The sequence below is a fragment of the Gracilibacillus halotolerans genome, from assembly GCF_014206945.1.
Taxonomy (GTDB): Bacteria; Bacillota; Bacilli; order Bacillales; family Amphibacillaceae; genus Gracilibacillus; species Gracilibacillus halotolerans.
The window spans coordinates 121,529-179,199 of the sequence record NZ_JACHON010000001.1 but is presented as its reverse complement, the minus strand read 5'-3'; the positions used below and the strand labels follow the sequence as shown (position 1 = coordinate 179,199).

At 36.6% G+C, this 57,671-nt stretch carries 58 protein-coding genes and 1 other annotated feature; of the genes, 4 read left to right on the top strand and 54 right to left on the bottom strand.

Going from position 1 to position 57,671, the window contains the following annotated elements:
- Positions 1–3 precede the first annotated feature (3 nt).
- The 9 genes from trmD to smc all read right to left on the bottom strand — a co-directional run bounded on the left by trmD (position 4) and on the right by smc (position 8,793).
- Positions 4–756: a tRNA (guanosine(37)-N1)-methyltransferase TrmD gene (trmD, locus tag GGQ92_RS00920; RefSeq protein ID WP_184243616.1), complete on the bottom strand. Its 753-nt coding sequence runs from the start codon at positions 754–756 to the stop codon at positions 4–6.
- Positions 756–1,268 carry a ribosome maturation factor RimM gene (rimM, locus tag GGQ92_RS00915; protein ID WP_184243614.1) on the bottom strand — a complete coding sequence of 171 codons (513 nt, stop codon included), beginning with the start codon at positions 1,266–1,268 and terminating at the stop codon, positions 756–758. The genes trmD and rimM overlap by 1 nt, the downstream gene beginning before the upstream one ends.
- 12 nt (positions 1,269–1,280) lie before the next feature.
- Positions 1,281–1,667 (bottom strand): YlqD family protein, encoded by a 387-nt coding sequence (locus GGQ92_RS00910; protein WP_184243612.1) that lies wholly within the window; start codon positions 1,665–1,667, stop codon positions 1,281–1,283.
- Positions 1,668–1,859: 192 nt separating this feature from the next.
- Positions 1,860–2,087 (bottom strand): KH domain-containing protein, encoded by a 228-nt coding sequence (locus tag GGQ92_RS00905; protein ID WP_184243610.1) that lies wholly within the window; start codon positions 2,085–2,087, stop codon positions 1,860–1,862.
- Positions 2,088–2,100: 13 nt separating this feature from the next.
- Entirely contained in the window at positions 2,101–2,373 is a 273-nt protein-coding gene (rpsP, locus tag GGQ92_RS00900) for a 30S ribosomal protein S16 (protein WP_184243608.1), read from the bottom strand.
- A gap of 80 nt (positions 2,374–2,453) precedes the next feature.
- A complete protein-coding gene (gene ffh, locus GGQ92_RS00895) occupies positions 2,454–3,815 on the bottom strand; it encodes a signal recognition particle protein (RefSeq protein WP_184243606.1) in 1,362 nt (453 codons plus the stop codon).
- A 12-nt stretch (positions 3,816–3,827) separates the two neighbouring features.
- Entirely contained in the window at positions 3,828–4,151 is a 324-nt protein-coding gene (locus tag GGQ92_RS00890) for a putative DNA-binding protein (RefSeq protein WP_184243604.1), read from the bottom strand.
- 55 nt (positions 4,152–4,206) lie between these two features.
- On the bottom strand, positions 4,207–5,211 hold the full coding sequence (gene ftsY, locus GGQ92_RS00885; RefSeq protein WP_184243602.1) for a signal recognition particle-docking protein FtsY: 1,005 nt from the start codon (positions 5,209–5,211) through the stop codon (positions 4,207–4,209).
- A gap of 15 nt (positions 5,212–5,226) precedes the next feature.
- Complete coding sequence (smc, locus tag GGQ92_RS00880; protein WP_184243600.1) at positions 5,227–8,793, bottom strand: chromosome segregation protein SMC; 3,567 nt, start codon at positions 8,791–8,793, stop codon at positions 5,227–5,229.
- 210 nt (positions 8,794–9,003) lie between these two features.
- Between smc and GGQ92_RS00875 the strand changes: the two genes are divergently transcribed.
- Positions 9,004–9,228 carry a DUF1128 family protein gene (locus tag GGQ92_RS00875; RefSeq protein ID WP_184243598.1) on the top strand — a complete coding sequence of 75 codons (225 nt, stop codon included), beginning with the start codon at positions 9,004–9,006 and terminating at the stop codon, positions 9,226–9,228.
- Between the two features lie 150 nt (positions 9,229–9,378).
- Here the strand turns inward: GGQ92_RS00875 and rnc are convergent, their stop codons facing one another.
- The 9 genes from rnc to GGQ92_RS00830 all read right to left on the bottom strand — a co-directional run bounded on the left by rnc (position 9,379) and on the right by GGQ92_RS00830 (position 18,266).
- Positions 9,379–10,083, bottom strand: coding sequence for a ribonuclease III (gene rnc, locus GGQ92_RS00870; RefSeq protein WP_184243596.1), 705 nt, complete (start codon positions 10,081–10,083; stop codon positions 9,379–9,381).
- A gap of 74 nt (positions 10,084–10,157) precedes the next feature.
- Positions 10,158–10,391 carry an acyl carrier protein gene (gene acpP / locus GGQ92_RS00865; RefSeq protein ID WP_184243594.1) on the bottom strand — a complete coding sequence of 78 codons (234 nt, stop codon included), beginning with the start codon at positions 10,389–10,391 and terminating at the stop codon, positions 10,158–10,160.
- Between the two features lie 28 nt (positions 10,392–10,419).
- Positions 10,420–11,160, bottom strand: a complete 741-nt coding sequence (gene fabG, locus GGQ92_RS00860) for a 3-oxoacyl-[acyl-carrier-protein] reductase (RefSeq protein WP_184243592.1) — start codon at positions 11,158–11,160, stop codon at positions 10,420–10,422.
- Positions 11,161–12,108: an ACP S-malonyltransferase gene (gene fabD, locus GGQ92_RS00855; protein ID WP_184243590.1), complete on the bottom strand. Its 948-nt coding sequence runs from the start codon at positions 12,106–12,108 to the stop codon at positions 11,161–11,163.
- 2 nt (positions 12,109–12,110) lie between these two features.
- A complete protein-coding gene (plsX, locus tag GGQ92_RS00850; RefSeq protein WP_184243589.1) occupies positions 12,111–13,112 on the bottom strand; it encodes a phosphate acyltransferase PlsX in 1,002 nt (333 codons plus the stop codon).
- Positions 13,113–13,129: 17 nt separating this feature from the next.
- On the bottom strand, positions 13,130–13,690 hold the full coding sequence (gene fapR / locus GGQ92_RS00845) for a transcription factor FapR (protein ID WP_184243587.1): 561 nt from the start codon (positions 13,688–13,690) through the stop codon (positions 13,130–13,132).
- Positions 13,691–13,862: 172 nt separating this feature from the next.
- Positions 13,863–15,896: an ATP-dependent DNA helicase RecG gene (recG, locus tag GGQ92_RS00840; protein WP_184243585.1), complete on the bottom strand. Its 2,034-nt coding sequence runs from the start codon at positions 15,894–15,896 to the stop codon at positions 13,863–13,865.
- A gap of 315 nt (positions 15,897–16,211) precedes the next feature.
- Entirely contained in the window at positions 16,212–17,882 is a 1,671-nt protein-coding gene (locus GGQ92_RS00835) for a DAK2 domain-containing protein (protein ID WP_184243583.1), read from the bottom strand.
- A gap of 21 nt (positions 17,883–17,903) precedes the next feature.
- Positions 17,904–18,266: an Asp23/Gls24 family envelope stress response protein gene (locus GGQ92_RS00830; protein WP_184243581.1), complete on the bottom strand. Its 363-nt coding sequence runs from the start codon at positions 18,264–18,266 to the stop codon at positions 17,904–17,906.
- Between the two features lie 475 nt (positions 18,267–18,741).
- Here GGQ92_RS00830 and rpmB point away from each other — a divergent pair, with 475 nt between their 5' ends.
- Positions 18,742–18,930: a 50S ribosomal protein L28 gene (gene rpmB, locus GGQ92_RS00825; protein WP_184243579.1), complete on the top strand. Its 189-nt coding sequence runs from the start codon at positions 18,742–18,744 to the stop codon at positions 18,928–18,930.
- A gap of 268 nt (positions 18,931–19,198) precedes the next feature.
- Here rpmB and spoVM read toward each other — a convergent pair whose 3' ends face one another.
- From spoVM to remA, 13 genes are all read right to left on the bottom strand, one after another.
- On the bottom strand, positions 19,199–19,273 hold the full coding sequence (spoVM, locus tag GGQ92_RS00820; RefSeq protein ID WP_184244743.1) for a stage V sporulation protein SpoVM: 75 nt from the start codon (positions 19,271–19,273) through the stop codon (positions 19,199–19,201).
- 241 nt (positions 19,274–19,514) lie between these two features.
- Positions 19,515–20,159, bottom strand: a complete 645-nt coding sequence (locus GGQ92_RS00815; protein WP_184243577.1) for a thiamine diphosphokinase — start codon at positions 20,157–20,159, stop codon at positions 19,515–19,517.
- The gene (gene rpe, locus GGQ92_RS00810) at positions 20,156–20,833 is read right to left on the bottom strand and encodes a ribulose-phosphate 3-epimerase (protein ID WP_184243575.1); all 678 of its coding nucleotides are present in this window, start codon (positions 20,831–20,833) and stop codon (positions 20,156–20,158) included. Before rpe ends, GGQ92_RS00815 begins: the two co-directional genes overlap by 4 nt.
- Positions 20,834–20,836: 3 nt before the next feature.
- Complete coding sequence (gene rsgA, locus GGQ92_RS00805) at positions 20,837–21,718, bottom strand: ribosome small subunit-dependent GTPase A (protein WP_184243573.1); 882 nt, start codon at positions 21,716–21,718, stop codon at positions 20,837–20,839.
- Complete coding sequence (gene pknB / locus GGQ92_RS00800) at positions 21,719–23,719, bottom strand: Stk1 family PASTA domain-containing Ser/Thr kinase (RefSeq protein WP_343068732.1); 2,001 nt, start codon at positions 23,717–23,719, stop codon at positions 21,719–21,721.
- Positions 23,703–24,464 (bottom strand): Stp1/IreP family PP2C-type Ser/Thr phosphatase, encoded by a 762-nt coding sequence (locus GGQ92_RS00795; protein ID WP_184243571.1) that lies wholly within the window; start codon positions 24,462–24,464, stop codon positions 23,703–23,705. Before GGQ92_RS00795 ends, pknB begins: the two co-directional genes overlap by 17 nt.
- 17 nt (positions 24,465–24,481) lie before the next feature.
- Positions 24,482–25,837: a 16S rRNA (cytosine(967)-C(5))-methyltransferase RsmB gene (gene rsmB, locus GGQ92_RS00790; RefSeq protein ID WP_184243568.1), complete on the bottom strand. Its 1,356-nt coding sequence runs from the start codon at positions 25,835–25,837 to the stop codon at positions 24,482–24,484.
- On the bottom strand, positions 25,834–26,775 hold the full coding sequence (gene fmt, locus GGQ92_RS00785; RefSeq protein ID WP_184243566.1) for a methionyl-tRNA formyltransferase: 942 nt from the start codon (positions 26,773–26,775) through the stop codon (positions 25,834–25,836). The genes rsmB and fmt overlap by 4 nt, the downstream gene beginning before the upstream one ends.
- 12 nt (positions 26,776–26,787) lie before the next feature.
- The gene (gene priA / locus GGQ92_RS00780) at positions 26,788–29,196 is read right to left on the bottom strand and encodes a primosomal protein N' (protein ID WP_184243564.1); all 2,409 of its coding nucleotides are present in this window, start codon (positions 29,194–29,196) and stop codon (positions 26,788–26,790) included.
- Positions 29,183–30,409 (bottom strand): bifunctional phosphopantothenoylcysteine decarboxylase/phosphopantothenate--cysteine ligase CoaBC, encoded by a 1,227-nt coding sequence (coaBC, locus tag GGQ92_RS00775; protein WP_184243562.1) that lies wholly within the window; start codon positions 30,407–30,409, stop codon positions 29,183–29,185. The genes priA and coaBC overlap by 14 nt, the downstream gene beginning before the upstream one ends.
- A gap of 70 nt (positions 30,410–30,479) precedes the next feature.
- Positions 30,480–30,692, bottom strand: coding sequence for a DNA-directed RNA polymerase subunit omega (gene rpoZ, locus GGQ92_RS00770; RefSeq protein ID WP_184243560.1), 213 nt, complete (start codon positions 30,690–30,692; stop codon positions 30,480–30,482).
- Positions 30,689–31,309, bottom strand: coding sequence for a guanylate kinase (gene gmk, locus GGQ92_RS00765; RefSeq protein ID WP_184243558.1), 621 nt, complete (start codon positions 31,307–31,309; stop codon positions 30,689–30,691). Before gmk ends, rpoZ begins: the two co-directional genes overlap by 4 nt.
- A 14-nt stretch (positions 31,310–31,323) precedes the next feature.
- Entirely contained in the window at positions 31,324–31,584 is a 261-nt protein-coding gene (gene remA, locus GGQ92_RS00760; RefSeq protein WP_184243556.1) for an extracellular matrix/biofilm regulator RemA, read from the bottom strand.
- A gap of 365 nt (positions 31,585–31,949) precedes the next feature.
- Here remA and GGQ92_RS00755 point away from each other — a divergent pair, with 365 nt between their 5' ends.
- Positions 31,950–33,677, top strand: a complete 1,728-nt coding sequence (locus GGQ92_RS00755; protein ID WP_184243554.1) for an Rqc2 family fibronectin-binding protein — start codon at positions 31,950–31,952, stop codon at positions 33,675–33,677.
- Positions 33,678–33,786: 109 nt separating this feature from the next.
- Here the strand turns inward: GGQ92_RS00755 and pyrE are convergent, their stop codons facing one another.
- From pyrE to GGQ92_RS00655, 20 genes are all read right to left on the bottom strand, one after another.
- Positions 33,787–34,410, bottom strand: coding sequence for an orotate phosphoribosyltransferase (pyrE, locus tag GGQ92_RS00750; RefSeq protein ID WP_184243552.1), 624 nt, complete (start codon positions 34,408–34,410; stop codon positions 33,787–33,789).
- Positions 34,403–35,107, bottom strand: a complete 705-nt coding sequence (gene pyrF / locus GGQ92_RS00745) for an orotidine-5'-phosphate decarboxylase (protein ID WP_184243550.1) — start codon at positions 35,105–35,107, stop codon at positions 34,403–34,405. Before pyrF ends, pyrE begins: the two co-directional genes overlap by 8 nt.
- The gene (locus GGQ92_RS00740; protein WP_184243548.1) at positions 35,100–36,014 is read right to left on the bottom strand and encodes a dihydroorotate dehydrogenase; all 915 of its coding nucleotides are present in this window, start codon (positions 36,012–36,014) and stop codon (positions 35,100–35,102) included. Before GGQ92_RS00740 ends, pyrF begins: the two co-directional genes overlap by 8 nt.
- Positions 36,011–36,769: a dihydroorotate dehydrogenase electron transfer subunit gene (locus tag GGQ92_RS00735; protein ID WP_221437210.1), complete on the bottom strand. Its 759-nt coding sequence runs from the start codon at positions 36,767–36,769 to the stop codon at positions 36,011–36,013. The genes GGQ92_RS00740 and GGQ92_RS00735 overlap by 4 nt, the downstream gene beginning before the upstream one ends.
- Positions 36,769–39,966, bottom strand: coding sequence for a carbamoyl-phosphate synthase large subunit (gene carB, locus GGQ92_RS00730; RefSeq protein WP_184243544.1), 3,198 nt, complete (start codon positions 39,964–39,966; stop codon positions 36,769–36,771). Before carB ends, GGQ92_RS00735 begins: the two co-directional genes overlap by 1 nt.
- Positions 39,967–41,058 (bottom strand): carbamoyl phosphate synthase small subunit, encoded by a 1,092-nt coding sequence (locus GGQ92_RS00725; protein ID WP_184243534.1) that lies wholly within the window; start codon positions 41,056–41,058, stop codon positions 39,967–39,969.
- Entirely contained in the window at positions 41,055–42,335 is a 1,281-nt protein-coding gene (locus GGQ92_RS00720) for a dihydroorotase (protein ID WP_184243532.1), read from the bottom strand. Before GGQ92_RS00720 ends, GGQ92_RS00725 begins: the two co-directional genes overlap by 4 nt.
- Positions 42,295–43,221, bottom strand: a complete 927-nt coding sequence (locus GGQ92_RS00715; RefSeq protein ID WP_184243530.1) for an aspartate carbamoyltransferase catalytic subunit — start codon at positions 43,219–43,221, stop codon at positions 42,295–42,297. Before GGQ92_RS00715 ends, GGQ92_RS00720 begins: the two co-directional genes overlap by 41 nt.
- 24 nt (positions 43,222–43,245) lie before the next feature.
- A complete protein-coding gene (locus tag GGQ92_RS00710) occupies positions 43,246–44,622 on the bottom strand; it encodes a solute carrier family 23 protein (RefSeq protein WP_184243529.1) in 1,377 nt (458 codons plus the stop codon).
- A 181-nt stretch (positions 44,623–44,803) separates the two neighbouring features.
- Positions 44,804–45,355: a bifunctional pyr operon transcriptional regulator/uracil phosphoribosyltransferase PyrR gene (pyrR, locus tag GGQ92_RS00705; RefSeq protein ID WP_184243527.1), complete on the bottom strand. Its 552-nt coding sequence runs from the start codon at positions 45,353–45,355 to the stop codon at positions 44,804–44,806.
- 202 nt (positions 45,356–45,557) lie between these two features.
- A complete protein-coding gene (locus GGQ92_RS00700; RefSeq protein WP_184243525.1) occupies positions 45,558–46,472 on the bottom strand; it encodes an RluA family pseudouridine synthase in 915 nt (304 codons plus the stop codon).
- Positions 46,469–46,942, bottom strand: a complete 474-nt coding sequence (gene lspA, locus GGQ92_RS00695) for a signal peptidase II (protein WP_184243523.1) — start codon at positions 46,940–46,942, stop codon at positions 46,469–46,471. The genes GGQ92_RS00700 and lspA overlap by 4 nt, the downstream gene beginning before the upstream one ends.
- A gap of 201 nt (positions 46,943–47,143) precedes the next feature.
- On the bottom strand, positions 47,144–49,894 hold the full coding sequence (gene ileS, locus GGQ92_RS00690; protein ID WP_184243521.1) for an isoleucine--tRNA ligase: 2,751 nt from the start codon (positions 49,892–49,894) through the stop codon (positions 47,144–47,146).
- Between the two features lie 68 nt (positions 49,895–49,962).
- Positions 49,963–50,187, bottom strand: a binding site (T-box leader).
- A 51-nt stretch (positions 50,188–50,238) separates the two neighbouring features.
- Positions 50,239–50,757 carry a DivIVA domain-containing protein gene (locus GGQ92_RS00685; protein ID WP_184243519.1) on the bottom strand — a complete coding sequence of 173 codons (519 nt, stop codon included), beginning with the start codon at positions 50,755–50,757 and terminating at the stop codon, positions 50,239–50,241.
- A 127-nt stretch (positions 50,758–50,884) separates the two neighbouring features.
- Positions 50,885–51,658, bottom strand: a complete 774-nt coding sequence (locus GGQ92_RS00680) for a YlmH family RNA-binding protein (protein WP_184243518.1) — start codon at positions 51,656–51,658, stop codon at positions 50,885–50,887.
- Positions 51,659–51,689: 31 nt separating this feature from the next.
- Positions 51,690–51,956 carry a YggT family protein gene (locus tag GGQ92_RS00675; protein ID WP_184243516.1) on the bottom strand — a complete coding sequence of 89 codons (267 nt, stop codon included), beginning with the start codon at positions 51,954–51,956 and terminating at the stop codon, positions 51,690–51,692.
- 6 nt (positions 51,957–51,962) lie between these two features.
- Positions 51,963–52,385 carry a cell division protein SepF gene (locus tag GGQ92_RS00670; RefSeq protein ID WP_184243514.1) on the bottom strand — a complete coding sequence of 141 codons (423 nt, stop codon included), beginning with the start codon at positions 52,383–52,385 and terminating at the stop codon, positions 51,963–51,965.
- Positions 52,386–52,397: 12 nt separating this feature from the next.
- Complete coding sequence (locus GGQ92_RS00665) at positions 52,398–53,078, bottom strand: YggS family pyridoxal phosphate-dependent enzyme (RefSeq protein WP_184243513.1); 681 nt, start codon at positions 53,076–53,078, stop codon at positions 52,398–52,400.
- 16 nt (positions 53,079–53,094) lie between these two features.
- Complete coding sequence (gene pgeF / locus GGQ92_RS00660; RefSeq protein WP_184243511.1) at positions 53,095–53,904, bottom strand: peptidoglycan editing factor PgeF; 810 nt, start codon at positions 53,902–53,904, stop codon at positions 53,095–53,097.
- 90 nt (positions 53,905–53,994) lie between these two features.
- A complete protein-coding gene (locus tag GGQ92_RS00655) occupies positions 53,995–54,249 on the bottom strand; it encodes a YlmC/YmxH family sporulation protein (protein ID WP_184243509.1) in 255 nt (84 codons plus the stop codon).
- A gap of 143 nt (positions 54,250–54,392) precedes the next feature.
- Between GGQ92_RS00655 and GGQ92_RS00650 the strand changes: the two genes are divergently transcribed.
- Positions 54,393–54,542: a YfhD family protein gene (locus GGQ92_RS00650; protein WP_184243507.1), complete on the top strand. Its 150-nt coding sequence runs from the start codon at positions 54,393–54,395 to the stop codon at positions 54,540–54,542.
- Positions 54,543–54,639: 97 nt separating this feature from the next.
- On the opposite strand, the gene sigG is transcribed toward GGQ92_RS00650, so the two are convergent.
- The 3 genes from sigG to spoIIGA all read right to left on the bottom strand — a co-directional run bounded on the left by sigG (position 54,640) and on the right by spoIIGA (position 57,200).
- Positions 54,640–55,419: an RNA polymerase sporulation sigma factor SigG gene (gene sigG, locus GGQ92_RS00645; RefSeq protein ID WP_184243505.1), complete on the bottom strand. Its 780-nt coding sequence runs from the start codon at positions 55,417–55,419 to the stop codon at positions 54,640–54,642.
- A gap of 141 nt (positions 55,420–55,560) precedes the next feature.
- Positions 55,561–56,280 (bottom strand): RNA polymerase sporulation sigma factor SigE, encoded by a 720-nt coding sequence (gene sigE / locus GGQ92_RS00640; protein WP_184243503.1) that lies wholly within the window; start codon positions 56,278–56,280, stop codon positions 55,561–55,563.
- Between the two features lie 29 nt (positions 56,281–56,309).
- Positions 56,310–57,200, bottom strand: a complete 891-nt coding sequence (gene spoIIGA / locus GGQ92_RS00635; protein ID WP_184243501.1) for a sigma-E processing peptidase SpoIIGA — start codon at positions 57,198–57,200, stop codon at positions 56,310–56,312.
- Between the last annotated feature and the right edge of the window lie 471 nt (positions 57,201–57,671).

Genomic DNA, 57,671 nt, shown 5'->3' with positions numbered 1-57,671 from the left:
TTTCTAGCTTTCCTCATCTTTTTGTATCTTTTTCTCCCATTCTTCAATCCATTGTTCTTCTTGAGGAGAAAAAGACCGATTAGTAAGTAAATCAGGTCGCCTTGAGTAGGTTCGATGTAAAGATTCTTTATGTCGCCATTCGTCGATAGCGGCATGATTCCCAGATAATAATACATCAGGGACCTGCATCCCTCGGAAGTTAGCAGGCCTTGTATAATGAGGGTGTTCCAATAATCCTGTGGAGAAAGAATCTTGTACAGCCGAATCTTCATTACCTAATACACCAGGAATTAATCGTACAATACTGTCCATCATCACCATCGCACCTAATTCTCCACCAGTTAGGACAAAGTCTCCGATAGAAATCTCATCCGTCACTAACGCTTCACGTATTCGTTCATCGTAACCCTCGTAATGACCACAAATAAATACAAGATGGTCTTCTTTACTTAACTCTTCCGCTTTAGCTTGATTGTATCGCTCACCTTGTGGACATAGTAGAATAACTCTCGGTTGTTTTTCTGTTTTTTCAATGATTGACTCCACTGCATCAAATACCGGTTGAGGCTTCAATACTAATCCTGCTCCACCACCATATGGATAATCGTCTACCTTGTGATGTTTATCTTCGGTAAAATCTCGAAAATTAATCAAGTTATAGTCGAAGGCACCTCGTTCTTTTGCTCTTTTTAAAATCGATGATTCTAAAACACCTGGAAACATCTCAGGAAATAACGTTAAAATATCGATATGCATTAATCTAACAATCCTTCCATCGGTTCGATGATTGTTCGTCCACCTTCTATATCTACTTGTTTCACAATATCATCAATATAAGGAATTAAGTATTCTTTTCCCGACTTCGCTTTTACTACCCAAACGTCATTTGCTCCAGGCGATAAAATCTCTTTTACCTTCCCAATATACTCGTCTGTTACTGTATAAACTTCTAATCCAATAATCTGAAAATAATAGAACTCGCCTTCTTCTAACTTTCCCAGGTTTTCTTTGCTTACTAATAGCATTGAGCCCTTTAAATGCTCTACATCGTTAATATTATCCCAGCCTTTAAAACGTACAAGGTCGAAGTTTTTATGTTTACGATGACTATCAATTTCAGCTTTTATAAGTTCGCCGGTCTGCTTACGAATCCACAGTTCAGTTCCTACTTCAAATCGTTCCTCAAAATCCGTAATCCGTATGATGCGAACTTCACCTCGCACCCCATGAGTATTTACAATCTTACCTACGTTCAAAAAATCATTCACTACTATCACCTGCTATGTAAGTTTCTTAATGATTCCATCCTCGATCATAATGGTTCGCTCTTTGGTTAAGTCATCCCAATTCATGCCTTCTTTTAATTCTATCAGAGCCTCTACTTCTCCGTCTTCTATTTCACTACCAATAGGTAAAACATCTAATTGTTGTTGTTTGTATTGGTACCACTTTATATGATCTTTTCGACTATTAATCTCTTTTTCAAATTTCGCTGTAATATCAATCTTTTTACTTGGATTTTGTTGCAACATTTTCTTTTTCTCAAAGCGTAGCTGTTCACATTCTTGCTCTAATTTAAAAATTTTAAACTCATATTCTTCATTTAACTCGGCTTTCAATTGTGTGGTGATTATTTTTTTTACTTTTATTTTCTTAATTACTTTCAATATAATTCACTACCTCTCTCCATGTAGAGATTGTTCATGTATCAACCACTAGCAAAAGAATAGCATGAATCGTGTCGATTGAAAAGGTGAAAGGCAATCAAATACGTTATGTAATGAGGAAAATGAAAAAACCAGTAGAATCGTATCCACTGGTCTGTTTTATGTAGAATCTATACTCGTGTATAAATTCGTCTACATAATATCTAAATAAACCTTTTTACCTGTTTTCATTCCTGCAGCATAGACAACCGTTCGGATGGATTTTGCAATTCTTCCATTCTTACCAATCACTTTTCCGACATCATCCTCATGTACATGTAGATGATAGACGATTTTATGATCTTCTTCCCGAACAGTTACCTCCACTGCATTAGCATCATCTACTAAAGGCTCTACTATGGTTTTAATTAGTTCTTTCATCAATTACACCACTTTAGTTTTGATTTTTAGATTCGTGCAATTGTTTCATGATGCCTTCATTTGAGAAAAGATTACGCACAGTATCGCTTGGCTTCGCGCCATTTTTCATCCAATTAAGTGCTTTTTCAGAATCAATTTTCACTTCAACTGGTTTTGCTACTGGATTATATGTTCCAATTTGCTCGATAATACGTCCATCACGAGGAGAACGAGAATCTGCAACAACAATACGGTAGAAAGGATTTCTTTTAGAACCCATACGTTTTAAGCGAATTTTAACTGCCATTATTCAACACCTCCATTTTCAACGTTTCACACAAGATAGAATTGTATCAGATTATTTTCACTCTGTAAAGTGTTTTTACCTTACATGAACGGAAAATTTAAACCTTTCATCTTTTTGTTCTTTTTTCCACGTTTACCTTGTTGCATATTTGTCATTTGCTTCATCATTTTTTTCATTTCTTCAAATTGTTTTAACAAACGATTCACTTCGGAGATAGGGCGTCCTGAACCTTTGGCAATTCTTTTCTTTCGACTTGCATTCATAATAGATGGTTCCATACGTTCTTGAGGTGTCATCGATTGGATAATAGCTTCTACATGGCCAATTTGTTTATCACTAAACTCAAGGTTTTTCATCCCTTTCATCTTGTTGGCTCCTGGAATCATATCTAATAGCTCATCAAGTGGTCCCATCTTTTTCACTTGACCCATTTGTTCCAAGAAATCTTCAAATGTAAAGGAAGCAGATCGCATCTTTTCTTCTAGTTCTTTTGCTCGTTTTTCATCCACGTTCTCCTGTGCCTTCTCAATTAGGGATAGAACATCACCCATCCCTAAAATTCGAGATGCCATTCGCTCCGGATGAAACGATTCTAACTGGTCTAGCTTTTCTCCCATTCCGACAAACTTAATTGGCTTATCCGTCACGGCACGAATGGATAAAGCAGCACCACCACGAGTATCCCCGTCAAGCTTCGTCAGGATAACTCCACTAATATTTAATTGCTCATTAAAGCTTTCTGCTACATTAACAGCATCTTGTCCCGTCATCGCATCGACAACAAGAAAAATTTCATCTGGTTTTACGTTTTGTTCAATTTGTTTAAGTTCATCCATCAAGTCATTATCAACATGCAGTCGACCAGCAGTATCGACTAATACATAATCAAGATGGTCATCTTTTGCTTGCTTCATTGCATGATTCGCAATATCTACTGGATTTGCCTCTGTACCTTCTGAATATACTGGCATGTTAAGTTGTTTACCTAGGGTTTGTAATTGGTCAATTGCTGCAGGTCGGTAAACGTCAGCAGCCACCAACAATGGCTTCTTATTATATTTTTTGCGCAACAGATTAGCTAGCTTACCTGTAGTGGTCGTTTTACCTGCACCTTGTAAACCGACCATCATAATCACGGTTGGTGGTTTGTCTGCAGAGTTTATTTTACTTTCCTCGCCACCCATTAAGCTAGTTAATTCTTCTTTAACAATTTTAATAACTTGTTGGCCTGGCGTTAAACTCTCCATTACTTCTTCGCCAACAGCTCGCTCTTTTACTTTCGCTATAAACTGTTTAACTACTTTAAAGTTTACATCGGCCTCTAATAAGGCAAGACGAACCTCTCGTGTCATCTCTTTTACATCTTGCTCTGTTACCTTACCTTTACCTTTTATCTTTTGTATCGTACTTTGTAGGCGATCGGCCAAACCTTCGAATGCCATGAAAAGCGCCTCCTATTCTAGGTCTATAATCTTATTCACAAGTGTTACGATCTCTTGATCCTCTTTGTCTATTCTCTTCTTTAATTCGAGGATAAGAGCTTGACGTTTTGTAAACTTATCAAATAACTGTAATTTTTCTTCGTATTCTTCTAACATTTGCTCTGTTCTTTTCACATTATCGTATATTGCTTGGCGAGAAACATTGACTTCCTCCGCAATTTCTCCTAGCGAAAAATCTTCTCGGTAGTACATTTCCATATAATTACGCTGTTTCTCTGTTAATAGCTCTTGATAAAAATCATATAACGAATTAATTCTGGTCGTTTTATCTAACATATCTCTACTCCTTGTTAAGCACTACCTCTTAACAATCAGTCTATGGCCCCATATATTAACTGTCAAGGTTTTCTTCTTCCATCATATCAGCAAACAATCCATAGACAAATGCCTGCGGGTCAAATTGTTGAAGATCTGTCATTTGCTCTCCTAAACCAACATATTTAACAGGTATACCGAGTTCATTTCTTATAGCAAGAACAATTCCACCCTTTGCAGTACCATCTAATTTAGTTAAGACAATACCTGTCACATTTGTAGCTTCACCGAATGTCTTTGCTTGGCTCAACGCATTTTGACCAGTTGTAGCATCGAGAGCTAGTAAAACTTCGTGTGGGCCGTTAGGAACTTCTCGTTCAATAACTCGTTTGATTTTGGAAAGTTCGTTCATTAAGTTTACTTTATTTTGTAATCGACCTGCTGTATCGCAAATAAGTACATCCGCATTTCGAGATTTTGCAGCTTGAATTGCATCAAAAATTACGGCAGCTGGATCACTACCTTCGCTATGTTTTATTACATCAACGTCTACACGTTTTCCCCACTCGTTTAACTGCTCGATGGCACCTGCACGAAACGTATCTCCTGCAGCTAAGAGAACCTCTTTCCCTTGCTCCTTAAGTTGATGTGCAAGTTTACCGATCGTTGTCGTCTTCCCTACTCCATTAACGCCTACAAAGAGGATAACGGTTAATCCGTCCTCTTGAAGATTCAACGTTGCTATCTCTTCGTCATCTTCCCCTTGATAAATTTCTACTAATTTTTCTGAAATTACACTTTTCACTTCATTTGTATCTTTAATGTTTTGTCGTTTTACTTCCATTTGTAATTCATCAATTAAATCCATAACCGTTTCTACCCCGACATCTGCAGATATAAGGATTTCTTCCAAATCTTCAAAGAAATCTTCATCAACTTTACGATATCGTGCAACAAGATCATTTATCTTTTCTGAGAATGACTTTCTTGTTTTAGTAAGTCCTTCTTTATATTTATCCGAAACCTGCTCTGTCTTTTCGGTAGATTGAAATTTCTCTTTTAATTTTTTAAAAAAGCTCATTGTCGAGTCCTCCTATTATACTTCCAGTAGTTCTGGAGCTTCCTCCAATTTAACAGATACAAGGCGAGATACTCCAGATTCCTGCATCGTTACACCGTACAACACATCCGCTTCCTCCATCGTTCCTTTACGATGCGTAATTACAATAAATTGTGTTTGGCTGCTAAATTGTTTTAAATATTGTGCAAATCTACTAACATTTGCCTCATCTAATGCCGCCTCTACCTCATCAAGGACACAAAAAGGCACAGGACGTACTTGTAAAATAGCAAATAAAAGTGCAATAGCTGTTAAAGCTCTTTCTCCACCTGATAACAATCCAAGTTGTTGTAATTTCTTTCCTGGTGGCTGTGCAATAATATCTACACCTGTATCCAAAATTTCATTCGGACTTGTAAGGCGTAGCTCCGCATGACCACCGCCGAATAGCTTGTGAAATACAGTTGTAAAAGCCTGTTGAATTTTTTCAAATGTATCATTAAATCTAGTAGCCATTTCATGATCCATTTCCGCAATGACTTCATAAAGAGTACGTTTCGCCTCTTCTAAGTCTTGTCGTTGTTTTGATAGAAAATCATAGCGCTCTTTGATGCGATTATATTCCTCAATTGCGCCTAAATTAATCGTACCTAATTCCTCAATCGTCTTTTTGAGTAATTTAACCTGTGCTTTTGCCTCTGTTATATCCTCTGGCTGTTCATACGATTGTTTTGCTTTTTCGAATGTCATTTCATATTCTGTTTCCAATAAGTTTAGTCGATTTTCTAGCTCAACATCTAGACGATTCGCCTTAATTTCCAGAGCTTGTATTTCATTGTTTGTCTGTTTCTCTTGACGTGATAATTGTTCCAATCTTGCATTAGCATGATTGATTTCTGTTGTTATATCAAGTCGATTCTTTCGCAGCTTTTCCATTTCATTCTTAATTTCCTCATTGTCAACTCTGCTTTGCTGAATCATCTCATTAAGTTCTTCTTCTGTTTGCTGTTTTTGCTTTAATTCGATTAGCTGTGTTAACTGTTGTTGCTTTTGCTCGATATCCTGCTCTGTTTCCTGTAAATCTGAGTTGGTACGTTGCATTTTCTCCTTTTGGAAATCAATCGAACTTCTTAGCTCAACTAATTGTAAGTGAAGATTTTGCTTTGTTGCTTCTAGCGTCTCTTCTTCTTGTTCAAAATTTTCTAATTGCTTTGTCAAACGCTCAATTTTTTCATTTAAGTTCTTCGTTTTCTGTTCCATTTCAGAAAGGAATTGTTCGGTATCTTCTAACCTTCTTGTTAATTCTTCCCTTTCTTTCTGCTCCATCAATTGATCTTGATCATATACAGATAGACGGTCAGTAACATGCTCAAACGATAACTGTGCTTCTTTCCAGTCCGCTAATGCATGTTGGTACTTTTCACGAATCTCAACTAACTTCTGTTCCGATTTTTCGTGCTCTTGTTTCTTGTCTCGCTGTCTCGCTTGTTGTTCTGTTAGTTGATTTTCATAGTCATCAATCCGTCGTTCATATTCATCTAGTTTCTTTGCTAAGGATTGTAGTTCACGCTCTCTTGTAAACAAGGATTGATTATTCTTCTTTTGCGCACCACCAGTCATAGAACCTCCTGGATTTACAACATCTCCACCAAGTGTTACGATACGATATTTTCTCCCTGTTAATTGAGCTAACTCATTTGCACCACGTAATGATTTAGAAAGAATGATATTGCCTAAAAGGGATTGAATAACTGCCTTATATTTCCCCTCATATTGAACTAGATTTGCGGCGATCCCGATAAACTCTTCGTTGCCTTTTATTCGCTGAATAACTTGATCTGGAATCCATTTTGGTTGCATAGAGGATAAAGGTAAAAAGGTTGCTCTCCCTTTATTTTTAGTTTTTAACCAATTAATTGCATCTCTGGCAGTTTTTTCGTTATCTGTTACTATATGCTGTGCTTGTCCACCGAGTGCTGTTTCTATTGCTTGTACAAAAGTATCATCCATTTCAATCAATTCAGCAATTGCGCCGTGAATACCTTGTAGTTGTTTACTTTCCCGAGCTTTAAGAACTTCTTTTACACCGAAATAAAACCCTTGATAATCTTCTTTTAATTCTTCCAACATTTCTTTTCTAGACTTAATGTTTTCCATGATACGATACCCTTTATGAAGTTTATCGTTCATATCTTGTACTAGGTGCTCTTCCGTTAATAATTGCTTAGAAAGCTGTTCTAAACCACTCTCAAGTTGTTTCAATTCTTCCTCTAGTTTGGTAACATATAGTGCTTTTTCACTGACCTTTCTTTCTAGCGTTGTATGTTGATCAAGTATTTCCTTCCATTTAGAGGACTGTGTATCTTTTCGCGTATCTAATCTTTCTAGTTGTTGTAATATAGATGTTCGTTCGTTTCTTTTAGCCGCCTGTTCATTTAATAGCTCGATATACTCACTCTTAAAAAACTCAATATCTTCTGATACAGAGTCCTTACCTGTTAACAGCTTTTGCTCGACGGAATGAATCTCGGAAGATAAATCCTTGCGTTTCAATTCCAATTGTTTTAAATTTGTTGCCTCTTCATTTCTTAATGTTTTTAATTCCGATTGCTTTTCTTCTAACCGAGCAATCTCATCTTCCATTGCCTTTTTGTTTTCTTGGAAATGATGTAGTCGTTCATGGAGTATTTTTTTATTTCCTTCTAGACTCTCTAACTTTTTCGTTTCTTCGACATATTTTTCCTGTAAATTTTGGAGAGTTATATCTAACTCATCAACTAATTTTCTATTGTTATTTAACTGTGAACTGCAAGTTTGTATATCTGTTTGAAGTGTTACGGATAACTGTTGCTTATTTTTTATTTCGTCTTCTGTTTGTCCCCACTCGTTATGAAGCATCTGAATTTCTTTTGTTAAAACCCCTACCTCAATATTCGTTAACCGTTCCTTGTGAAAAAGATATTCTTTTGCATCCGATGCTTGACGTTCCAGTGGATCAAGTTGGGACTCAATTTCATAAATAATGTCTTCCACTCTGTTTACGTTCTCTTGTGTATCTGAAAGCTTAGACTCTGCTTGTTTTTTACGGTTTTTATATTTTAGAACTCCTGCTGCTTCTTCAAATATAATTCGTCTTTCATCTGCTTTCGAGCTCAGTATTTCTTCAATTTTACCTTGACTGATGATGGAGAATGCTTCTTTCCCTAATCCTGAGTCCAAAAATAATTCTGTTATATCTTTTAAGCGACAGGCTTCTTTATTCATGTAGAACTCACTCTCACCGGAACGATAGATTCTCCGCGTCACACTTACTTCTTCATAATCAACTGGTAATGTTTGATCCGAATTATTTAATACAAGTGTTACCTCAGCAAAATTAAGTGGTTTTCTCGTATCACTACCTTGAAAGATAATATCTTCCATCTTAGCACCACGTAGTGATTTAACAGACTGCTCACCTAACACCCATCGAATAGCATCTGTAATGTTACTTTTTCCACTACCATTGGGACCAACAACAGCGGTAACACCTGGAACAAAATCAACTTTGATTCTTTCCGCAAAAGATTTAAAACCAACAGTATCTAATTGCTTTAAATACATCATCAAAACTCCTATACCATATATAAATAACGTCCAAATATGTAAATGTTGCGATTCACTTAAAACATAAATTATATGTTTTTATTTTTGTAGCGATATATTACTAATATTTTTTAGATTATCATTGTATTTTGTAACTCATTTATTTTATCATAAAGAGGGAGAAGTGAGAAGAAACAATAAAACATGCTAATAATTGGAGTGAAATCATTGAATTTAGATGTGAAGAGTGAAGAAAATCTAACAATTGTTCTCAAAGAAATGGGCAAAAAATTACAAGTTGCAAACGCTGACTCATTAATGAATCCAGATGACTATAAACTGGAGAGTTATGATGAATTAAAATCGTTATATGATCTATTAGTAACGAAAGAAAAGCTGACTGTATCCGAAACCCATGCCTTTATCGATGAATTAAGAAAACACAGAAAATAAACTATTTCTGGGACAAAATACATTCTGAATACTCGTCATGTAACTAGTTACACTTCATCCTTCTATGTCTTATGTACTAGTGATCAACCAGCGTTTTACTAACACATAATAATATGATACATATTCTAATTTTGTCCCAGACAACTATTATTATTTCTTTGCAGCTGCTTTTTCCTTCAATCGATCTAATGCTTTTTTAGCTGCTCGTTGCTCTGCTTCCTTCTTCGTTTTCCCCATACCATCGCCAGCTTTTTTTCCATTGATCGTCACTACAGCGAAAAATTCACGGTCATGTGCTGGTCCTCTCTCATCAGTAATTTCATATTCCACCATCCGGTTCTTCTGTTGCTGTACAGTTTCCTGAAGTTGACTTTTATAATCCATCGTATGTGAAAAAGCACCGATAACTATTTCTGGATAAACATATTCTTTTAGAAAGGAAATCACTTTACTATATCCCTGATCTAAATATAAAGCTCCGATAAAGGCTTCAAAAACATCTGCAAGCAATGCAGGTCGATTTCTCCCGCCAGTTAACTCCTCTCCTTTACCTAAAAGAACATATTTATTAAACTCCAATGATTGTGCAAATTGTACCAGTGCAGGCTCACATACAATCGATGCTCTTAATTTCGTTAAGTCACCCTCTTCTAAATCATGAAATTCACGATAAAGATACTGTGAAACACCTAATTCCAATACCGCATCACCTAAAAACTCTAGCCGTTCATTGTCCATTAGGCTCTTGTTTCGGTGTTCGTTTACATAAGAGGAATGGGTAAAAGCTTGCTCTAACAGGGTTTCATCCTTAAAAGTTATGTTAATACGTTGTTGCAATTGCTTCAAATCTGTCATTATTTTCACCTGCCACTCTACTAGTAATCTTATTGTAACAGAAAAGCCTTACTTCTGTAAGGCTTTTCTAACCATTAACGGTTGCTGTCTATGTAGCTTACAGCATCACCTACTGTAGCAATCTTTTCTGCATCTTCATCAGAGATTTCTAGATCGAACTCATCTTCTAATTCCATTACAAGCTCCACTACATCTAATGAATCTGCTTCTAAATCATCCTTGAAGGAAGCCTCAAGGGTTATTTTTGTTTCATCAACATCTAATCGGTCTACAATAATTTCTTTCACTTTATTAAAAGTATCTGACATTTCTTGTCACCCCCTTTCAAAGTATGTATTACATAATCATGCCGCCATCTACTTGTAATGTTTGTCCAGTAATATAGCTTGACATGTCGGACGCTAAAAATAAAGCAGCATTTGCAATATCTTCTGCACTCCCTAGTGATTGGAGCGGTATAAGATTTAGCATTGCTTCTTTTTGCTCTTCCGTTAATTGATCTGTCATCTCTGTTGTTATAAAGCCAGGAGCTATTGCATTTACTAAAATGTTTCGGGTAGCAAGCTCCTTAGCTGTAGTCTTTGTTAGACCAATTACAGCTGCTTTTGCCGATACATAATTTGCTTGTCCTGCATTACCACTAATCCCAACTACAGAGGAAACATTAATAATTCTACCAGATTTTTGCTTCATCATATGACGAATAACTGATTTTGTACATAAAAATACACCTTTTAAGTTTGTATCGATTACTTGGTCAAAATCTGCTTCACTCATTCTCATAATTAAATTATCTTTTGTGATACCTGCATTATTTACAAGAATATCGATACGACCAAACGTTTCGAGAGCTTCTTTAACCATATTTTTTACGTCATTTTCTTTACTGACGTCCGCTTTTATTTTAATAGCTTCTCCACCTGCAGAAATAATATCATCTACAGTTTCTTGCGCCTTTTGTTCATTCCCTGCAAAATTGACGACAACTTTCGCGCCGTTTTCTGCTAGTTTTCTTGCAATTGCTCTCCCAATTCCCCTTGATGCCCCCGTTACTAAAGCAACTTGACCTTGTAGCATTTAGTTTTCCTCCTTCATCCACGCGATAAAATTTTCAAAAGAAGCGATATCTTGTACAGAGAATACATTTGCTCGTCTGTTTACCTTTTTAACTAGACCAGATAAAACTTTACCTGAACCAACCTCAACAATGGCATCTAATTCCTCAGCTAATAAGTTTGTAATAATTTCTTCAAAACGAACAGGTGAATACAGTTGTTCTACTAATAATTGTTTTATCTCGCTTTGATTTTGAACCTTAGTAGCTGTCACGTTCGCATAAATTGGAGTAGTCACATCATTCCAGTTACATTCATTTATTTCTTCTTCCAGCTTACTAGCAGCTGGTCTCATTAAACTTGAATGAAATGGGCCACTTACTGATAGAGGAAGCACACGTTTAGCACCAGCTTCTTTAAGCTCTGTAACTGCTGCATCTATAGCAGTTCTTGTTCCAGAAATGACAATTTGCCCTGGACAATTAAGATTAGCGATTTCTACCGTAGTACTTAAGTTAACAGTAATCGTATTCAGTACTTCTTGTATTTCCTCCTGTTGCAAACCTAATACGGCAGCCATTGCACCTTTTCCTGCAGGGAAGGCTGATTCCATCAACTTACCTCTCCTATGTACGAGCATAATTGCCTCATCAAAGGAGATTGCTCCTGTTGCAGTTAATGCACTGTATTCACCGAGACTATGGCCTGCAGCTACTTCAGGTGTAATTTGATGTTCTTTTAATAATTCAGAGATAATGCTACTTACTAATAATAATGCTGGTTGTGTGTTCTCTGTTTTTGTTAATTCCTCATTAGGTCCTTCGAACATGATATCTTGCAAGTTATACCCTAAAATATTATTAGCTCGGTTAAAATAATCCTTTGCTAAATCAAATGTTTCGAAAAAGTCTTTCCCCATTCCAATCGCTTGTGAGCCTTGACCAGGATAAATAAAAGCTACACGTTTCAAGGTTACTCCCCCTTATTTTCTTCCAGATTACGAACCTCAGAGCTAATGGTTTCGATAACTTCGTTTTCTACAATTTCAACTGCTTGTTTAATCGCACTAAAAACTGCTTGGCTATTCGAAGAACCATGAGCTTTTATCACTGGTGCTTGTAATCCAAATAATCCTGCTCCGCCATATTCGGAGTAGTCTAATTGATTTTTTAAGCCTTTAAGTTCATTTTTAGCTAATACAGCCGCAATTTTTGTTTTTGTGTTAGCCATGAATTGCTTTTTCATCATCGAGAATAAAGTCATGGCTGTTCCTTCAATTGTCTTTAATGTGAGATTACCACTAAACCCATCTGTTACGACGACATCCGCTACACCGTTTAGTAAATCTCTTGCTTCTACATTTCCAATGAAATGGACAGGAGCATCCTCTAAAAGTTCATAAGTCTTTCTCGCCAGCTCATTTCCTTTGCCTTCTTCTGTTCCTATATTTAATAAACCTACACGTGGTTTCTCAAATTGTCGAACTTTCTCCATATAAATCGAGCCCATAATCGCATACTGTAATAAATGTTGTGGCTTGGCATCTGCATTTGCTCCTACATCAAGTAAGAGAAATCCTTTCCCATCAACTGTAGGCAGTGTTGGACTTAGTGCAGGACGGTCAATTCCTTTAATTCTACCGACTACAAATAAACCTGCACTCATTAACGCACCTGTATTACCAGCTGAAATGCAGGCATCAGCTCTGCCTTCTTTGACCTCATTTGCCATTAACACAAGGGAAGCGTTTTTTTTCTTTCGCACTGCTCTTACAGGCTCATCCTCTCCTGTAATTACTTCATCTGTATGTAAAATTGATATTGATGGATGTTTGTCCATATAGTTCTGAATTTCGCTCTCTTTCCCAACAAGTGTAATTTGCAAGTTAGGAAATTCCTCTACCGCCTTAAGTGCTCCTAATACGATTTCCTTTGGCGCATGATCTCCGCCCATGGCATCTATTGCAATTCTCATGATTGATTCCGTCCTTTTTATTGATTTGATCGATACATTACGAAGTCTCCCTGAAAGACCATTTCGTTGTCCACAAAGCTTTCTACCTCAACTTTTGTACGGCTTGGCTTGTCTTGGCCAAGGACGCGTGCTTTCGCAATAACGCGCTCTCCTTCAACAACTTGACGAGTGAATTTAATTTCCGCGTTTGCTGTTAAAGCCAAGTCATCGTTAATAACAGCTACTGCCAGCGAATTCGCCTGTGCAAATAAGTGATGACCTCTAGCGATTTTATTACGAGAAAAAACATGATCTTTTGTAATATCTAAGATTGAAATGGCTCGTTTATCTAATTCTAGATCAATGATTTCACCGATCACTTCCTCAAGCGGTAAAGCCTTCACCGTCTCATTCCAATTTGAAGCTGCAACTGATTTAATCCGTTCTCTTAATTCTGGTATATTTAATTCCATTCTATCTAATCGAATGGTTTGTATGCTTACTTGGAATAATTTAGCTAATGCTTCATCCGTAATAAAAGGTTTTTGTTCGATTGTTTCCTTCAAAAGAATTTGCCTTTCTTTTTTCGGCTTTCTCATCTAATTTTCCACCATCCAATAGGCACGTCCATATTATACTAGTCATTTGCTTTCTATGTTTGATTAGCAACGAATATCACTAAAATAGTAGTATCATTTTTATGATTTCACCGATATTATGACTAGGTACTAACAGTAATATATAATACCTGTGTAAATATTGCAAGTCTCATTAATTTAGTAATGTATCGTCATGTAACAAGTTTTGGTTTACATACTTCTTCAACTTTTCATACTCTGGCTCTACTAACTTATTTCCAAAGATGATTTCATATGCATCATTTCTAGCAGTCTCTAATGCTCGGTAATCATGCACAATATCTGCTAGTTTAAACTCTGGTAATCCACTTTGTTTGACACCAAATATATCCCCTGCACCACGTAACTGTAAATCCTTTTCTGCTAACTCAAATCCGTCCGTTGTTTCTGACATTATTTGCATTCTTTCCTTACCAGTTTCCCCTTTTGGATCGGCCATTAAAATACAGAAACTTTTCTTCGTTCCACGACCTACTCTCCCTCTTAACTGATGAAGTTGAGACAAACCAAACCTGTCCGCATCTTGAATTACCATAACAGTAGCGTTTGGTACGTTCACTCCTACCTCTACAACTGTAGTAGATACAAGAATTTGAATATCGTTATTAGCGAAATCTCGCATCACCGTCTCCTTTTCATCCGATGGTAACCGTCCATGCATTAAGCCTACTTTAGCACGACCTTCTAATATTAAACTTAGCTGTTGGTAAACATCGAGAGCGTTTTGAATATCTAACTTATCTGATTCTTCAATAAGCGGGCAAATAACGTATGCTTGAGAGCCTTGCTTTACTTGTTCGTATACAAAGGCAAATATTCGATTCATCATATTTGGCTTCACCCAATACGTTTCAATCGGTTGTCTTCCTTTTGGCATCTCATCGATTTTCGAAACATCCATATCTCCATACATGGTAATCGATAATGTTCTTGGAATTGGAGTAGCAGTCATGTATAAAGTATCTGCTAATATACCTTTTTCTTGTAATATATTTCGTTGCTTTACCCCAAAACGATGTTGCTCATCAATGATGACGTAACCTAAGTTTTTGAAGTGAACTTCATCTTGAATTAACGCGTGCGTTCCAATAATAACGTCACATTCACCCGAAGCAAGTGCTGCTAATATTTCCTTGCGTTTTTTGCCTTTTACAGAACTAGTTAATCGCATAATAGTAATATCTTCAGGTAAGATCTCTTTCATTGATGCTTCATGTTGTTCAGCTAATATTTCTGTAGGCACCATAAAAGCCGTTTGCTCACCAGCTTTAACTACACCATATAAGCTCGCAATTGCTACAGCTGTTTTACCAGAGCCAACATCACCCTGTAACAATCGATTCATTCGATAAGGTTGAGATAAATCCTTGAATATCTCATTTAACACATTATTTTGAGCAGTTGTTAATTCGAATGGGAAACTTTCTATAAGTTGATCTACTTCCTGTTTATCGATCTCTTTAGCATTTCCTTTCGTTTGCTCTTTTGTATTTTTCCTTAATTGTTGCATTTGAAGCTGGAAAATTAATAATTCTTCATATATTAACCTTCTCTTCGCATGTTTCAAATGATAAAAAGAAGAGGGAAAGTGTATCTCTTGAAATGCCTCTGCTCTAGTCGGTAACTTATAATTTTGCAAATAAGAGAGAGGTAAAATTTCTTCAATATCTTGTTTATATGCTTCAAAAGCAAGCTTCATCCATTTCTTAATTTGAGCTTGCTTTATCTCTCCTCGTGAAGAATAAATAGCAGTTATAGGAGCATTTTTATCTATTGCTCCTTTCCTGTACTGATCAATGGTTATCTGGAGGCGATGCTGATCCCATTTACCATTTACCGTAACGATCTCTCCCGGTTGAAAATGGTCTTTAGCAAAAGCTCGATTAAAAATAATTCCCTTGACTGCTACGTTATCAACTTGAAGGCTGACAACAAGACGTGACCTCTTTTTGTGAAAATAGCTTACCTGAGGTGGATGGATTACCTTTCCCACAATTGTTACTTTATCCTGATGCGTTAGCTCGTGCAGTGGCTTTTGTTCATATTGATCATAGCGAATAGGAAAGTAATTCAACAAGTCTTGGATACGATAAATACCAATAGCTTGAAGTTTTTCAGCCATTTTTGGGCCAATTCCCGCTATTTCTCCAATGGAATCTGTCAACACAATTATCACACTTTCTATGTAATTGTCTTCTCGAAGCAAATCTGCTTTGAGACAGCAATAATAAATATCATCCTACTTTAAAATAGCATCAAATATATTATACTAGTTTTTATATTTATTTTTCACTTGAAAGCCATTTGGTTATTGGTGCATAATCTCTTACCTACGTAAAATTAATAAAAGCTTAAAGTAATAGAAAAATCAAACATACTATGATTAGTATGTTTTCAATAAATAAAAATGTGGGAACCGATATGATTCGAAATGAATCTTTCGGTTCCCACTATATAAAGTACGTGTACTTTTTATAACTTTTTATTCAACAGAAAAAATAAAGGAATATACAGGTTGATCACCTTGATGTACTTCTACTTCAATGTCCTCATAATTCTCTTCGAGGTATGAGATAATCTCTTCCTGTAATTCATCAGTGGAATCTTCTCCACGTATGATCGTTACTATTTCATCTTCTTCATCATCAATTAAATTATCTAAAAGTCCTTTTACAACTGTAAATTGGTCTTCATCCGTAATAGAAATTTTCCCATCCGAAAGACCCATATAATTACCATTCTTAATTGTCATGCCATCTATTCGTGTGTCTCTCACCGCATACGTGACCTGGCCAGTTTTTACGGAGCTAGATGCTTCTTTGAATGCTTCTACATTGTCTTCTAAATTTCCTTCCGGGTTATATTGTAACAATGCAGACATTCCTTGCGGGATTGTTTTTGTCGGAACTACGGCAACATTTTCACCAGCTAGTTCAGCAGCCTGTTCTGCTGCCATTATAATATTTTTATTATTAGGTAAGATTATTACACTTTCAGCATTCGCTTCTTTAATAGCTTCTGTAATATCTTGTGTACTAGGATTCATCGTTTGTCCACCTTGAATAACGACACTCGCACCAAGGCTTGTAAATATATTAGATAAACCTTCACCCATTGCAACTGCTACTACACCTAATTTAGTTTTTTCTTTTGCAACAGGTTCTTTTTCAGGCTTTCCAACGATATTAGAATGTTGTTCACGCATGTTTTCTACTTTCAAGTTAATAAAACTTCCAAACCTCTGACCTAGGTTAAAGACGTCACCTGGATATTCTGCATGAATATGAACTTTAACAATTTCGTCATCAGACACAACGAGTAAAGAGTCACCGTGTGCACTTAATTCTTCTCGGAAAGCCGCTTCATCATACGGATTTTCTTTCAACTTGTCTTCTTCAAAACGCACCATAAATTCCGTACAATAACCGTATTGAATGTCATCTGTATTCATAAAGTCTTGAGCTAGTTTATGATGTTCCGCATTTACGAGGTCATCTAATTCCATTGTATCACTTGCAAAATCTTCAGGTAATTCTTCCCCTTTTAGATTAGCAAGAAAACCTTCATAGATAACAACTAGCCCTTGACCACCACTATCCACTACTCCGACTTCTTTTAAAACAGGCAAAAGCTCTGGAGTACGTTTAAGTGAAATCTTTGATGCTTCTACAACTTTATCTAAAAATTCAATTAAGTCATTTGTTTCCTCAGCAATCTCCAATGCTCGATTAGCCGTATCCTTTGCTACTGTTAGAATAGTACCTTCCACAGGCTTCATAACAGCTTTGTATGCTGTAGCAACCCCGCTATCTAACGCATGTGCAAATTCTTTCGTCGTTAACGTTTTTTTACCTGCGACACCTTTAGAAAAACCTCGGAAAAGTTGAGATAAGATAACTCCGGAATTTCCTCTTGCACCCATTAATAAACCTTTTGCAAAAGCATTACCAACTTGCTCAACTGTCGTGTTATCGCTTTGCTTCACTTCATTTGCTCCAGAAGTTATCGTTAAATTCATATTTGTTCCTGTATCACCGTCCGGCACTGGGAATACATTTAGTGCATCGATTCGATCTGCATTGTTCGATAAGTGATGTGCACCTGCTAATATCATATTAGCTAATGTTGCACCATCGATATTTTTTAACGTCACTTTCCATTTTCCTCCCTAAAACTAATCTTGGATTACCCGAACACCCTGTATATAAATATTGATGGTTGTTGTCTTTAATCCTAAGGTTTTTTCTAAGTTGTATTTAACTTGAGATTGCATATTATGAGCTACTTCAGAGATTTTTGTTCCATATCCTACTATGATGTACATATCAATGTGAATTTGATCTTCTGCTTGACGTACAACAACACCTTTTGTGAAATTCTCTTTACGGAGTATTTCTGCTATTCCGTCTCTAAGTTGTTTTCTAGATGCCATCCCTACTATCCCATAGCATTCAATCGCTGCTCCACCTGCAATAGTAGCAATAACCTCGTTCGTAATCGTAACATTACCATCTTCATATTTTAACACAACGGACATTTCTATTCCTCCTAAATTTTGAATGTCAAATCGGTATCCGTTAAGTATTTCACCTTCTCGGCTCAAGCTTCCTTTAATTGTGACTTTAAAAAGTCATAGACCATTATTAAAATATAATTTCCCATTCCTATTTTCTGATAAACACGTAACAGTTATACCGTTCCGTAGTAGCTTTCTTAGCACAAATATGTAGTGAAACATTATAGAAAACAGTAAAAATAAATGAAGGTTTTCCTTTATAGAATGGCTGAAAAACCGGCTGATGTCAAGCCAAGTGTAGTTCTCTACTATGTTAACTTAACTGGAAAGATTCCTTAATTGACATTTCATTTCTTTTTCGCTTTGTAATAGAAGCTATTTATTCCATTATAACGTAAATCACCATCGAAATATAAAAATGAAAATTGCAATTGAAGGTAATTTGTGATAAATTATATTGGTATGTAAAGAGTTTGTTTTAGTAGGAGGGATTCATATGGCACGCAAATGTGTTGTAACTGGACGTAAAACTAGCACTGGAAATAATCGTTCACATGCGATGAATGCAAATAAGCGTAGCTGGAAAGCGAACGTACAAAAAGTTAGAATTATGGTAGATGGAAAACCAAAACGCGTTTACGTATCTGCTCGCGCTCTTAAATCAGGAAAAATCGAGCGTGTATAATGAAATACAAGAAAGGTGCCTACTATTAAATGGAAGGCACCTTTTTATATAAAATGACTTTAGCTACGTCTTTTAATGGATGTCCTATTCTTAGATAGAAGAACGCCTAGTGGCTCTATAAATTTGTTGAGAGTATAGTTACCACGAGACTTAGTTCTACACCGTAATAATAGGTGATGCGTCATTCAATAATTAGCTCGAAAGCTGAGACGTACCTGTTAATCAGTAGAAAACGTATTAGAAAGTTTTTGCCTCAGCTTTCCATCATTTATTTTTTTGTGCCTAAAAGTGCTCGAATCACTCCACCCAAAAATTTAGGAAGCTTAATCGTATAAAATTTCATTTTTTTGCCCTCCTCACCCTCTGATCAACCTTTTCTTCACTTATGGATAGAAGCCCTATTCTAGTCTATGTACAAAACGAAGGAATATTGCATCTGTTCTTCATTTCTAACAAAAAAACTTCTCAGCAAGCATATAACATCATTACTTTTTAAATATATGAATACTATCTCTATATCATGCAAACCTATTTACCGTGTTATTGATTGTTTAACTTAAATGTTCAATAGAAAAAAGCAAGGATTATTTGTCCCTGCTTTTAATCATTAGAAGGATTCCTTCAGTAAAGGTGAAGGAAGAAGTTTCTTCTGTTATTTTATTCGACATACATAGAGTAGAACCCCACTGTACGTTAGTATTCGTTAACTTGTAGTAAAAACCTTCTAACGATACGTTTTCAACGACAGGTGTAAAAGGAATAAATGAAACATAAGGGTAATTTTCAGATTTCTTTACAATATATTTTCCAGGTTTGTATAGTGATATTTCATGGTGACAATCAACGATAACCGCATCTATATCATGTGATAGTAACCGGTACAATTGTTGCATGTTGATTAACTCATGATCGATTCGCCCTGCTGTCACTCCAAATAAATAGATTTTTTCCGGGTCTAACTTTAACCCTTCGTTTAGAGCCAATTCTAAGTCTGTTTCATCTTTCTCTGATGGGTATTCTTCGATGTTCACCGTATGTTGTTTTATTTGCTCGTATTCTAGCTCAGATACCGAATCGAAATCCCCTAAGGCTAAATGGATAGGTATCCCTTGTTCGAGTAAAACAATAGCGCCAGAATCAGCACCAATCCAATAGTCAATTTCATTCTTATAGGAATGAAGTTGTGGAATCTCCTCACGCGGCCCACCAGCAACGATTCCTATTTTCATTGTTTATCAGCTCTAGCTTTAATCGCACTTTGACGGATGGATTCAATCGCCTTGGCACGATCACTACTGTTAAACACGGCACTTCCAGCTACTAGTACGTTAGCGCCTTTTTCTACACAGAGTGCTGCCGTTTTCTCATTAACTCCTCCATCTACCTCAATCTCAAAGGATAAGGACAGCTCGCTTCTCCATTTCGATACTTGTTCAATTTTAGATAAAACGTCCGTAATGAATGTTTGGCCACCGAATCCAGGATTCACTGTCATTAACAACACTAAATCTACATCTTTCAATATTGGCTTAATCATTTCTGCAGGTGTAGCTGGATTAAGAACAACACCCACTTTTTTACCTGAGTCTTTGATTAAATGGATTGTACGGTGTAAATGGTTTGTCGCTTCCACATGAACACTAATAATATCTGCTCCAGCATGTGCAAAAGCAGATATGTATTTATCAGGGTTTTCTATCATTAAGTGAACATCTAACGTAACATCTGTCTTCGGTCGAATGGATTCTACAATGAGTGGCCCTATTGTAATATTCGGAACGAAATGTCCATCCATGACATCGACATGAATATAATCGGCACCCCCTGCTGTAACATCTTCTATTTCCTCCAACAAATAAGAGAAATCTGCTGATAGAATTGATGGTGCAATTTTTATGTCCATCTGTTAATACCTCGGCTTTCTACTTTTAATTTCTTGATAAAATTGAAGATAATTCTCATACCGTTCCTTCATTATATCTCCGTCTTCTAAAGATTTTTTCACTGCACATTGCGGTTCATTTATATGCATACATCCTCTAAATTTACACGATTGACTTCGTTCTCTAAATTCTTTAAAACAATGAGGCAGATCCTCCAGCTCAATTTCAGAAAAATCAATCGCACTAAAACCAGGTGTGTCCGCAATTAATCCATTCTCAAAAGGAATCAGTTCAACGTGACGTGTTGTATGTTTTCCTCTTCCTAAGCTTTCAGAGATTTTATTTGTCTCCAAATCTAGGGAAGGTATTAACTTGTTTAATAAAGATGTTTTCCCAACTCCTGACTGGCCAGCAAATACAGAAACTTTGTCGGTTAAATAAGGTGACAGAAGCTCCTTCATATCTTGATCATATTTAGATAAAAACTGAACGTTACATCCTATTTCACTATAGTAGTTGAGTTTTTGATTCCAGTATGTTTTTTCATCAGGTGTTAAGAGATCCATTTTAGTAACAAAAAGTAATGGCTCAATTCCTTTATCTTCCACTAAAACGAGAAATTTATCTAGTAAATTCAGGCTCAAATCTGGCTCTTTAACAGAGGAGACAATAATTGCTTGATCCACATTGGCGATTGGCGGTCTTTTAAGTTCATTTTTTCTTTGATCAATATCTAATATATAGCCTTCTTCTTTTTTATCAAATTCAAATGTAACTTCATCGCCAACTAGAGGGGTAATTTTCCTTTTTCGGAATACCCCTCTCCCTCGGCATTGTATCACTTCATCATTGTATTCAATGTAATAAAAACCGCTTAGCGCCTTTATAATACGACCTTTTGGCATCTACTCACCCTCTACTTGTTCATAGGTTATTGATTTTTCCAATATTAATTGATCGTCTCTCATAACTCTATACGTTGCAGATTCGTCTGGTGCAATAACGAGATCTATATGGAAAGTTGTATCTTCTGTAATGAATTCCACTTCTTGATACAATTCACTCATTTGATGGTTCATATCTTCTACAAAAATACTAACTTCTTGTTGTTCTCCATCATTACCTGTATAAGGGATAGAAAAAGATGCAGTGTGATTAATTGGTGATTTAGGCTCTGGACCTTGCGATACAGTGATGTTTACTTCCTGCCCTTTAACTACATTTTCGTTTGCTTTTGGATTTTGCTCCATTACAATTCCGTCTTCGACATCGTCACTATACGCGTTTATAACATTCACTTTTAAGTCTTGAGCTTCAAGATATTCTTTTGCCTCATCAACGTCTAACCCGATTAATCGGTTGATAGGAAATGTCTCTTCCCCTTTACTTATTTCAAAAATAATACGTGCTTCAGACGGGATTACGAAGTCCCCTTCATTTGGTTGGTGTTGCTTTATAATTTGTCCTGAAGGTTCATCTGAAAAACTTTCGAAAACCTCGATGTTTTCTATATCAAAGCCTTGACCCTCAAGTAGCCTCTTTGTACGTTCAAAATCGGTCCCCGTATAATCTTCAAATTCGATTTTTTCGGGACCACTACTTACAAATACTTGTATTTCTCTTCCTTCTTTTACGACTTCATTAGCACGAGGAGAAGTCTGCACAACATGATTTTCTTCTATTTCCTCATGCACCGTCATTTCTTTCGTAACCGTTAAATTCAGGTTTGTTAGTTCTTCTAATGCTTCTTCGTATGGCATATCTGTTACGTCTGGTATCGTTACGTCTTTTGGCTGAATTATGCTTGGTAACACAAAGAGTGCTAAAACAATAGCACTTAGAAGAACGACAAATAAGCTAATAACCCATTTGAATGCCTTTTTCTTTTTCGTCTTTTTTTGCTTATTATTTTTAGTCGTACCCTTCGATTTCTTCGTTGATTTCCCTTTATTTGGTGGGTGGATAATCGTTTCGTCTGATACGTCCTCTACTCCCTCACTCTCAGGAAGCGGGACAATTGGAATCGCTTTTGTTACTGTATCATCACTTATTGGAACAACGAATTTTGGCTCGTTGAGACGTTCAGGGTCCAAAGAACTAATTAAATCTTCTTCCATTTCATCAGCTGTCTGATATCTAAGAAACGAATCTTTGGCTGTTGCTTTAAATACTATATTCTCGATCGACTGAGGGATAGATGGATTTTGTTCCCGTATAGATGGTGTATTTGTCTGTAAATGCTTTAATGCAATTGAAACTGGTGAATGACCGGAAAAAGGTAGTGTCCCAGTTAACAATTCGTACATTACGATTCCCAAAGAATAAATGTCAGACTTATTATTTGCTTTTCCGCCTCTAGCTTGTTCCGGTGACAAATAATGTACCGAGCCAAGCACAGAATTTGTTTGAGTTAGAGCAGTAGAACTAAGAGCGACGGCTATTCCAAAGTCAGTAATTTTGACTTGACCATAACGATTCATTAACACATTCTGCGGCTTAATATCACGGTGAATTAAATGATTTTCATGAGCATGACTAATAGCAGAAGTTAATTGTGTCATTATATCGATAACTTCTTCGACTTCTATTGGTGCACGCTGTTGGATATATTGTTTAAGTGTCATGCCATCTATGTATTCCATGACCATGTAATAAATATTATCCTCATCACCTACATCATAAATATTTACAATATTAGGATGGGATAAACTTATTGCTGCCTGTGCTTCACGATGAAAACGAATGATAAACTCCTCATCATTCGCAAATTCTAATTTAAGTACTTTAATCGCTACTTCTCGATTTAGAATGGTATCGTCACCTAAATAAACATTAGCCATTCCTCCGCCACCAATGAGACGCTTAATTTTATAGCGATCATTGAGCAATTTACCTTCCAACATCATTTCTATCCTCTCCCGCCAAATGATGCACTACTACGACGGATATATTATCCTCACCGCCTCTATCATTTGCGAGTTGGATAAGATGATTAGGTGTATCTGACAAATCATTTAATAAAAGAGAGTCATGGAGTTCATCATCACTTATTTTATTCGTCAGACCATCTGTACATAGTAGTAAAGAATCATTCTCATCCCATTCTAACGTGAAAACATCAGGAACAAGTACAGGATCCGTTCCAATTGCTTTTAGAATTACGTTTTTCCTAGGGTGAAAATGAGCATCTTCTTCTGATAATTGACCAGTTCTAACTAGCTCGCCAACTAACGAATGATCTTCCGTAAGTTGTCGAAATCCTTGTTGAGTTTTTATATAAGCACGGCTATCTCCAATGTGTACAATACTAATGAATTGGTTTGTACATATTGCAGCAACTACAGTTGTTCCCATTCCTGCACATTCTTCATCTTTAGTTGCTTTTTCATACACGATTTTATTTGTTTTAACTAATGTTTCTTTTAACCATTGTTCAGCCTCACTCTTTGATAGTTCTGGATTGTCCCAATTTTTCCATTCTTCCATAAAAGAATCGACAGTTAATCTACTTGCTACATCACCAGCTAAATGACCACCCATTCCATCAGCAACGATAGCAAGAAGGGAAGATTCATTTTTCTCTGCAACAGCAGCAGCATCCTCATTTACTTTCCTAACTTTACCAACATCCGTTTGAACATAAAATTTCATCCAGTTTCACCTCAATTTTATCCATTTTTCCACTTTAATCGAGTAATGAAAAATCCGTCACTCTGTAAATCTTGAGGGAATATTTGCAACCCAAATTCTGTTCTACCATGACTATTTCTTAGAAAATCGGGTAATTCCTCAAAGAATTCTTCATCTACCTCGAAATTTGGTGAATGATTTAAAAACTGACGAATAACCTCTTCATTTTCTTCTTTATCTACTGTACATGTACTATAAACCATTCGGCCATTTCGTTTCATTAATGGTGCTACATGAGATAGGATGTCTAGTTGTATCGCAGCCAAATTCCGTACATCCTCGTATTCACGATGGTACTTAATGTCTGGTTTACTACTTACTACGCCAAATCCTGAACATGGTGCATCCACCAGAATTCTATCGAAATGCTCTTTATCATATTTTTCTTGAAGCTTTCTTGCATCCGATGGCTCTGCCTTAATGGTTTGAAGACCTAATTGTTTTGCCTTTTGTTCAACAAGTTTTACTTTTTTTGCATGTAGATCGTGCGCGTATATAACACCTTTATCTAGCATCTTCTCTGCTAAATGTGTCGTCTTTCCTCCTGGAGCACTACAAGCATCTAATACCGTCATATTCTCTTTTGGATTCAATATCTCTGAAACAAGCATCGAGCTTTCATCTTGAATTGTAACAATACCTTCCTTAAAGCTTGGATGATGAAGGATATTTCCTTCTGTTATAATAATGCCTTGTGGAGATACTTGTGAAGGTACAGCCTCTAGACCATCCGATTCAAGTCTCTCAATCAATTGTCTTCGATTCGTACGCATTGGTTGGATTCGAACAGTCATTTTCTTTCTACGGTTATTCTCTTCACACATGTCTCTCGTAATGTCCATTCCATACATTTCTTCCCAACGTTTCACTAACCACAAAGGATGGCTCGTTTCGATACTAATTCTTTCTATTGGATCATTAATTGTCTCTAAAGAGGGTAAACCATTTCGTTGTATATTCCTTAATATACCATTGACAAATTTTGCAATGCCTGCATGGCCCTTTTGCTTTCCGATCTCGACGGCTTCATGTATAACAGCATGGTCAGGCACTTTCGATAAATAATGAAATTGATATATGGATAGCAGTAATAGCCATTTCACCCACGGATCTATTTTTCTCTTTTTTGTTATAAAAGAGGACAAATAGTATTCAAGTGTCATTCTCCTTTGAAGTGTACCATAAACAATCTCTGTAAATAACCTCGCATCCTTAGAGGAATAATTGTTACGTTTAATTACTTGGTCAACTAGTAAATGACTGTATCCTCCACTTTTATCTACTCGTGTCAATAAGTCTGTTGCTGCACTTCGTATCGTCTGAGATTTATTCATTCGCCAAATTTCGCTCCTACTGTTAACGTATTACCTGCTCCACGCAAGAAATCTTCTACTTGCATTCTTTTCTTACCGGCTGGTTGTAGCTCTGTAATTTTGATTGTTTTTCGACTACCTGTTACTATTAAAATCCCATCTGCTTCTATGGCATGAATTGTACCAGGTTCTTTGTCACTTATAATATCACTTTTTTCTGCTTGCCAGACTTTCATTGTTTTTCCTTCGAATTGAGTAAATGCAACCGGCCATGGGCATAAGCCTCGTATTTGGTTAAATATAACCTCTTGTTCACGAGACCAATCAATTCTCTCATCTTCCCGCTTAATATTAGGAGCATACGTCACTTCGGCTTCTTCCTGTTTTCGTGCATCTATATTGCCATTTAGGAAATCTGGTAAAGTACGAATTAGCAATTCAGACCCTACTTTAGCTAATTTATCATGTAAAGTGCCGACGTTGTCCTTTTCCTCAATCGGAATGGCTTGTTGACTAATGATATCTCCAGCATCCAACTTTTCTGTCATATACATAATAGATATACCTGTTTCTTTATGGCCTTCAATGATTGAATAGTGAATCGGTGCACCACCTCTTAATTTGGGTAATAAAGATGCGTGCACATTGATACAACCTTTTGACGGAAAATCCAATAACTCTTTCGGTAAAATCTGTCCAAAAGCAGCTGTGATAATTAAATCAGGATTTACCTCTTTAATTGCACCCCAATCATTTTTTATTTTTTCTGGCTGAAAAATCGGAATCCCATGTTGTTCAGCAGCAACCTTTACTGGTGGTGGCGTTAGTTGTTTTTTTCTCCCTTTTGGTCGGTCAGGTTGGGTTACAACTAAATCTATTTTATATTGTTGATCGATTAAAGCTTCTAAAACAGGGACAGCAAAATCAGGCGTTCCCATAAAAACAATACTTTTTTTCATACATATACTCCTTCACATAAGTTGATAAGGTTCTAAATCAACTTGGATCATTAAATCGTTCTTTATCATTTCATCATGGTAGTATTGTAATATTTTACGTATAGTTGCAAGCTGGTTCGGTTCATTTTTATATTTTATCATGCACTGGTAGCGATATCTATTATTTATTCTAACGATAGGCGATGGCGTTGGACCGAGAATTGTTACTTGGTCTGTAAGATGTTTTCTCAATAGTTTCGTAATCATTTTCGTAACTTCATAGGCCTTTATTTCATTAGGATGAGAAACATGGATTAACGTTAAATAGTAATAAGGTGGATAGCGGAATTGTTTACGCATTTCCATCTCTTTATAGAAAAATTGTTCATAATCGTATTGGCTTGCAAGTTCAATACTATAATGTTCAGGTGTATAAGTTTGAATAATGACTTCTCCAGGTAAATGGTGTCTACCTGCTCTTCCACTAACTTGCGTTAATAACTGAAAGGTTTTTTCCGAAGAACGGAAATCTGGCAGTTGCAGCATGGTGTCAATCGCTAATACACCTACTAATGTCACATTCTCAAAATCTAATCCTTTCGCAATCATTTGTGTCCCGAGTAAGATATGTGCTTTCTTTTCACTAAATTGTGATAAAAGCCGTTCGTGAGCTCCCTTTTTTCTTGTAGTGTCTACGTCCATTCGGATAATTTCCACTTCAGGAATCAGTTGTTTAAGCGCTTCTTCCACCTTTTGAGTTCCGGTTCCAAAGTATCGGACAGATAGACTTTGACATGTAGGGCACTCATGCACCATACGTATATGATAATTACAATAATGACATTTTAATTCATCTGTTGCTTTATGATAGGTTAGGGCAATGTCGCAGGATGGACATTTTACTGTTTCACCACATTCTCTACACATAACAAAAGTTGAATAGCCTCTCCTATTTAAAAATAGTACAATTTGTTCCCCTTTATCCATTTTATCTTTTATTGCATCAATTAAACGTCTTGAGAACATCGTTCGATTACCTGCATGTAATTCTTCTCTCATGTCTATTATCTCCACTGGAGGCATCGCATTATTGTTCATACGATATGGCATTTCTAATAATGAATAGACACCTTTTTTAGCTCTAGCATATGTTTCAAGTATCGGTGTTGCACTCCCTAACACAACAGGACATTGATGATATTCCCCTCTGAATTTCGCAACTTCTCTGGCATGATATTTCGGTTGTTCATCTTGCTTATAACTTGTTTCATGCTCTTCATCAATAATAATAATTCCTAAATTTTCGAATGGAGCAAATATTGCAGATCGTGCACCGACAACTACCTTCACTTCTTTTCGTTGTATCTTTGTCCACTCATCAAACTTCTCGCCTTGTGACAACCCACTATGTAATACAGCAACATCTTTTCCGAATCGACCTTTAAAACGGTGTACCATTTGAGGGGTTAACGAAATTTCAGGTACTAGAACAATTGCTTCTCTTCCCTTATCTAAAACACGCTCAATAGCTTGCAAATAAACTTCTGTTTTTCCACTACCCGTAACACCATGTAACAGGAATATTTCGTGCAAATTCCCTGCTACGGACTGCCAGATTGGCTCAATGGCTTTGTTTTGCTGTTCCGATAAAGGTAAAGCTTGTGTCGGAGTAATTTGCGAATCTTCATATGGATTCCGATAAATTTCTTTATATGTTTTCTTAATTAATCCCTTGTCTACTAATGGTTGAAGCGTAGACGACGACGTTTTTAATTGCTGAAACAGAATTCGCTGTTCAATCGGATGTTCATTCTGGATAAAAAACTGCAAAATTTCTCTTTGCTTTTTAGCTCGCTTCGGTATATCTAACAAAGCCTCTTCTAATAACGTAACATCTTTTGCAGCTTCTAAGAATAAGAGTTGTTTTCGATTTTCTTTTCCTTTTACGATATATTGAAAGCGAACGTTACCTTCTTCTATTTGCTTGCGTAGCTCATTCAATTTACCTTGTCGTTCTACAAATTCGTCATAATCTATTACGTGTCTACCTGCAAATATTGTTTCCATACTTTCTGGCAAATCTTCATCTGTAAGCTTTTCGATTTCTTTTTTATACGATGCTTTAAGAATACTCGGTAGCATTGCTTGATAAGTTTGAATATATAAGCTTACCATCTCATTTGCTAGCCATTTCCCTAGTTTGAGTAATTCTGGAGTTAGAACAGGAATCAAATCTAGAACTTCTTCAATTTCTTTGAGTCGATCAAAATCAGATTCCTCTTTCAATTCCATAACAAAACCCATTACTTTTCGTCTTCCAAACGGAACAATGACTCGAACACCTGCCTGAACAATTCCTTGGAGTGATTTTGGAACTTGGTAATCAAACGTATGATTTGTTTGACTCGTTGGAACATCGACAATTACACTAGCTATTTTCATTAAATTTCTTCCTTACTTCCTCATCGATTAACTGTAATATTTCTTTCGCTATTTCCTTTTTCGGTAGCTTTGGTATCGTTTTTTCTTTCCCATGTTTCGTTATAATGGTTACTTCATTATCATTGGAATGAAAACCAATACCCTCTTGACTCACATCGTTGATTATAATAGCATCTAAATTTTTCTTTTCTAACTTCCCAAGACCATATTTTCTGATATCATTTGTTTCAGCAGCAAATCCAACGAGATATTGTTGCTTTTTTCTCTCTCCTAAAGCTTGTAAAATATCTTTCGTTCGCTCCATCTCAATTTGTAAAGCTCCAGCTTGTTTTTTTAGTTTCTGGTCAAAGGTCTGAAGTGGACGGTAATCCGCTACAGCCGCTGCTTTAATAACAATGTCCATATCATCGTATAACTCTGTCATCTTTTTATACATCTCTTCAGCGGTTTCAACGGAATATAGTTGTACATTTCTTGGAGCCGTTACATCTACAGGTCCGGAAACTAAATGCACCTCAGCCCCTAAATTCTCTGCAGCTTCAGCAAGACTATATCCCATCTTTCCAGAAGAATGATTGGTAAAGAAGCGTACCGGATCGATTGGTTCACGTGTTGGTCCTGCAGAAATTAAAACTTTTTTTCCTTTTAATCGTTGATCACTTTGTTGTTGTCTTGTCTGATGCTGTTCTAATACGTGGACGATTTCTTCTGGCTCTTCCAATCTGCCTTTTCCAACATAGCCACAAGCTAGGTACCCGTCACCCGGCTCTATAAAATGGAACCCAAGGTCATCTAGTTTTTGCATATTTTGTTGTACAAGACGATTTTCGTACATATGAACATTCATTGCTGGTGCAATATAGACAGGCGCTGTTGTAGCTAATAAGGTAGTAGTTAACATATCATCCGCTAATCCGTTCGCCATTTTACCAATTGTATGTGCAGTTGCAGGGGCAATTAAAAAGAAATCGGCCCAATCTGCTAAGTCGATATGAGCAATATTTTTAGGATCTTCCTCAAGAAATGTATCCGTGTATACAGGTTGTCTCGAAATAGCTTGAAAAGAAAGTGGAGTAATAAATTTTTGCGTATTTTCTGTAAGAATAACTTTCACTTGTGCACCTTTTTGTGTCAATTTACTTGTAAGTGCAACTGCTTTATAAGCTGCTATACCACCTGTTACTCCTAATACTATTTTCTTATTTTTCAGCATGTGAAACCTCTCCATTTCTAAGTTCCATAGAAGAAACCCCCGCAAGCAAAAGCAGTGCGAGGGAACTTTTTTATTTTTCTGATTCTATATCTTCATCCATTTGTAATTTCTCTTGCGCAATTTCTTCTAATGCTACACCAACATATGTGGATGCTTTTGAATTCTCTGCATAATGAATATTCGTCTCTTGAATTTGTCGAGCACGTCGTGCAGATAAGGTTACTAATGTATATTTGGAATAAATTTTTGACTGAAGTTTATCAATTGATGGTTCTAAAATCATTTATTTTCACCCTCCAAAATTGCTTTATATTCTTTTGCGACTCTTTCCCTTTTACAATGTTCACTAACAACAATGGATTGTACTCGACTAACTGCTTCTTCTATATTGTCATTTACGACAACATAATCATACTTATCCATCATTTCTATTTCATTTTTCGCTTCCGTTAACCGGTTTAATATTAAATCTTCTGTTTCGGTACCTCGGTCGATAATACGGTTCTTTAACTCTTCTAAGCTAGGTGGGATTAAGAAGATAAATACACCTTGAGGATAGTTTTCTTTTACTTGAAGTGCACCTTGGACTTCTATTTCTAAAAATACGTCATGACCTAATTCTATCATCTCTTCTACATATTGTTTAGGGGTACCGTAATAATTGCCAACATACTGTGCATATTCAAGCATACGCCCTTCTTCAATCATTGTTTCAAATTCATCTTTCGATCTGAAGAAGTAATCAACACCTTCTTCTTCACCCTGGCGCATCGCTCGTGTCGTCATGGATATTGAATATTTTAAATTCGTATCCTTTTCGAACAATGATTTTCTAACTGTCCCTTTGCCGACACCAGAAGGCCCTGAAAGTACAAATAATATTCCTTTTTGTTTGATCAAAATACTTCCCCCTATTACTCTTCGTTAATTTCCTCTGTGCTAAGTACACGTTGACCTACTGTTTCAGGTTGTACTGCTGAAAGTATAACATGCCCACTATCTGCGACAATAACAGCTCGAGTTCTTCTTCCGTATGTAGCATCGACTAGCTTATTATTGTCTCTAGCTACACTGATAATTCGTTTAATTGGTGCAGATTCTGGCGAAACGATAGAAATAATTCTGTTTGCTGAGACTACATTTCCAAATCCTATATTAATTAATTTTAAACTCATTGTCGAACTCCCCCTAATTGTTTATCTCTTACTACGTGAGTAGGAGAATAAAAGTAAATCGATCTTGCCTCTCTATGTACGGATTTATTCTCTCTATTATGTATAAAGCCTCGTTTTGATAAGTATCACCAAAATTAAATGGGAATAATCATAAAAATATACCTTATGGAGACATAACGTTTCGAAAATACTACGTTTTATTCGATACTTTATTATAACAATAAATAAAGGAAACTCCCAATATTTTAATGAAAATTCTTTATTCGATGTTTGAAATAACATTTTAAATCCTTTATGTATATCGTTGAATTAAAGGGAGTGATGCGTTGGTATGTTATAATATAAAAAGTGAGGTGAAAACTACAATGGTATTTGATGGTATGGTTACACGCGCGATATCGTATGAATTAACAAATGAATTAGTTGATGGACGGGTAATGAAAATTTATCAACCTAATGATACAGAAATTTTTATGGCAATTCGCCATGAAAGAAATAATAAACAGTTACTGCTCTCCGCACATCCGCAGTACGCAAGAATCCATATTACAAAAGACAAACGAGAGAATCCAACAGAACCTCCAGTATTTTGTATGATTCTTCGTAAACATCTAACTGGCAGCTTTGTGAAAAAGATTGAACAGCAAGAAAACGAACGTATCCTCCATATTCATTTTCAAACGCGAAATGAAATTGGTGATATTAGCAACAAAATTCTCGTAGTAGAAATAATGGGGAAACATAGTAACTTAATATTGATTGATGATGATAGTAAAATGATTATTGATAGCATCAAGCACATATCCCACAGTCAGAATCGTCATCGAATTATTATTCCTGGTGCTAGTTATACGAGCCCTCCAGACCAAGGAAAAATCAATCCCTTTACGATGGAAAAAGACCGATTTATGAAGCGTTTGGATTTTAATGCGGGAAAATTAGAGCAGCAAATTGTTCATCAATTTATGGGGGTCTCTCCTCTATTTGCAAAGGAAGTAACACATCGAGCAAAGTTAGGAAATAAGGAAAGTTACATGCATGCCTTCCTTGATATGGTGGAAAGCTTACAACAGCATAAATATGAGCCAGCGATTTGGAAAGCAGATAAAGAAAGCTTTTATATTTTACCTCTTCACACAAAGGACGGTACATCGAGAGAAGAATTCCCATCAATTAGTACTATGCTAGATCGGTTCTATTCTGGTAAAGCTGAACGTGATAGAGTTGTCCAGCGTGCTCAAGACTTGTCTAGAGTTTTACTAAATGAACAAAAAAAGAATCACCGAAAATTGGCAATACTAGAAAAAACATTAAAAGAATCTGATAAAGCTGATGATTACCAGCGTAAAGGCGAGTTGCTAACAGCTCATTTACACTTAGTTAAAACGGGTGACGAAAAGGTAGATGTCGTTGACTATTATGACCCAGAGCAAAAGCAAATCGAAATCCTTCTAAATAAACAAAAAACACCTAGTGAAAATGCTCAAGCATTCTTTAAAAAATATCACAAATTGAAAAAAGCGAAAATAAAGGCTCAAGAAGAGATCAATAAAACAATCGAGGAAATTGGATACTTAGACGGGATTATTGAACAAATAGGTCATGCTCGCGAGCAAGATATCGAAGAAATTCGTGAAGAGTTGAGAGACCAAGGCTATTTAAAGAAAAAAAGCACGCCAAATAAACAAAGAAAAAATAAGCCTACAAAACCTAAACCACAATTATATGTCTCTTCTGATGGAATTGACATCTATGTAGGTAAAAATAATAAACAAAATGATTATTTAACCAACCAATTGGCTCGAAGAAACGATATTTGGTTACACACGAAAGATATTCCTGGTTCTCATGTTGTCATTCGTACAGATGATCCAACGGAACAAACGTTGCACGAAGCAGCAAAGCTCGCAGCTTATTTTAGTAAAGCCGGCAACTCATCCTCCGTTCCTGTAGATTATACGGAAGTAAAACATGTTAAAAAACCAAATGGAGCGAAGCCAGGTTATGTTATTTATGATAACCAGAAAACATTATTTGTAACACCAGATACAGCAGTGGTTGAAAAACTAGACGCTAATAAAAAACAAAATTAGAAAAATAGCGCGGTTTCCTCGCGCTTTTTCTAATTTGCATTTACATTAAATGTTGAAATATATAATTATTACTCGAATCGAGAAGATTGCTGCGGTTACCCGGGAAATATTAATTTCCTCCTAATTCATCTCGCCACTCTAACAAACTATCTTTTTCTCTTTCTGATATCTGCTCTTTTTCGAATAAAGTTTCAGCTAGAATATCAAAATTTGAGATTGTTTGAAAAGGAATTTGAGCATCTTCAAACATCCGAGACGCCTTTTTTAAACCGTAGCTAAAAATAGCAAAAACACTTAAAACTTGTGCGCCACTTTCTTGTAATGCTCTGGCACTTTCTAACGAAGAGCCACCTGTTGAAATAAGATCTTCAATAACAATAACCTTATCTCCCTCATTAATTAGTCCTTCTATTTGATTTTTCTTTCCATGTCCTTTTGGTTTAGAACGCACGTATACCATCGGTAAATCCAAATAGTCACTTAACCACGCAGCATGAGGTATCCCAGCAGTAGCACAGCCAGCAATACAGTCTGGTTTTTCAGGAAGCTCCTCTACCATTCTTGCAAATTCTTTTGCAATTTTCTTTCGTACTTTTGGATAAGACATTGTCAAACGATTATCACAATAAATTGGTGATTGGATACCCGATGTCCAAGTAAAAGAACGATCAGGTTTAATTTGAATTGCATTAATCTCATATAACGCGTTAGCTATTTCTTTTCCGTTAGGCATACTTCCACTCCTCCACTACTTGTTGATAAGCTTCACTTGGATTTTCTGAGTTAGTAACGGTTCTTCCGATTACTAAATAGTCTGCACCATTTCTTTTTGCAAAAGAAGGTGTTGCAATTCTCGCTTGGTCATTTTTTGATGAATCAGACAAACGAATTCCAGGGGTAACGGTTAAAAATGTGTCTCCACATGCTTGTTTAATTAAATGGGCTTCATGAGCAGAACAAACGACGCCATCCGCACCATTATTTTTCGCCAACACAGCTAAATGTTCCGCTGTTTTAGCTATATCGTCATCTATTCGTAACTCATCGTTTAGTGTGTCTTGGTCCATGGAGGTTAATAACGTAACAGCAATTAACTTAGGTACATGTGTATCAGTACCCTCTTCTAAACCTCGTTTCGCTGCTTGGATCATTTTACTACCTCCAAGGCCATGAACATTGACTATATCTACTCCTAATTTTGCGAGGTTATACATTGCTTTTTCAACAGTGTGAGGAATATCATGTAACTTTAAATCTAGGAAAATCGCGTGTCCATTTTCTTTTAACCATTTCACTATTTCAGGACCTTCACGATAAAAAAGCTCCATTCCTACTTTTACTGGCACTCCATCTAAGGAATGCGTCTGTAAAAAAGTTTTTGCTTCTTCCCCGGTAGAAAAATCTAATGCTAAAAAAAATGGCTTATCCATGAGTATGCCCCTTCCCAATAGCTTCTTCCACACTAGAAAATCCATACATTTCTAATACGTGTGGTAGTTCTTTAATGATTTCACTACATACTAACGGGTTTCGAAAGTTTGCTGTTCCTACCGCTACAGCATTTGCACCTACTAGTAAAAACTCGAGTACATCTTCCGCTGTTTCAATTCCACCCATTCCAATAATCGGAACATCTACAGCTTGCTTCACTTCATAAATCATTCGAATTGCTATCGGCTTAATTGCTGGTCCTGATAAACCACCTGTTTTGTTCGCAATGATCGGTCGTTTCATTTTTAAATTGATTTGCATCCCTGTCAACGTATTAATCATAGAAAGGCCATCAGCACCTGCGTCTACTACTCCCCTAGCCATTTCTACTATATTTGTTACATTAGGAGAAAGCTTAACATAAACCGGGTGTCTACTTACCTCTTTCACTTTATATGTGACTTCTTTTGCTAGCTGAAGATCTGTTCCGAACTGGACGCCGCCTTCTTTTACATTCGGACATGAAATATTTAATTCTAGAGCTTGAACTCCATTTGTTTCGTTAAATGACTTAGCAACATAGACATATTCTTCTATCGTACTCCCTGCCACATTAGCAATGACAGGTGTCGAAAATTGTTGTAAAAAAGGTAGCTCCTCTTCAATGATCCCTTGTACTCCAGGGTTTTGAAGACCAATTGCATTTAACATCCCACTCGCTGTTTCTGCTACTCGAGGGGTAGGATTACCATAACGAGGTTCTTTAGTAGCCGCTTTGATAATGATGGCTCCTAATTCATTCAAGTCATAAAATTGACTATATTCCTTCCCAAAACCAAAACATCCAGATGCAGGCATAACCGGATTTTTCAGATTTAGTCCAGGCATGCTTATACGTAATGTCATCCTAATACCACCTCATTCGCAGCAAACACAGGACCATCTTTGCAAATTTTTAAAGATTTTTCCGGATTGCTCTTTAGTGGGACGATACACGCATAACATGTCCCGACTCCACAACCCATTCGTTCCTCTAAAGAGATGAAGCCTTGTTTATCTCCCATCACATTCGTTACTGCTTGTAGCATAGGTGTCGGTCCACATGAAAAGTAATAATCGAACTCAGGTTCTATTTGTTTTATTACATCTGTAACAAATCCTTTTACTCCATAGCTACCGTCATTTGTAGCGATGTGTGTATCGCCAAGTTGTTGGAATTTCTCTTCATAAAAGACATGCTCTTTACCTTGAAACCCTAAAATTGAAGTAACGTCCACACCTTTTTCTTTGAGGGTTTTCGCTAGATAGTAGAGGGGAGGAACCCCAACACCTCCACCAACAATTAGTGCCTTCCTCACATGTAAGTCCTCTATCGGGTAATGGCTTCCACAAGGCAATATAACATCTAACGTATTACCAACTTGATACGTACTCAACATTTTCGTACCATCACCAAATATTTTAAAAATAATCGTAAATGTATTTTCTATTGGATTGACATTGGCTACAGATATTGGCCTTCTTAATATATGGTTTGGAAGGGCAATATGAACAAATTGCCCTGGCTTTAATTGTTGTGCAAGACTCGTTCTGAATACTATTTCAAACGTTTCATAAGCAATTTGAGATTGCTTAATAATTGGTAATAGTTGTCGCTCCATCACCTTACCACAGCCTTTCCTGCTACTGCCGGTCTAGCCGTAAATGTAGTGGATTCTATTACATTAATAATCGCTTCTGCTGTATCCAAACTAGTTAAACACGCAATTCCATGTTCTACAGCTTCTCTTCGAATGCGGAAGCCGTCTGATCTCGGTTGCTTACCCGAGGTTAAGGAGTTAACGACCATTTGTACTTCACCTTGCTCGATAATGGAAATAACATTTTTACTATTCGAACCAACTTTACCTACTTCTATAACTGGTAAGTTTCTAGCTTGAATTGCCTTAGCCGTACCTTGTGTAGCATAAAGCTGGAAGCCTAACTCATGGAATTTCTCCGCAATATCACATGCTTCCTCTTTATCTTTATCAGCAACTGTTATTAAAATCGCTCCATCTAAAGGTATTTTCAAACCAGATGCCGTTAGTCCTTTATACAATGCTTTGGCAAGCGTGCGATCTCTCCCTATTGCCTCTCCCGTTGATTTCATCTCAGGCCCTAACATCGTATCAACGCTTCGTAATTTTTCAAATGAAAATACAGGTATCTTAACAGAGATTGTCTCTGGTTCCTCGAGCAATCCGCTTTCGTAACCATTATCTTGAAGTGATTCTCCTATAATAGAACGGGTGGCTAGATCTGCCATTGTTACTCCTGTTATTTTACTTAGGAAAGGTATCGTACGACTTGCACGCGGATTAACCTCCAACACATAGACTTCACCTTGATGGACAACGAATTGAATGTTTATTAATCCTTTTACTTCTAATCGTCGAGCAATTTTCGTAGTTATCTCCACACATTTGTTTTTCGTCTCTTCTGTTAGTCGTTGTGCAGGATATACTGCTATAGAATCACCTGAGTGAACCCCGGCTCTTTCAATGTGTTCCATTACTCCAGGTATGATTACCGTTTCTCCATCACTAATGGCGTCTACTTCTACTTCGATTCCTGTTAAATATTTATCGATTAGAACTGGGTGTCTATGTTCAATGTGATCTGTTTTTTCTAAATACGCCTCTAATTCTTCTTCGTTATAAACGATCTCCATTTGACTTCCACCAATAACGTAAGATGGTCGTACAAGAACTGGATAACCAATTTCTTTTGCAGTTTCTTTTGCTTGATTCAGCTTAAGAACCGATTTTCCTTTCGGTTGAGCGATTTCCAGTTCTCTTAATAATTGTTCAAACTTGTCACGGTCTTCAGCCATATCGATTGCTCGTAAGGAAGTTCCAAGAATTTTTACTCCTCTTCTCTCTAAGCCTTCTGCAAGGTTGATTGCTGTTTGACCACCAAATTGGACAATAACTCCTTCTGGTTTTTCTAAATCTATCACATGCATAACATCCTCGAGTGTCAGTGGTTCGAAATATAACTTATCTGATACCGTGAAATCAGTGGAAACCGTTTCTGGGTTACTGTTCATTATAATTGCTTCATAGCCTGCCTCTCTTAAAGCGAGAACAGAATGGACAGTAGCATAATCAAATTCGATACCTTGCCCAATACGAATTGGACCGGAACCAATAACGACAACCTTTTTACGATCGGAAACGGCTGACTCATTTTCTTCCTCATATGAGCTATAAAAGTAAGCTGTTTCGGATTCATATTCTGCTGCACACGTATCTACCATTTTGTATACAGGAATAATGTTTTCTTGTTTTCTTACGTTGTAAATTTCGTCGGACGTAACTCCCCATAATCGCGCGATATGAGTGTCAGAGAATCCTAGTTGTTTTGCTTGTTTTAGCACCTCAATATCGTTCTTATATTCTTTCAAGGTTGTCTCAAAATCAATAATATCTTTCAATTTGCCTAAAAATAATGGATCTATTTTTGTTAACTGGTGAATTTCTTCCGTTGAAATACCTCTTCTTAGCGCTTCTCCTAATATATAGATTCTTTCATCATCTGCTTTCACTAATCTTTCTTTCAAAGTTTCGGTTGAAAGCTTTACTACTTTCGGAAGATAAAAGTCCTCACCACTTATATCCAGTGATCGGATTCCTTTCATTATTGCTTCTTCAAATGTACGTCCTATCGCCATAATTTCACCAGTTGCCTTCATTTGTGTGCCTAATTCCCTATTACCTAATACAAATTTATCAAATGGGAAGCGAGGAAATTTAGATACAACATAATCTACAGTTGGCTCATAGCATGCATACACACCGGTAATTGGATTCTTTATTTCATCTAACGTAAGTCCAACTGCAATTTTAGCTGCAATTTTTGCGATTGGATAACCAGTTGCCTTTGATGCGAGTGCAGAGGAACGACTTACTCTTGGATTTACCTCAATAATGTAATATTCAAAGGAATCCGGATTTAGAGCAAGTTGAACATTACAGCCTCCTTCAATTCCTAAAGAGCGAATAATTTTTAAAGAGGCAGAACGAAGCATTTGATATTCACGATCACTTAGTGTTTGAGCAGGAGCGACAACAATAGAGTCACCCGTATGTATACCTACGGGATCAAAGTTCTCCATACTACATACTACAAGAGCTTGGTCTTTCTTATCTCTCATAACCTCAAATTCTATTTCTTTAAAGCCGGCAATATTTCTTTCTATTAAACACTGGCCTACAGGTGAGAGCTTTAAGCCATTTCTAGTAATATCACGTAAATCGTCTTCGTTATAACACATTCCTCCACCGGTACCGCCTAAAGTATACGCTGGTCGAACGATTAAAGGGAAGCCGATTTCTTTAGAAAACTGTATTGCCTCGTCGACTGTATGTACGATAACACTCTCAGGTACAGGTTCCGAAATTTCGTTCATTAACTGACGAAATTTCTCTCGATCTTCTGCTTGCTCAATTGCATCTAATCTTGTTCCTAATAATTCGGTATTGTATTCTTTCAAAATACCAGATTCGTCTAATGCAACCGCTAGATTTAAGCCAGTTTGGCCACCAAGTGTTGGTAAAATAGCATCTGGACGTTCTTTTCGAATTATTTTTGATAAAAATTCAACCGTTAAAGGTTCCATGTATACCGTATCAGCAACCGTATGGTCTGTCATAATTGTTGCAGGATTTGAGTTTGCGAGAATAACTGTATAGCCTTCTTCTTTTAAAGCTTGGCATGCTTGTGTTCCGGAATAATCAAACTCTGCAGCTTGACCAATAACAATTGGCCCTGAACCTATTACTAGGATTTTTTCAATGTCTGTTCTTTTCGGCATTTACACTTCCTCCTTTACGGCTTTCGAAGTTTGCATTAATTCCATAAATCGATCAAATAAAAAAGTTGTTTCATCTGGCCCTGGCGCTCCCTCGGGATAGTATTGTACGGAGAGTGCTGGTAATTGTAGGTGTCTCAACCCTTCTATTGTTTTATCATTAAGTGCATATTGGGTAATTTCTAAATCTGTATGAACTACAGACTCTTTATTGACTACATAACCGTGATTTTGGGAGGTTAAATACGCTCGTTTTGTCTCTGTATCATAAACAGGTTGATTACCTCCATGATGTCCAAACAACATCTTTTCTGTGTCTGCACCAGATGCTAAGGCAAATAGTTGATGACCTAACCCAACAGCAAAAATAGGAGCTTTTTTCATTATTGCTTGTATCGTGGATTGCGCACCTTCGACATCTTTTGGATTTCCAGGTCCGTTGGATAACAAAATACCATCTGGCTGTAATCGTAATATACTTTCTGCAGAATAATTATATGGTACGACAGTAACATGGCAATTTCGTTTTGTAAGTTCTCGTAATATACCATGTTTGACTCCATAATCTATTAATACTACGCGCTTTCCTCTGCCAGGTACGACATAAGGTTTTGCAGTGGACACCATTTCCACTTGATTACGTATAGGTGGCTCACTTTTTAATTTATCTAATAGTGCTTCTTTATCCGTATCTCCTGCACGAGAGAGGATACCACGCATTGCCCCTTTCGTTCGGATGTGTCTTGTTAGCTTTCTTGTGTCGATTCCACTTATCCCCGGGATATTGTTTGCCGTTAAGAATGTGTCAATATCTTCATCACTTCTAAAATTTGATGGAGCTTGACTAAACTCTTTTACGATGACACCAAACAAGCATGGGTTAATCGATTCAAAATCATCGCGATTAATACCGTAGCTACCGATGACTGGATACGTCATTACTACCATTAGTCCGCAGTTAGCTGGATTAGATAGAACTTCTTGATAGCCTGTCATACCTGTTGTAAATACAACCTCACCTATTTTTTCTTGTTCTGATCCAAATGCTTCTCCAACAAATGTGGTCCCATCTTCTAATACTAGTAGTCTTTTCATCGTATTTCCTCCTCGAAGACAATATCCCCTTCAAAAATAGTCATGATTGTTTTTCCAGTAACTTCCCAATTGTCAAACGGCGTGTTTTTCCCTTTTGATAAGAAGGTAGAACGATCTAGTTGAAACGATTCTTCTAAGTTAAGCAACGTTAAGTCTGCACTTCTATTAATTTCTAGCTTTCCATATGGTAACTGAAAAACTTCTGCTGGTTTAATGGTCATCCAATCAATTAACTGTTTTAACGAGCAGACACCTTTTTGAACGAAATGAGTATAGAGTAAAGGAAATGCCGTTTCCAATCCGACGATTCCAAAAGGCGCATTCTCCATTCCATTAGCTTTTTCTTCTTTCGTATGTGGAGCATGGTCTGTAGCGATAAAATCTAGCGTTCCATCTAACAGTCCTTCAATTAATGCTTCTTTATCCTCTTTTGAACGAAGTGGTGGATTCATTTTAAAGTCCGCATCGTTCTCTTTTATATCATTTTCATCTAATAAAAGATGATGAGGGGAAACTTCCGCAGTTACATGGATACCGGCACGCTTAGCGTCACGGATAACACGCACAGATTCCTTTGTGCTTACATGACAAACATGATAATGACAGCCTGTAGCTTCCGCTAATAGGACATCCCTTGCGATTTGTACCGATTCACAGACAGAAGGAATACCAGGTAAATCCAGTTTTTTATTCGTAGATCCATCATGCATCACTCCACCATAAATTAAGGAGTTATCTTCACAGTGAGCTACGATTGCCATATTTAGTCTTGCTGCTTCCTTCATAGCTTCTAACATCATACCAGCAGTCTGGATTCCTACCCCGTCATCCGTAAAAGCAAACGCTCCTGCTTCTTTTAAAGCTTCCATCTCAGCTAATTCCGTACCTGACAAATCCTTGCTTATGGACGCATAAGGAAGAACACGAATAACAGACTTTTCCTCAATCTTTTGTTGTATTTGATCCATGACTTCTTTCGTACTTGGAACTGGTTTCGTATTGGGCATAGAACACACCGTTGTGTAACCACCTCTTGCGGCAGCTCTTGTTCCTGTTTCAATTGTTTCCTTTGCCTCTCCACCCGGCTCTCGTAAATGTACATGAACATCGATAAATCCAGGTACGACTACATTACCCTTACCGTCAATTTGCTCTGCATTATCTTTCGGTAAATGGTTACCGATTGCACTAATTTTTCCGTCTGTAATTTCTATCTCACAAGATGTTAATCGGCCATCATCCTGTAATTGCTGAACGTTTGTTAAGATTGTTTTCATGTACTGCTCCCCCTCTTAATGTAGATTCGATTACTGCCATTCTCGCTGCTACTCCATTTTCCATTTGCTTAAAAATTCTCGATCTCTTGCATTCTACTAATTCTGTATCTATCTCTACACCTCTATTTACTGGTGCAGGGTGTAACACAATTGCATGTTGTTTCATTCGTTTTTCTCGTTGCTTCGTTAATCCGTAGTTTTGTAGATAACTATCTACTTGAATATCTTCATGTTGATTATGTCTTTCATGCTGAATTCGTAGCAGCATAAGTACATCTGCCACTTCAACAGCTTCATCCATCGTTATCATTTCATAGTCTAATCGATCATCACGCCATTCAGGATTTCCAGATACATAGACATTACAACCAAGCTGAGATAATGCATAAGCGTTTGACCTTGCTACACGACTATGCTTAATGTCGCCTGCAATGACGACGTTAAGTCCGTTGAAATGTCCAAATTCTTGATAAATCGTTACTAAATCTAGTAAGCATTGAGTCGGATGTTCACCTGTCCCATCTCCGGCATTAATCACAGGTATATGAATACTTTCTGAAAGTTCCTTTGCAATATTTTCTTGTTGGTGTCTTAATACTATTAGGTTTGCACCTATAGATTCGAACATTCGAGCAGTATCATATAAGCTTTCGCCTTTTAAAATACTTGAAAATTCCGCCGTAAAATCTAGTACTTCCATGCCTAGTTTTCTCTCTGCTACAACAAAGCTCATCTTTGTTCTAGTACTAGGTTCAAAGAATAAATTGGCTGCAAAATATTGTTTTTCAAATGGTTTATAGCCTTTTTTTTGAATTTCATTCGCACGTTTAATTAATCGATGAATTTCCGTATTAGACATATCTTTCATTGAAAGGAAACTATTCATTTGAACATCCACCCATCCTTTTAGTTATTTATCTTCCGGACTAGCAAACATTTTCCCATTTCCATATCCTGCTTCTCTTCCTGGAATCACTAAGTTAAGAATTAACCCAACAATAGCTGCTAATGCCATACCTTCTATGGCTAAGTTCGCGTCTCCAAATTTCAAACGAACAGCTGCACCACCAACCCCGATGACAAGAATGACAGAGGAAATTACTAAGTTTCTCTTAATTCCTAGATCCACTTGATTATCAATCAGCATTCGCAATCCACTTGAAGCGATAATCCCGAACAGAAGAATCGAAACCCCACCCATTACTGGTGTTGGTATAGAACTAATAATCTCTGTAATAATTCCAATAAATCCGAACATAACTGCCAGCACAGCCGCCCCACCGATAACAAATACACTAAACACTCTTGTAATCGCAAGTACACCAATGTTTTCTCCATATGTTGTATTTGGTGGACCACCTATTAAACTTGCAATGATAGTTGCAACTCCATCACCTAGAATTGAGCAATGTAAACCTGGTTTTTCAATAAAATTCCGCTCTGATATTTTGGATAAAACCATTTGATCTCCAATATGCTCGGCAACTGTCACAACCGCTATTGGTACCATAAGGATGATAATACTCCAGTTAATGACTTCTAGTGGATTGTAATCAGCAAATGGAATGATGAACTCTGGCATTACGAAAATCGCTGATATTGATCCTAGAATCGAGTCACTTTGGACGATATTGTTCCATGCTTCTTTAATTCCGCTAGTATCTACTACTTGAACAGATGTCACTGCACCGATAATCAATGAATAGGTGTAACCACCAACAATACCTATTAAGATAGGGATAATTCCGAAGAAGCCTCGAAAGAAAACAGAACCTAATACTGTAATTAATAATGTTACAGCTGCAACACTTAGGTGTATGCCACTATATGCACCATCCACATTCATCGCCATATCTATCGCGGTCGGTGCAAGTCCTAACCCGATAACTACTATTACTGGTCCTACTACTACAGGTGGAAGAACCTTGAGTATCCAACCTGTTCCAAAAGCTTTAATAGCTAGAGATAACACACCGTAAACTAGTCCGGCAATAAATGCCCCAACCATAACGCCACCTTCGCCACTAACTGCCATCGCACTTGTTATTGGCGTGATGAAAGCAAAGCTTGATCCTAAATAGGCAGGAATTTGTCCTTTCGTGATCAGCAAGTAAGCTAATGTACCAAGTCCACTTGATACTAACGCTACAGCAGGCGATAACTCTGTTAAGAAAGGTACTAAAATTGTTGCTCCAAACATGGCAAACAAATGTTGTATACTTAATAAGAACCAATTTGATAATTTAGGAACCTCTTTTACATCTAGCACTTTACTCTTATCTTGCATTATTCATTCTCCTCATCTAACATTTCTCTATTTTTAATCTATCGAACCATACTCACTTACAAAATAAGAAAAACCCCTTTGCAAAATCGCAAAGGGGTACACCTCACCTAAAAAACTACATAATTAGGGAGGCTTTCCTGCGACCTTGCAAGCATCTCTGTACTTGTTCTTAAAGGTCTTATTATTCGTTTATTTTTTCGTAAATACTTACACTGTCTTGCCCATCTATTTCTTCTAAATCTACATTTATAATTTCTTCACGTGAAGTTGGAATGTTCTTTCCAATATAATCTGCACGGATTGGTAATTCTCTGTGACCTCGATCAACTAAAACCGCTAATTGTATTTGAGATGGTCTACCATAGTCGATTAATGCATCCATCGCCGCTCTTACTGTCCTGCCTGTATATAGCACATCATCGACAAGAACCACTTTCTTACCTGTAATTTGCTCATTTAGTTTTGTATCTTTTAATTTAGGTTGTTTTTCATCATCCACATGTGTTAAATCATCTCGATACATAGTGATGTCTAACTCTCCAGTTGAAATATCTACACCTTCGATTTCTTTAATACGGGCTTGGAGTCTGTTTGCTAAAGGGACACCACGAGTCTTTATTCCTACGAGAACTAATCCTTCAACACCTTTATTACGCTCTAAAATTTCATGCGCAATTCTTGTTAACGCTCTTCTAATCGCTGCTTGATCTAGTATGTTTGCCTTCTTCTTCACTGTAACACCCCATCTCTTTAAATAGCCCTTTACTGGAATAAAAAAACCCTTATCCTCCGTAAGAAGAATAAGGGGTTTTTGAATACATGTACCCACTAGAGGATACAAATGTATTCTTCACCGTATTCCTTTTCAGCCTCACGGGACTGTTTTAAAAGGTCTTTGTTTGTCGAATCTATTATTTCAAATAAAATGGACTCTGTCAATAACTTTTGCGTATATTTTCTAAAACTTGTTTAAACTTCTCTGGTGGTTCTACTTCAAACGTTAGAGGAGTGTTCGTTACAGGATGGTTAAAAGCCACCTGATAGGCATGTAGCGCCTGGCCATCCACATCTGTTGTCTTACGTGGTCCGTATTTAGGATCTCCTACAATCGGATATCCGATATATTTCATATGTACACGTATTTGATGCGTTCTACCAGTCTCAAGCTTACATTTTACAACAGAATACATACCGTGTAGCCGTTCAATCACCTCAAAATGAGTAACAGCTGGTTTTCCTTTATCTGTTACGTCCATCAACTGGCGATTTTTTTCACTCCTACCGATTGGCGCCTCTACAGTTCCATAATCATGAGGAATATCGCCATGCACAATTGCTTGATAATTTCTTTCCATTTTCCTATCTTTGAGCTGTTCGGCTAGACCTACGTGTGCTTGATCATTTTTAGCAACGACAAGTAAGCCACTTGTATCTTTATCTAGTCGATGAACAATTCCAGGCCGCTCTACACCATTAATACCTGATAAGTCTTTACAATGATAAAGTAAAGCATGAACTAACGTGTCATCTTGGTGACCTGCGGAAGGATGTACAACCATACCGCTCTTTTTATTAACTACAAGTATATCTTTGTCCTCATAAACAATATCTAACGGAATATTTTTGGGTTCTAAGTTCAATTGTTCGATCTCTGGAATCTCCCATGTAACTAGATCATTAGGCTGGCATTTGTAATTTTGCTTGACAACTTCACCATTCACCTTAATATGATCTTTTTCAAACCATGTTTTGATTTGAGATCTCGAATGACCCTCCGTAATATCAACCATTAGCTTGTCCAATCTCTTTCCTCTATCTTCTTCAGTTATAATATATTGTTGTTCACTCATGAGGCATTCATCCTTTTGTTTTTTCTCTCATCCATTATTGTTACAATAAACAAGATGATTACACCAACTACTAGACAAGAGTCGGCAATGTTAAAGATTGGATAATTATAATTAAAAATGTAAAAATCGAAGAAGTCGACCACTTCCTTACGAAATAGGCGATCAATAAAGTTTCCAATAGCACCACCTAAAACGAGTGCTAAAGAAAAGCCTAGCCATTTATGACCTTTAGCATGCTTATGTATATAATAAACAATAAAGCCGACGACTATTACCGTAATTATATAAAAGAAAGTCATTTGACCTGCTAGAATACCCCACGCTGCTCCTGAGTTACGGTGAGAAGTAAGATAAAAGAAGTTTTCGATAATTGTAATTCTTTCTCCAATTTCCATATTATGTACAACCAACCACTTCGTTAGTTGATCAATTGCAATTGCGATTACCGCAATAACATATACTCTCCACATTAAACAGTACCTCCGAATCCTACCGTTTCGTTCACTTAGTAAAAAGCTTCCAAACAATTATAGCATGATATATCATGATGAACCATTAGAAAGTAGCCATAACGATCCTATTACGGTTGTTCTTCTATTTTTAGTTGGGCAAAAAGATGGCATTGATCCAGTTCACCGAATCAATGCCATAACTTTTTAAAAGATACTATTTTAGTTACTATAGTTTTCTTCTACAATCTCTGCACATCGTGTACATAAACTAGGGTGTTTATTATCGTCTCCAACTGTATCAGAAACTACCCAACAACGCTCACACGTTTCTCCGTTATGCTTCGTTACTTTAACTGTAACATGTTCAAACGTTTTACCGTCCTCCAATGTATCTGTAACTTCTGCATGAGAAACAATTAATAATTGATGCAAATACGGAATCGTCGAAAGTAGTTCTTTTACATCCGAGTTATTCGGTTGAATAACTATCGATGCTTCGAGTGATTTACCAATTACTTTTTCATTTCTTGCTTCTTCTAATGCTTTTAAGATGTCATTACGTACATCCATAAAAGCAGACCATTTCTGAACTAAATCAGCATTCGTTTTTATTTCTCTAGCTTCTGGCATATCCGTTAATTGAACATAGTCTTCTTCCACTCCAGGAATATGTCTCCAAACCTCTTCCATAGTATGCGTTAAGATTGGACTCATTAGCTTCGTTAATGCAGTAACAATTTCATAATAAACGGTTTGAATACTTCTACGGCGAACGTTATCCTTCGCTTCGATGTACAAGATATCTTTTGCGAAATCTAAATAGAAGGAGCTCAATTCAATTGCACAGAAATGATGAACAGTTTGATAAACTGTCGAGAAATCATAATTATCATATGCTTTTCTAACTTTATCAATCACTTGTTGTAAACGTACGAGCATATAACGATCCACTTCTTCTAATTGGTCATCATTTAAACGATCATTCAATGTGAAATCATTTAAATTTCCTAGTAAAAAGCGGAATGTATTTCGAATCTTTCTGTAGCCTTCTGATGTTTGTTTGATAATCTCATCGGAAATACGTACATCTGCTTGATAGTCTACGGAAGCAACCCATAAACGAAGGATATCTGCTCCATACTGTTTCATAATTTTAGATGGAACAACAACATTTCCAATCGATTTACTCATTTTTCTACCTTGACCATCAAGAGCAAATCCATGGCTAATTACTGTTTCATATGGTGATTTACCTGTTACGGCAACAGCTGTTGAAATCGAAGAGTTGAACCAGCCACGATATTGGTCAGAACCTTCTAAATAAACATCTGCAGGTCTTCTTAATTCTTCACGGTCTTGTAAGACACCTTCGTGAGAACTACCAGAGTCGAACCAAACATCCATAATATCCATTTCACGAGTAAATTCACCGTTAGGGCTTCCACTATGTGTAAAGTTCTCAGGCAATAAATCTTTTGTCTCCCATTCGAACCAGATATTAGAACCGTGCTCAGCAAATAAGTTCGCCACATGTTCAATTGTTTCATCCGTAATGATTGGGGTTCTGTCCTCCGCATAGAAAACTGGAATAGGTACACCCCAAGTACGTTGACGAGAGATACACCAATCTTCACGGTCACGAACCATATTGTATAATCTTGTTTCGCCCCATTCAGGCACCCAATTCACGCGTTTAATTTCATCCAAAATATCGTCACGAAAATCTTTAATGGAAGCAAACCACTGATTTGTTGCACGGAAAATTGTTGGCTTTTTCGTTCTCCAGTCATGAGGATAGGAGTGCGTAATAAATTCTAATTTTAATAAATTTCCGCTTTCTTCTAATTTCTGAGTAATTTCTTTGTTTGCACTATCGTAGAACATTCCTTCAAATCCAGGTGCTTCCTCCGTGAAATAACCTTTCTCATCAACGGGGCATAATACGTCAAGATCGTACTGCTTACCTACAAAAAAGTCATCTTCACCATGACCTGGTGCTGTATGAACAAGTCCTGTACCACTTTCTGTTGTAACATGATCTCCTAAAATAATAAGTGATTCACGGTCATAGAAAGGATGCTTAGCGACTAATCTCTCTGCTTCCTGACCTTTGAATGTTTTTATAACATCTACTTGGTCCCATTCTAAGTTCGACTTTACATCGTCTATCATTTGTTCAGCAATAATATATTTTTTTCCTTCAACTTTTACAACCGCATAATCTAAGTCTGGATGTACAGCGATCGCTAAGTTAGCTGGGAGAGTCCAAGGAGTTGTCGTCCAGATGACGAATTGTTCGTCGCCTTCAAGCAGTCCTTTACCATCTTTCACATCAAAACCAACATAAATAGATGGAGATCGCTTATCTTTATATTCAATTTCAGCCTCTGCAAGTGCTGATTCAGAAGACGGCGACCAATATACAGGTTTTAACCCTTTATAAATATAACCCTTTTTAGCCATATCCCCGAATACACGAATTTGAGCTGCTTCATACTCATTATTCAATGTAATATAAGGATTTTCCCAATCCCCGCGAACGCCAAGCTGTTTAAATTGTGTTCTTTGATTATCAATTTGCTTTAGTGCATATTCCGCACATTTTTGACGAAATTCCGAAATGGACATTTTCTTTCGATTTACTTTTTTCTTTGCCAATGCTGTTTCGATTGGTAAACCGTGTGTATCCCAGCCAGGAACATATGGAGCATGGAATCCAGACATCGACTTATATTTAACAATAAAGTCTTTTAGCACTTTGTTTAGTGCATGGCCCATATGGATATCTCCATTTGCATATGGTGGTCCGTCATGCAGGACAAATAGTGGACGCCCCTTCGTTCTTTCCTGTACTTTTCCATATAAGTCATTTTGATCCCAAGATTCTTGCATCTTTGGCTCTTTATTTGGTAAATTTCCACGCATTGGGAACTCTGTTTTTGGCATTAATAACGTTTCTTTATATTCCATAATCCTCTTCCTTTCTATTTCCAATTAACAAAACGAGCTTACATATAAAAAAAGCCCCTCTTATCCCAAGAAGGGACGAGAGGAGCTCGCGGTACCACCCTTATAGTCAATCATTACTAGTTAAATTGACCACTTTATCATTCGTATCGTGAATAACACGGTTATACCTACTTTGTATTTCAGCATAACTGCTCCTAGGTGATTTTCCGTTAATCTACTATGTCTGGCTTTCACCCTCCCAGACTCGCTCTAATAGTTAACAATTAACGTACTGTCCTAATCTACACATTGTTTTGTTATTTTCTTGTTAAAATTATATGTAATAATATGTAGTGCGTCAAGGTTTAATAAAGGTTGGCATCTTCTGTTTCATTATTCTCTTCTTCATCTTCTTCAAAATTTCCCTTTAATAATCCATCCCAATCATCATTTTTAATCAAATCAAGCTGGGCTTCAACAAGCATTTTTAGGCGAGTACGAAATACTTTTGCTTGCTTCTTTAATTCTTCTACTTCTAATGCGATTGAACGAGAACGGTGTAATGCCTCATTAATAATACGATCCGCATTTTTCTCGGCTTCTTTCATTATTAGCTTAGACTCTTTCCGTGCGTTTTCTTTCACTTCTTCAGCCGTTTCCTGAGCAACTAATATGGATTTGTTCAGGGTTGTTTCGATATCGGAAAAATGGTTCAGCTTTTCATTTAATTGCTCAACCTTGGTTTCTAACTCTTTTTTCTCACGGATTACCGCTTCATAATCTTTGATGACCTGGTCTAGAAACTCGTTCACATCATCCTCATCATAGCCGCGGAATCCTCTTGCAAACTCCTTATTATGGATGTCAAGCGGTGTCAAGGGCACACCGGCCACCTCCCGTTAATAAATAATTCACACTTTTATCAAAAATTAGGTATCTAAAACCTTATTAAATAAAAAAGCGTGCATCTTATACATATAGTACCACAAAATGACGGAAAACGTACTACGTTTATTGTAATTTTTCAAAAGTAAAGCGAATTTTGTCTTTTTTTGTTTTTCCATGGAACTCTTTAATCCGCGCTCTACCTTTTCCTCTTACGGATATTAAATCCTCTTCCTCCATAAGAAAGGCTGGATTATCAACTGTTTGGAAGTTCACTCTTACTAATCCTTTTTTAATAAGCTGACTTGCTTCTTGTCTAGATACTTGGTAAATTTCTTTTATTAAAACATCCATTCTTAATGAGGCACATGTACGTTGTGATTCTTTCCACATTTCATTTTTCGGAAGCATTCTTTCAAATGGAACGGACTCAAACGAAACATTTGCGTTTTTAATCGATGTTACATTAATTAGTAAGTAATCTGTAATTTCTTTACTAACCAATATTTGAATCTTACCGTTGCTAATCATAATGTCACCGATTTTCTTTCGTTTAATACCTACTGATAAGAATGCACCGAGAACATCCCGATGCGTAATGGTAACAAATTTTTCTGGGTACGTAGTTTCTAACAATTCCGTATCAAAATTCGCATCACTTATCTCCTCATAGTAAGGATAAAGATAGGCTCTCTTCCTTTCGGCATTGTTCCACCCTCCAAAAAAATCTAGCTTCCACTCTTCATCTTTTCCTATAATTAATTGCATAATCTTTTGTTCACGGGGATGAAGGAAATCGGTAAGTTTACCCGCATATTTTTGTTCAACTTCTTCGCGCCACGATAATATCTGGTCAATGAATGGATGTTCATCGTCGCGAAAATGCTGATATATAGTCATTTACTATCTCCTCTTTTTTACAGTTCAACTATTATAATAGCATGGATAATATCTGCGCTAAGCCCATGCTTGCAAAATTCAACACTAATATAGCAACGATTGGTGAAATATCAATCATACCGCCGATAGGAGGAATAAAGCGTCTAAATGGTTCTAGATACGGTTCGACAATTTTCCCAAGCATCTCACCAAATGAAGATTCTCTCGCCCCAGGGAACCATGACATTAAAATATAAATAATAATCGCATAAGAATAAATTCTTATAGCTGTAAAGATTAAATCAACCAACATACCCATTCACATTTACCACCTTTGATCTAAGTCTATATCTTCCATAACCTCGGTAATGTTCCCTGTCACTTCTACATGATCAGGTGCACATAAAAACGTCTGTGATCCTACCTTTTTCATTTCACCGGAAAGAGCGTATACAGCTCCACCTAGAAAATCGATAATTTTTCGCGCTTCTTGTACGTCTACACGTTGTAAATTAACAACTACCGAACGTCGATTCATAATATGGTCAGCAATATCTTGAACTTCCTCATATGATCTTGGCTCGCATAAAATCATCTTACTCGACTTTTGAACTGCTTGGAGACTGACGACATTTTTGCGCTTCGATTTACCTTCCTCAGCCACAGGTTCTGTTACTTCTTCCTCAATTACTTCATATTCATCTTCATCAAAACCAAAAATATTACGAAGTTTTCCCTTCATACTCACCTTTTCCCCTCCTTAAGACTGATAGGATCCGACTAATTTAGATCCAACTCGTATATGCGTAGCTCCTTCTTCAATCGCTATCTGATAATCGTTACTCATTCCCATGGACAAGTATTGACACGGTGCATGTGGTAATTGAAGATCCATAATTTCATCTCGCATTCTACGCAAACTTCTGAACGTCTGACGAAGAACTTCTTCATCGTCTGTATGAGGTGCCATAGTCATTAATCCAATTACTTTAACTTTATCATAATTAGAAAGTGACTCAATGAAAGGTTTCACTTCATCGATAGCAAGTCCATGTTTCGATTCTTCGCCACTCACATTAACTTGTACAAAGCAAGGAACCGTCTCCTCAGCTCGTTTATGAATTTCCTTAGCTAACGATTTGCGATCAAGGGAATGAAGTATATCGATGTCATGAATTAAGTCCTTCACTTTTCGTGATTGTAATGTACCGATAAAATGCCACGAAACATCATTTCCAAGTGCATCTTTTTTCTCTTGAAATCCTTCCAGCCTGTTTTCGCCTAAATGTCGAACTCCTGCCGCAACCGCCTCTTGTGCTGTTTCTATTGTAGCATATTTTGTTACAGCAATAACGGTAATATCCTCTTTATCTCTGCCCACTTTGTTACAAGCATTTTCAATGTGTTGTTGTATTTCTTGATAATTCTTTGCGACTGACATAACCTAATTCCTCTCCTTACTCCTTCATACGATAACCAATAAAACCAATCATCCGACCAGTATGTTGATTATCCCTTCGATGTGAATAAAACATAGAATCTTCGAACGTACAATACGTTGTTTGTTGAATTTGGTCGGAGGTAATCCCTGCGTCATGTAATATTAATTCGTTTAGTCTCTTTAAATCCAATAAGTATTTATTACCTTTTTCTACATAAGCATCCGAATATTTTTCATCAATGTATTTAATGACTGATTCGTCAACCTCATAGCAGTCTTTGCATATACAAGGTCCTATCACAACTTGTAAATCCTCTATCTTAGATGAGTGGTCTGTAAATTGTTTGACTGTTTGTTTTGCAATTTCTTTTACAGATCCCTTCCAACCTGCATGTACTACAGCAACTGTTTTTGTTGTTGAATCTAGAAAGAAAAGTGGTACGCAATCTGCATACATGGTCACACAGAGTACACCTGGTGTATCTGTTAACATTCCGTCAGCAAGTTGAAGTGCATCTCTAGAGTCAAAAGCTCCTCTTCCTTTATCTTTTTCTCCAACAATTAAAACCTGGTTACCGTGACATTGCTCTGTCAATATCCAAGATTTAAGTGGAAATCGAAGTTTTTCACTAATGATGTGGCGGTTTTGTATTACAGTACTTGGTTTGTCACCTACATGTAAACCGAGGTTAAGACTTTCATAATCCTTACTGCTATCACCGCCATATTTTGTTGTGAATCCTGCTACTAATTGTGGATCTTTTTTCATCCATTCAGTAATCCACAGTATCGAATCATCGCTAGAGATGTTAAAAGGTTCAACCATCATTTTCTCTCCTTATCGCTCTCATTTTATCATAAATTGCCGAATCAAAACAGAAGAAAGAAGCGATTCCCTAAGTAACAACAAATTATCTTAGGAAATCGCTGTGTAACTATCTATTTTTCGTACTAAAATGACGTCCTGCCCGATTTTAATGACGTGATTCCACGGAATAATAATCTCTCTCGATTCACCAAATACACCAAGTACCTTAGCTTTTGTTGTTACGACGAGACTAATTACCTTACCAGTCTCTACATTAATGTCAATATCTGATAAATTACCTATCCTTGTTCCATCCTCCATAAACACAATATCTTTCATTTGTAATTGAGATAAAGTAACCATGCTAATCACCTCTATACGAAAGTATATGCATGTCTTTCTAAAAATATGGCGATATATAGCATGTATTATTGCATGGGGCTTGTTAAAACTATGAATGATTTCTTCTCTTTAGTGGAATCAATTCTCGAAAAGGAGCTGGCATTATGGGTAGAGATGAACACCATCGAAAAAAAGGCAGAAGTATTTTAGCACAAACGCCTAAAAACCAATTAAGAAAAAGAGATGATGTAGAAATAGCAAAAGAATTCGATTTACATGAAGATACAATGAAGGATTTTTATAAAAAGTTATAAGTCATTAGAGAAGTTATAATTTGATGAAGGTTAAATTACTAATGAAACCGAACGAGTCACACAGAGATCGTTCGGTTTCTGACAGAAGAATATTTCTCTATTCAAACATTTCTTTATTCATTTCTTTGATAGCTGCTTTTTCTAAGCGGGATACTTGCGCTTGAGATATTCCTATTTCCTCTGCAACTTCCATTTGGGTTTTACCTTGAAAAAATCTTTTATTTAAGATGAGCTTTTCACGTTTATTTAATTTTCGCATACCTTCCTTAATGGATAGATGATTGATCCATTCATTATCATCTACTTGGTCATCACTTACTTGATCGACTACATAAATAGGGTCGCCACCATCATTAAATATAGGCTCGAATAATGATACTGGATCTTGTATTGCATCTAAAGCAAAGATTACATCTGTTACTGGAACGTCTAATTCCTTTGCAATTTCAGCGGGTGAAGGATCTTTTGATGTTTTACTTAATAATTTCTCTCTTGCATGTAGCGCTTTATAAGCAATGTCACGTAATGATCTTGAGACACGGATCGGATTGTTATCGCGTAAGTATCTTCTAATTTCACCTATGATCATTGGAACTGCATAAGTAGAAAATTTCACATTCTGACTCAAGTCAAAATTATCGATTGACTTCAATAAACCTATACAGCCTACTTGAAATAAATCGTCCCCATATTCTCCACGATTTTGGAATCGCTGGATCACACTAAGTACAAGACGCAAATTTCCATTTACTAATTTTTCACGTGCAGACCGATCCCCGTTCTGCATTGCTTTAAATAAAATTCTCATTTCTTCATTTTTTAGTACAGGTAATGTTGCAGTATCAACACCACATATCTCTACTTTATGTCTTGTCATTTTGTACCCTCCCGATTGGAGATCCTTCTCAGAAGTAAGTATCACCAATCCAGATGGTTTTATGCATAAAGTAGAGGTAACATTCCTATTTTTAAAGGTGAAAAGTTGACGAAAGCTAACGGTTAGTAAGAAGTATCATATTTATACCATTTTGTTATATTCCTTTTGTAATCGTTTGATAATTTTCTTCTCTAACCTTGAAATATAAGACTGGGAAATACCTAATAAATCAGCAACATCTTTTTGGGTCATTTCTTTATTATTAACTAAACCAAATCGGAGCTCCATTATTTGTCGCTCTCTTCCATTAAGTTGTTCAAGTGCTTTTCGTAATAACGATTTTTCAACCCGTTCCTCCAATCCTTTAAATGTTACATCTTCTTCTGTTCCTAATACATCCGATAACAAAAGCTCATTACCATCCCAGTCAACGTTTAAAGGTTCATCGAAAGACACTTCTGTTTTTGTTTTACTATTTTTTCGTAGGTACATTAAAATTTCATTCTCAATACATCGGGAAGCATAGGTTGCAAGCTTGATTTTCTTTTCCGGGTTAAACGTATTGATTGCTTTTATGAGACCAATCGTTCCAATACTAATTAAGTCTTCAATATTGATACCTGTATTTTCAAACTTACGCGCAATATATACGACAAGTCGCAAATTTCTTTCAATAAGCATTGCCCTAGCAGCCTTATCCCCGATTGGCAACTTATTAATCAATTCAAATTCCTCTTCTTTTGAAAGTGGTGGCGGAAGTGCTTCGCTTCCACCTATGTAATATATTTCATCAACTTTAAATCCAAATTTCTTTAGAACTTTGTAAAATGCCATAATCACTTTAGGTCGTAGTTTTAACAATTTAATACAGCTCCTTTTATATGTTTTATCTATCCAACATGTTGGATAAGTTTTGGATGTAATAGGCATTGGTAGCTATTATCAGCTACTAATCTGCCAAATTGAATACCAATTAAAACTCTTTTCGTTTTGTAAATTCCTTTATCCGTAGTAATCATAAAGAGATCTGGTTTAAAGCCGATCATAAAATCCGTCATGCCATTTACTCCTTGATAGGGAATAATCGAAAACATTTTCGATAAATCGTCATCTTGTTGGCCACTTAGTAGTTGTTCCTTTAAACCACGTAATCTTTCTAATTCTATTACTGTAAAAAACTCACTTAATACGCTTTCATCTATCACTATTACTGGTTTTTGTGTGAGAGGATCCACCAAATGATTACCACTATCCAAATAGCCATCGAACGACACATTTTTGTCGTTCCACTTGATGGTTACCTGGTATATAAAATCATCGTGCAATGATTGTAGCTTGTGCTTGTCCATACGATTTCTCGTAAAGTACCAAATAACAGGAAAACAAAGCAACACAAATAACGCATCAATACTTCCATTGGATAACTCAACAGAAGATAAATGTTGATTTGATTGAAATAAAAAATGTACTGCTAATAAGCCACCACCAATAGAAAATGTCATCAAATAAAACATAAATATGACCCTAAACAATTTGGCTATACTGTGATATCCGAATCCGATTAAGATAATAAAGAATGAATATAAAATCTTAACGAACCAAAGCTCATGAGGAAATGATGGAAATAATATTGAAAAAGGTACTATCAATGATCCAAAAACAGCTGCGAATAGTAGCCGAAATCTTTTAACTGGCTCCTTTGTCACATACTGTGTAAGTAAAAGAATCATCCAATCAATAAAGAAATTTAGTAACCAAACAAGTTCTACATATACTACCACCTTTTCCTTCCTTTCACTTTAATAGAAATCATATTAGCTCTAGTATAGGAAACATAAAACAAAAAGTCTGTCAGAGTTTGTATGCAAAAACCCTCTTTTTTTCAAGGAAAATTGGCTTCTTTGTAGAATTATTTTTTTGTCTACTGTGGTATATGAAAGTAACCAATGAGAAGGAAAACTAAACTATCGTTTAAAAATTGAGGAATAGATTGGCAAGGTATTGCAGAAAAACATTACTTAAGACCTCGAGGGGGATAGGCGCATAGCTAGACAATAAGAAAAGCGCAAGCGCCTTGTTCACCCCCGACAAGCTTAAGTAAGGCTTGACGTGGCGTTCTTTGCCACAGAATAGCATTACTTAAGACCTCGAGGGGGTAGGCGCATAGCTAGACAATAAGAAAAGCGCAAGCGCCTTGTTCACCCCCGACAAGCTTAAGTAAGGCTTGACGTGGCGTTCTTTGCCACAGAATA

Excerpts from the sequence above, each read along its gene's own strand:
- trmD (WP_184243616.1), bottom strand. The coding sequence starts at position 756 with ATGCATATCGATATTTTAACGTTATTTCCTGAGATGTTTCCAGGTGTT.
- GGQ92_RS00905 (WP_184243610.1), bottom strand. The coding sequence starts at position 2,087 with ATGAAAGAACTAATTAAAACCATAGTAGAGCCTTTAGTAGATGATGCT.
- rpsP (WP_184243608.1), bottom strand. The coding sequence starts at position 2,373 with ATGGCAGTTAAAATTCGCTTAAAACGTATGGGTTCTAAAAGAAATCCT.
- ffh (WP_184243606.1), bottom strand. The coding sequence starts at position 3,815 with ATGGCATTCGAAGGTTTGGCCGATCGCCTACAAAGTACGATACAAAAG.
- GGQ92_RS00890 (WP_184243604.1), bottom strand. The coding sequence starts at position 4,151 with ATGTTAGATAAAACGACCAGAATTAATTCGTTATATGATTTTTATCAA.
- ftsY (WP_184243602.1), bottom strand. The coding sequence starts at position 5,211 with ATGAGCTTTTTTAAAAAATTAAAAGAGAAATTTCAATCTACCGAAAAG.
- smc (WP_184243600.1), bottom strand. The coding sequence starts at position 8,793 with ATGTATTTAAAGCAATTAGATACTGTTGGTTTTAAATCTTTTGCGGAA.
- rnc (WP_184243596.1), bottom strand. The coding sequence starts at position 10,083 with ATGACAGATTTGAAGCAATTGCAACAACGTATTAACATAACTTTTAAG.
- acpP (WP_184243594.1), bottom strand. The coding sequence starts at position 10,391 with ATGTCAGATACTTTTAATAAAGTGAAAGAAATTATTGTAGACCGATTA.
- fabG (WP_184243592.1), bottom strand. The coding sequence starts at position 11,160 with ATGCTACAAGGTCAAGTTGCTTTAGTAACGGGGGCATCAAGGGGAATT.
- plsX (WP_184243589.1), bottom strand. The coding sequence starts at position 13,112 with ATGAGAATTGCAATAGATGCCATGGGCGGAGATCATGCGCCAAAGGAA.
- fapR (WP_184243587.1), bottom strand. The coding sequence starts at position 13,690 with ATGAGAAAGCCGAAAAAAGAAAGGCAAATTCTTTTGAAGGAAACAATC.
- GGQ92_RS00830 (WP_184243581.1), bottom strand. The coding sequence starts at position 18,266 with ATGTCCGTTGTGTTAAAATATGAAGATGGTAATGTTACGATTACGAAC.
- rpmB (WP_184243579.1), top strand. The coding sequence starts at position 18,742 with ATGGCACGCAAATGTGTTGTAACTGGACGTAAAACTAGCACTGGAAAT.
- GGQ92_RS00815 (WP_184243577.1), bottom strand. The coding sequence starts at position 20,159 with ATGAAAATAGGAATCGTTGCTGGTGGGCCGCGTGAGGAGATTCCACAA.
- rpe (WP_184243575.1), bottom strand. The coding sequence starts at position 20,833 with ATGGACATAAAAATTGCACCATCAATTCTATCAGCAGATTTCTCTTAT.
- rsgA (WP_184243573.1), bottom strand. The coding sequence starts at position 21,718 with ATGCCAAAAGGTCGTATTATAAAGGCGCTAAGCGGTTTTTATTACATT.
- pknB (WP_343068732.1), bottom strand. The coding sequence starts at position 23,719 with ATGATGTTGGAAGGTAAATTGCTCAATGATCGCTATAAAATTAAGCGT.
- GGQ92_RS00795 (WP_184243571.1), bottom strand. The coding sequence starts at position 24,464 with ATGAAATTTTATGTTCAAACGGATGTTGGTAAAGTTAGGAAAGTAAAT.
- rsmB (WP_184243568.1), bottom strand. The coding sequence starts at position 25,837 with ATGAATAAATCTCAGACGATACGAAGTGCAGCAACAGACTTATTGACA.
- fmt (WP_184243566.1), bottom strand. The coding sequence starts at position 26,775 with ATGAAAAAAAGTATTGTTTTTATGGGAACGCCTGATTTTGCTGTCCCT.
- priA (WP_184243564.1), bottom strand. The coding sequence starts at position 29,196 with ATGAAAATAGCTAGTGTAATTGTCGATGTTCCAACGAGTCAAACAAAT.
- coaBC (WP_184243562.1), bottom strand. The coding sequence starts at position 30,409 with ATGCTGAAAAATAAGAAAATAGTATTAGGAGTAACAGGTGGTATAGCA.
- rpoZ (WP_184243560.1), bottom strand. The coding sequence starts at position 30,692 with ATGATTTTAGAACCATCAATTGATAAACTTCAGTCAAAAATTTATTCC.
- remA (WP_184243556.1), bottom strand. The coding sequence starts at position 31,584 with ATGAGTTTAAAATTAATTAATATAGGATTTGGAAATGTAGTCTCAGCA.
- GGQ92_RS00755 (WP_184243554.1), top strand. The coding sequence starts at position 31,950 with ATGGTATTTGATGGTATGGTTACACGCGCGATATCGTATGAATTAACA.
- pyrE (WP_184243552.1), bottom strand. The coding sequence starts at position 34,410 with ATGCCTAACGGAAAAGAAATAGCTAACGCGTTATATGAGATTAATGCA.
- pyrF (WP_184243550.1), bottom strand. The coding sequence starts at position 35,107 with ATGGATAAGCCATTTTTTTTAGCATTAGATTTTTCTACCGGGGAAGAA.
- GGQ92_RS00740 (WP_184243548.1), bottom strand. The coding sequence starts at position 36,014 with ATGACATTACGTATAAGCATGCCTGGACTAAATCTGAAAAATCCGGTT.
- GGQ92_RS00735 (WP_221437210.1), bottom strand. The coding sequence starts at position 36,769 with ATGGAGCGACAACTATTACCAATTATTAAGCAATCTCAAATTGCTTAT.
- carB (WP_184243544.1), bottom strand. The coding sequence starts at position 39,966 with ATGCCGAAAAGAACAGACATTGAAAAAATCCTAGTAATAGGTTCAGGG.
- GGQ92_RS00725 (WP_184243534.1), bottom strand. The coding sequence starts at position 41,058 with ATGAAAAGACTACTAGTATTAGAAGATGGGACCACATTTGTTGGAGAA.
- GGQ92_RS00720 (WP_184243532.1), bottom strand. The coding sequence starts at position 42,335 with ATGAAAACAATCTTAACAAACGTTCAGCAATTACAGGATGATGGCCGA.
- GGQ92_RS00715 (WP_184243530.1), bottom strand. The coding sequence starts at position 43,221 with ATGAATAGTTTCCTTTCAATGAAAGATATGTCTAATACGGAAATTCAT.
- GGQ92_RS00710 (WP_184243529.1), bottom strand. The coding sequence starts at position 44,622 with ATGCAAGATAAGAGTAAAGTGCTAGATGTAAAAGAGGTTCCTAAATTA.
- GGQ92_RS00700 (WP_184243525.1), bottom strand. The coding sequence starts at position 46,472 with ATGAGTGAACAACAATATATTATAACTGAAGAAGATAGAGGAAAGAGA.
- lspA (WP_184243523.1), bottom strand. The coding sequence starts at position 46,942 with ATGTGGAGAGTATATGTTATTGCGGTAATCGCAATTGCAATTGATCAA.
- ileS (WP_184243521.1), bottom strand. The coding sequence starts at position 49,894 with ATGGAATATAAAGAAACGTTATTAATGCCAAAAACAGAGTTCCCAATG.
- GGQ92_RS00680 (WP_184243518.1), bottom strand. The coding sequence starts at position 51,658 with ATGACTATATATCAGCATTTTCGCGACGATGAACATCCATTCATTGAC.
- GGQ92_RS00675 (WP_184243516.1), bottom strand. The coding sequence starts at position 51,956 with ATGGGTATGTTGGTTGATTTAATCTTTACAGCTATAAGAATTTATTCT.
- GGQ92_RS00665 (WP_184243513.1), bottom strand. The coding sequence starts at position 53,078 with ATGTCAGTCGCAAAGAATTATCAAGAAATACAACAACACATTGAAAAT.
- pgeF (WP_184243511.1), bottom strand. The coding sequence starts at position 53,904 with ATGGTTGAACCTTTTAACATCTCTAGCGATGATTCGATACTGTGGATT.
- GGQ92_RS00655 (WP_184243509.1), bottom strand. The coding sequence starts at position 54,249 with ATGGTTACTTTATCTCAATTACAAATGAAAGATATTGTGTTTATGGAG.
- GGQ92_RS00650 (WP_184243507.1), top strand. The coding sequence starts at position 54,393 with ATGGGTAGAGATGAACACCATCGAAAAAAAGGCAGAAGTATTTTAGCA.
- sigG (WP_184243505.1), bottom strand. The coding sequence starts at position 55,419 with ATGACAAGACATAAAGTAGAGATATGTGGTGTTGATACTGCAACATTA.